At 71.4% G+C, this 56394-nt stretch carries 48 protein-coding genes (1 of these 48 only partly in view); 23 read left to right on the forward strand and 25 right to left on the reverse strand.

What is annotated here, in order from left to right; translation table 11 throughout:
• Positions 1-242: 242 nt before the first annotated feature.
• The 3 genes from AC0IY1_RS19225 to AC0IY1_RS19235 all read left to right on the forward strand — a co-directional run bounded on the left by AC0IY1_RS19225 (position 243) and on the right by AC0IY1_RS19235 (position 2022).
• Positions 243-563, forward strand: coding sequence for a hypothetical protein (locus AC0IY1_RS19225; protein WP_055946958.1), 321 nt, complete (start codon positions 243-245; stop codon positions 561-563).
• A 195-nt stretch (positions 564-758) separates the two neighbouring features.
• A complete protein-coding gene (locus AC0IY1_RS19230; protein ID WP_055946955.1) occupies positions 759-1043 on the forward strand; it encodes a hypothetical protein in 285 nt (94 codons plus the stop codon).
• 37 nt (positions 1044-1080) lie between these two features.
• Entirely contained in the window at positions 1081-2022 is a 942-nt protein-coding gene (locus tag AC0IY1_RS19235; protein WP_471771624.1) for an ABC transporter ATP-binding protein, read from the forward strand.
• A gap of 30 nt (positions 2023-2052) precedes the next feature.
• Here the strand turns inward: AC0IY1_RS19235 and AC0IY1_RS19240 are convergent, their stop codons facing one another.
• From AC0IY1_RS19240 to argH, 3 genes are all read right to left on the reverse strand, one after another.
• Positions 2053-2742 (reverse strand): invasion associated locus b family protein, encoded by a 690-nt coding sequence (locus tag AC0IY1_RS19240; RefSeq protein ID WP_471771626.1) that lies wholly within the window; start codon positions 2740-2742, stop codon positions 2053-2055.
• Between the two features lie 101 nt (positions 2743-2843).
• Positions 2844-3200, reverse strand: a complete 357-nt coding sequence (locus AC0IY1_RS19245) for a hypothetical protein (protein WP_471771628.1) — start codon at positions 3198-3200, stop codon at positions 2844-2846.
• 93 nt (positions 3201-3293) lie between these two features.
• Complete coding sequence (gene argH, locus AC0IY1_RS19250; protein ID WP_471771630.1) at positions 3294-4679, reverse strand: argininosuccinate lyase; 1386 nt, start codon at positions 4677-4679, stop codon at positions 3294-3296.
• 54 nt (positions 4680-4733) lie between these two features.
• Between argH and tlpA the strand changes: the two genes are divergently transcribed.
• The 3 genes from tlpA (at position 4734) to AC0IY1_RS19265 (ending at position 7892) form a co-directional block, all read left to right on the forward strand.
• Positions 4734-5363 (forward strand): thiol:disulfide interchange protein TlpA, encoded by a 630-nt coding sequence (tlpA, locus tag AC0IY1_RS19255; RefSeq protein ID WP_471771750.1) that lies wholly within the window; start codon positions 4734-4736, stop codon positions 5361-5363.
• 226 nt (positions 5364-5589) lie between these two features.
• Entirely contained in the window at positions 5590-6069 is a 480-nt protein-coding gene (locus AC0IY1_RS19260) for a hypothetical protein (protein WP_471771632.1), read from the forward strand.
• A 134-nt stretch (positions 6070-6203) separates the two neighbouring features.
• Positions 6204-7892 carry a methyl-accepting chemotaxis protein gene (locus AC0IY1_RS19265; RefSeq protein WP_055946944.1) on the forward strand — a complete coding sequence of 563 codons (1689 nt, stop codon included), beginning with the start codon at positions 6204-6206 and terminating at the stop codon, positions 7890-7892.
• A 56-nt stretch (positions 7893-7948) separates the two neighbouring features.
• Here AC0IY1_RS19265 and AC0IY1_RS19270 read toward each other — a convergent pair whose 3' ends face one another.
• The 3 genes from AC0IY1_RS19270 to AC0IY1_RS19280 form a co-directional block, all read right to left on the reverse strand.
• The gene (locus tag AC0IY1_RS19270) at positions 7949-8608 is read right to left on the reverse strand and encodes a haloacid dehalogenase type II (protein ID WP_471771633.1); all 660 of its coding nucleotides are present in this window, start codon (positions 8606-8608) and stop codon (positions 7949-7951) included.
• Between the two features lie 101 nt (positions 8609-8709).
• The gene (gene murJ, locus AC0IY1_RS19275; protein WP_471771635.1) at positions 8710-10245 is read right to left on the reverse strand and encodes a murein biosynthesis integral membrane protein MurJ; all 1536 of its coding nucleotides are present in this window, start codon (positions 10243-10245) and stop codon (positions 8710-8712) included.
• Between the two features lie 523 nt (positions 10246-10768).
• Positions 10769-11368: a superoxide dismutase gene (locus AC0IY1_RS19280; RefSeq protein ID WP_055946939.1), complete on the reverse strand. Its 600-nt coding sequence runs from the start codon at positions 11366-11368 to the stop codon at positions 10769-10771.
• Between the two features lie 261 nt (positions 11369-11629).
• Between AC0IY1_RS19280 and AC0IY1_RS19285 the strand changes: the two genes are divergently transcribed.
• Complete coding sequence (locus AC0IY1_RS19285) at positions 11630-12607, forward strand: hypothetical protein (RefSeq protein WP_471771637.1); 978 nt, start codon at positions 11630-11632, stop codon at positions 12605-12607.
• Between the two features lie 27 nt (positions 12608-12634).
• Here AC0IY1_RS19285 and AC0IY1_RS19290 read toward each other — a convergent pair whose 3' ends face one another.
• The 4 genes from AC0IY1_RS19290 to AC0IY1_RS19305 form a co-directional block, all read right to left on the reverse strand.
• Positions 12635-14413 (reverse strand): HWE histidine kinase domain-containing protein, encoded by a 1779-nt coding sequence (locus AC0IY1_RS19290; protein ID WP_471771639.1) that lies wholly within the window; start codon positions 14411-14413, stop codon positions 12635-12637.
• 249 nt (positions 14414-14662) lie between these two features.
• Positions 14663-15409: a tRNA (guanine(46)-N(7))-methyltransferase TrmB gene (gene trmB, locus AC0IY1_RS19295; protein WP_471771641.1), complete on the reverse strand. Its 747-nt coding sequence runs from the start codon at positions 15407-15409 to the stop codon at positions 14663-14665.
• Positions 15410-15413: 4 nt separating this feature from the next.
• Positions 15414-16592 (reverse strand): methionine adenosyltransferase, encoded by a 1179-nt coding sequence (gene metK / locus AC0IY1_RS19300; protein WP_055946935.1) that lies wholly within the window; start codon positions 16590-16592, stop codon positions 15414-15416.
• A 142-nt stretch (positions 16593-16734) separates the two neighbouring features.
• Positions 16735-17160 carry a helix-turn-helix domain-containing protein gene (locus AC0IY1_RS19305; RefSeq protein ID WP_055946934.1) on the reverse strand — a complete coding sequence of 142 codons (426 nt, stop codon included), beginning with the start codon at positions 17158-17160 and terminating at the stop codon, positions 16735-16737.
• A 511-nt stretch (positions 17161-17671) separates the two neighbouring features.
• Here AC0IY1_RS19305 and AC0IY1_RS19310 point away from each other — a divergent pair.
• From AC0IY1_RS19310 to AC0IY1_RS19340, 7 genes are all read left to right on the forward strand, one after another.
• The gene (locus AC0IY1_RS19310; protein WP_471771643.1) at positions 17672-17869 is read left to right on the forward strand and encodes a DUF2735 domain-containing protein; all 198 of its coding nucleotides are present in this window, start codon (positions 17672-17674) and stop codon (positions 17867-17869) included.
• Positions 17870-18726: 857 nt separating this feature from the next.
• Positions 18727-19554 carry a DNA-binding protein gene (locus AC0IY1_RS19315; RefSeq protein WP_471771644.1) on the forward strand — a complete coding sequence of 276 codons (828 nt, stop codon included), beginning with the start codon at positions 18727-18729 and terminating at the stop codon, positions 19552-19554.
• A gap of 38 nt (positions 19555-19592) precedes the next feature.
• Positions 19593-21071, forward strand: a complete 1479-nt coding sequence (locus AC0IY1_RS19320; protein WP_471771646.1) for a M48 family metalloprotease — start codon at positions 19593-19595, stop codon at positions 21069-21071.
• A gap of 496 nt (positions 21072-21567) precedes the next feature.
• Entirely contained in the window at positions 21568-22839 is a 1272-nt protein-coding gene (locus tag AC0IY1_RS19325; RefSeq protein ID WP_055946927.1) for a sensor histidine kinase, read from the forward strand.
• A 15-nt stretch (positions 22840-22854) separates the two neighbouring features.
• Positions 22855-23232, forward strand: a complete 378-nt coding sequence (locus tag AC0IY1_RS19330; RefSeq protein ID WP_055946925.1) for a response regulator — start codon at positions 22855-22857, stop codon at positions 23230-23232.
• Positions 23233-23366: 134 nt separating this feature from the next.
• Positions 23367-24032 (forward strand): DJ-1/PfpI family protein, encoded by a 666-nt coding sequence (locus tag AC0IY1_RS19335; RefSeq protein ID WP_471771752.1) that lies wholly within the window; start codon positions 23367-23369, stop codon positions 24030-24032.
• Positions 24033-24217: 185 nt separating this feature from the next.
• Complete coding sequence (locus AC0IY1_RS19340) at positions 24218-25690, forward strand: amino acid permease (protein WP_471771648.1); 1473 nt, start codon at positions 24218-24220, stop codon at positions 25688-25690.
• A 45-nt stretch (positions 25691-25735) separates the two neighbouring features.
• Here AC0IY1_RS19340 and AC0IY1_RS19345 read toward each other — a convergent pair whose 3' ends face one another.
• From AC0IY1_RS19345 to AC0IY1_RS19355, 3 genes are all read right to left on the reverse strand, one after another.
• Positions 25736-26635 (reverse strand): MBL fold metallo-hydrolase, encoded by a 900-nt coding sequence (locus AC0IY1_RS19345; protein WP_471771650.1) that lies wholly within the window; start codon positions 26633-26635, stop codon positions 25736-25738.
• Between the two features lie 231 nt (positions 26636-26866).
• Positions 26867-28096: a L,D-transpeptidase family protein gene (locus tag AC0IY1_RS19350; RefSeq protein ID WP_471771652.1), complete on the reverse strand. Its 1230-nt coding sequence runs from the start codon at positions 28094-28096 to the stop codon at positions 26867-26869.
• Positions 28097-28236: 140 nt separating this feature from the next.
• Positions 28237-30783 carry an ABC transporter ATP-binding protein gene (locus AC0IY1_RS19355; protein ID WP_471771653.1) on the reverse strand — a complete coding sequence of 849 codons (2547 nt, stop codon included), beginning with the start codon at positions 30781-30783 and terminating at the stop codon, positions 28237-28239.
• Positions 30784-31060: 277 nt separating this feature from the next.
• On the opposite strand from AC0IY1_RS19355, the gene AC0IY1_RS19360 reads away from it, so the two are divergent.
• The 5 genes from AC0IY1_RS19360 (at position 31061) to AC0IY1_RS19380 (ending at position 37815) form a co-directional block, all read left to right on the forward strand.
• The gene (locus tag AC0IY1_RS19360; protein ID WP_471771654.1) at positions 31061-34705 is read left to right on the forward strand and encodes an autotransporter outer membrane beta-barrel domain-containing protein; all 3645 of its coding nucleotides are present in this window, start codon (positions 31061-31063) and stop codon (positions 34703-34705) included.
• A gap of 265 nt (positions 34706-34970) precedes the next feature.
• Positions 34971-35828, forward strand: coding sequence for a class II glutamine amidotransferase (locus AC0IY1_RS19365; RefSeq protein WP_082512778.1), 858 nt, complete (start codon positions 34971-34973; stop codon positions 35826-35828).
• A gap of 149 nt (positions 35829-35977) precedes the next feature.
• Positions 35978-36718, forward strand: coding sequence for a sigma-70 family RNA polymerase sigma factor (locus AC0IY1_RS19370; RefSeq protein ID WP_055946916.1), 741 nt, complete (start codon positions 35978-35980; stop codon positions 36716-36718).
• A gap of 204 nt (positions 36719-36922) precedes the next feature.
• Complete coding sequence (locus AC0IY1_RS19375) at positions 36923-37333, forward strand: DUF1236 domain-containing protein (RefSeq protein ID WP_055946915.1); 411 nt, start codon at positions 36923-36925, stop codon at positions 37331-37333.
• A 215-nt stretch (positions 37334-37548) separates the two neighbouring features.
• On the forward strand, positions 37549-37815 hold the full coding sequence (locus AC0IY1_RS19380) for a hypothetical protein (protein WP_471771655.1): 267 nt from the start codon (positions 37549-37551) through the stop codon (positions 37813-37815).
• Positions 37816-37912: 97 nt separating this feature from the next.
• On the opposite strand, the gene mscL is transcribed toward AC0IY1_RS19380, so the two are convergent.
• The 6 genes from mscL to AC0IY1_RS19410 all read right to left on the reverse strand — a co-directional run bounded on the left by mscL (position 37913) and on the right by AC0IY1_RS19410 (position 44840).
• Positions 37913-38341: a large conductance mechanosensitive channel protein MscL gene (mscL, locus tag AC0IY1_RS19385; RefSeq protein WP_055946911.1), complete on the reverse strand. Its 429-nt coding sequence runs from the start codon at positions 38339-38341 to the stop codon at positions 37913-37915.
• Between the two features lie 91 nt (positions 38342-38432).
• Entirely contained in the window at positions 38433-39305 is an 873-nt protein-coding gene (locus tag AC0IY1_RS19390; protein ID WP_055946909.1) for a CDP-alcohol phosphatidyltransferase family protein, read from the reverse strand.
• Between the two features lie 9 nt (positions 39306-39314).
• Positions 39315-40025, reverse strand: coding sequence for a phosphatidylserine decarboxylase (locus tag AC0IY1_RS19395; protein WP_471771657.1), 711 nt, complete (start codon positions 40023-40025; stop codon positions 39315-39317).
• Positions 40026-40205: 180 nt separating this feature from the next.
• Entirely contained in the window at positions 40206-41420 is a 1215-nt protein-coding gene (locus AC0IY1_RS19400) for an MFS transporter (RefSeq protein ID WP_055946905.1), read from the reverse strand.
• Between the two features lie 198 nt (positions 41421-41618).
• Positions 41619-43289 carry a methyl-accepting chemotaxis protein gene (locus AC0IY1_RS19405; RefSeq protein ID WP_471771658.1) on the reverse strand — a complete coding sequence of 557 codons (1671 nt, stop codon included), beginning with the start codon at positions 43287-43289 and terminating at the stop codon, positions 41619-41621.
• A gap of 291 nt (positions 43290-43580) precedes the next feature.
• Positions 43581-44840 carry an OmpA family protein gene (locus AC0IY1_RS19410; protein WP_471771660.1) on the reverse strand — a complete coding sequence of 420 codons (1260 nt, stop codon included), beginning with the start codon at positions 44838-44840 and terminating at the stop codon, positions 43581-43583.
• A 438-nt stretch (positions 44841-45278) separates the two neighbouring features.
• Between AC0IY1_RS19410 and AC0IY1_RS19415 the strand changes: the two genes are divergently transcribed.
• Positions 45279-45809, forward strand: a complete 531-nt coding sequence (locus AC0IY1_RS19415; RefSeq protein WP_471771662.1) for a hypothetical protein — start codon at positions 45279-45281, stop codon at positions 45807-45809.
• A 138-nt stretch (positions 45810-45947) separates the two neighbouring features.
• Here AC0IY1_RS19415 and AC0IY1_RS19420 read toward each other — a convergent pair whose 3' ends face one another.
• Positions 45948-46961 carry a DUF2865 domain-containing protein gene (locus AC0IY1_RS19420; RefSeq protein WP_471771664.1) on the reverse strand — a complete coding sequence of 338 codons (1014 nt, stop codon included), beginning with the start codon at positions 46959-46961 and terminating at the stop codon, positions 45948-45950.
• A 163-nt stretch (positions 46962-47124) separates the two neighbouring features.
• On the opposite strand from AC0IY1_RS19420, the gene AC0IY1_RS19425 reads away from it, so the two are divergent.
• Positions 47125-47643 (forward strand): CreA family protein, encoded by a 519-nt coding sequence (locus AC0IY1_RS19425; protein WP_055946898.1) that lies wholly within the window; start codon positions 47125-47127, stop codon positions 47641-47643.
• 46 nt (positions 47644-47689) lie between these two features.
• On the opposite strand, the gene AC0IY1_RS19430 is transcribed toward AC0IY1_RS19425, so the two are convergent.
• Complete coding sequence (locus AC0IY1_RS19430) at positions 47690-48028, reverse strand: hypothetical protein (RefSeq protein ID WP_055946897.1); 339 nt, start codon at positions 48026-48028, stop codon at positions 47690-47692.
• Between the two features lie 328 nt (positions 48029-48356).
• On the opposite strand from AC0IY1_RS19430, the gene cysS reads away from it, so the two are divergent.
• A complete protein-coding gene (cysS, locus tag AC0IY1_RS19435) occupies positions 48357-49736 on the forward strand; it encodes a cysteine--tRNA ligase (protein WP_055946895.1) in 1380 nt (459 codons plus the stop codon).
• Positions 49737-49767: 31 nt separating this feature from the next.
• On the opposite strand, the gene AC0IY1_RS19440 is transcribed toward cysS, so the two are convergent.
• On the reverse strand, positions 49768-50370 hold the full coding sequence (locus AC0IY1_RS19440) for an LOG family protein (RefSeq protein WP_055946893.1): 603 nt from the start codon (positions 50368-50370) through the stop codon (positions 49768-49770).
• 221 nt (positions 50371-50591) lie between these two features.
• On the opposite strand from AC0IY1_RS19440, the gene AC0IY1_RS19445 reads away from it, so the two are divergent.
• Entirely contained in the window at positions 50592-52556 is a 1965-nt protein-coding gene (locus tag AC0IY1_RS19445; protein WP_471771666.1) for a LysM peptidoglycan-binding domain-containing protein, read from the forward strand.
• Between the two features lie 11 nt (positions 52557-52567).
• On the opposite strand, the gene AC0IY1_RS19450 is transcribed toward AC0IY1_RS19445, so the two are convergent.
• From AC0IY1_RS19450 to AC0IY1_RS19460, 3 genes are all read right to left on the reverse strand, one after another.
• Positions 52568-54511 (reverse strand): ABCB family ABC transporter ATP-binding protein/permease, encoded by a 1944-nt coding sequence (locus AC0IY1_RS19450; protein ID WP_471771668.1) that lies wholly within the window; start codon positions 54509-54511, stop codon positions 52568-52570.
• 118 nt (positions 54512-54629) lie between these two features.
• Complete coding sequence (gltX, locus tag AC0IY1_RS19455) at positions 54630-56042, reverse strand: glutamate--tRNA ligase (RefSeq protein WP_471771670.1); 1413 nt, start codon at positions 56040-56042, stop codon at positions 54630-54632.
• Positions 56043-56098: 56 nt separating this feature from the next.
• Positions 56099-56394 carry the 3' end of a complex I NDUFA9 subunit family protein gene (locus tag AC0IY1_RS19460; protein WP_471771672.1) on the reverse strand. The gene runs 844 nt beyond the window's last position, so only the last 296 of its 1140 coding nucleotides appear in the window; its start codon lies off the right edge, out of view — the gene reads right to left on this strand; it ends in the stop codon at positions 56099-56101.

Below are 56394 nucleotides of genomic sequence, written 5' to 3' on the forward strand. Positions count from 1 at the left end.
GGGGAGGAGGGGGGAGGCGTCGCGCATGGGTTTGGGTCGGGTCTCGGGTTGCGGCCGGGCCCCGCCTGCCGCGCGGCCCCAGCCCGCATATGGCGCGAACGCGATCCGGCGCAAACCGCGCGGCCCGCCTGCCCGGGTCCCGGGGCGCCCGCGGCCGCGGCATCGGTGGCTTGCGCCCGTCGGCGCGCCCTCCTACTCAGCCTCAGGGCCGGCGCGGATGCCGGCGGGTGCGATCGGGTGCGATGGTCCGTTTCCTCAGCCGCTTCCTCGGCCTCGTCTTCCTGGCGGCGGGCTTCGTCTGCCTCGTCTACGACGGGGCCCGCTCCGTCGCGAACAACACCCTGCGCGTCACCAGCGTCAGCGACCTCGCCTTCACCCTGTTCAAGGACCGGGCGAACGCCCTCCAGGGCACGGTGGAGAGCATCGCCCCGTGGCTGTGGAAGATCCTGGTCCTGCCCCTGACCCTGGCGCCCGCTGCCCTGATCGGGCTCGTGATCGGGGCCGTCCTGCTCTGGCTCGGACAGCCGGCGCGGGAGCGGATCGGCTTCCTCAGCGGTCCCTGAAGGCGGTTCGGAGCCTCGCGCGCCGAACCGGGTGCCATTTCGCACGCCCTGCCGCCCGCCACCTTCGCGCCATCCGGCCGAGGTGCCATAATCCTGAACGGTCCCCATCGTAGATGAACGGGATCATCGGGGCGCGACGTCGTTCACGTCCGATCGTCCCGACGCCTCGTCACCTGTCAGGGATCCGTCGTCCTCATGTCCCGCGCCCTCCTGTCCCGCCTCGCCGCCGCCTCCACCCTGGCCCTCCTCCTCGGCGCCGCGCCGGTCCTGGCGCAGCCGTCCTCCGGCGCCCCCCCGCGCAACGTCGCTCCCACCGGAGTGACCAAGCCGCCGGGCCGCGCGGATGCGGGCAAGGCGCCCTATACCCGCGCCTCCACCGAGGCCGACATGGCCAAGGCCCAGCGCGCCTCGGCCGCCCGCGACAAGGCCTGGGACACCAAGATGCGCACCACCATGGGCTCGATCTGCAAGGGCTGCTGAGGCGCAGGCGGCCAAACCGCGCGCCGGCCCGGGCCCCATGATCCGCCTGGAAGGCGTCGGCAAGCGGTTCCCCGGGGCCGAACGCCCGGCCGTCGACGCCCTCGACCTCGTCGTCGCCGAGGGCAGCGTCTGCGCCCTGATCGGCCCGTCCGGCTGCGGCAAGTCCACCACGCTGCGCATGGTCAACCGCCTGGTCGAGCCGGATGCCGGCCGCGTGCTCGTGGCCGGCACGGACGTGATGCGGACCGATCCCGTCGCCCTGCGCCGGCGCATCGGCTACGTGCTCCAGGGCGTCGGCCTGTTTCCCCACCGCAGCGTCGCCGACAACATCGGCACCGTGCCGGGCCTGCTGGGCTGGACGCGGGCCCGGATCGCCGACCGGGTCGACGCGATGCTCGACCTCGTCGGCCTCGACCCGGCGCAGTACCGGGCGCGCCGCCCGCACGCGCTCTCCGGCGGCCAGCGCCAGCGCGTCGGCGTCGCCCGGGCCCTGGCCGCCGATCCCCCGGTCCTGCTCATGGACGAGCCCTTCGGCGCGGTGGACCCCGTCGCCCGCGACCGCCTGCAGGCCGAGATCGGCGCCATTCTCCGGCGCCTGGGCAAGACCGTGCTCATCGTCACCCACGACATCGACGAGGCGATGCGGATGGGCGACCGCGTCGTGCTGATGCGGGACGGCCGCATCGTCCAGGCCGATCCGCCCGAGCGCCTCCTGGCCGCGCCGGCCGATCCCTTCGTCGCGAGTTTCGTCGGGCAGGACCGGGCGCTGCGCCGCCTCGCCCTGATCGCCGCCGAGCGCCTGGCGAGCCCCGGACCCCTGCCGGACGCCCCCGCGATCGCGGCCGGGGCGTCCCTGCGGGAGGCCCTGGCCCTCCTGCTCGCCACCGGCGCCGACGGGCTCAACCTCACGGGCGACGGTCCGGCGGCCCACCTCACCCTGGCGGCGATCCGCGCCGAGGCGGCCCGGGCGGTGACGTAGCCCCGCCCCCCGCTTCCCCTACGTGTTCCTTTACTTGCACTCCTCGCGGGCGCGCTTCATCGCGTCGCCGAACCCCGCCAGGGCGTAGTCGTCGCTGGTGGGATTGCCGCGCAGCGAGGTGGTCTTGATCTGCAGCTTCGGGGTGCGGGCCATCTCGGTGACCACCCGGGTCTCCTCCGCCGGGTTCTGGAGCCAGGCGTTGTTGTCCTTGGTGACGAGACCGTAGCGCGTGGCCCCGAGATTCAGGGTCGGGTCGGTGGGCGCCGGGCCGGCATTGGCCTTGGCCTGGCTGCTCGCGGGCTTGGCCGGGAAGCCGAGCATCACCGCGACCTCGTTGGCCACGTTCTCGGCCTTGCGCACGGTGACGAAGAGGTAGGCCGTGTCGCGCTTCAGGGTCTTGGGCGAGCGCGCCTGCGGCTGGGCGATGGCGTAGCAGACACGGGTCTTGCCCTGGCCGTTGGCGAAGACGTTCCAGTCGCCGAAGATCGCCACCGGGGTGGCCTGCTGCATGCCGGGGGCCGTCATGGCGGCCTTCGGGGCCCGCTCGCGTCCGCGGCGGGACCTCTTGCGGCTCGGGGCCTCCGCCTCCTCGGGGGCGGCCTCCTGGGCCTGAGCGGGGCCGACCGCCAGGGGTTGGGGGACGCCGACCTGGGCGGCGGGACCGGACAGGACGAGGATGGCGGCCCCGAGCCGGAGGCCGCGTCGCAGAACAGGAACCATGGAAGACCCTTCGGGACGTCGCCGGACCGGAAGACCCGGCCGACCGTCCGGATGTGCGGCGCCGCGTGGCGCCGGTTTCAGGAGTGCGCGTCCCGCAGCCCTCAGGCGGCGTGGGGCTCGGCGGAGAACACGCCCGGCAGCGCCGCCATCACGCTCGCGAGGGCGGGCGCGGCCAGGGCCGACAGGGTGGCGGATTCCGTGGGGGCCGGGCCCGTCGCCTCGGAGGATTCGGAGGACTCGGAGAACTTGGAGGCCTCGGAGAACTCGGGCATCCGCACGCGCGGCAGCGCGCGGGGCTTCGGATCGTTGTAGGGCGTGTTGTAGCACTTGCGCACCGAGGCCCAGAAGGCGACCCGGTCGGCCTCGGGCAGGCGGCGCAAGGTGGCGTCGATCAGCGCCGTGGCCTCAACCGCGAGGGCGGGGACGTCATCCGGCGCAATCCAGCTTTCAGCGGGCATGAGAAGATCTCCGAGGGGCTCGGGACAGGGTCCTACACAGCATCACATAGCTGAGCCGTGAACGCACCTGCCCCGAGTCCGGTTCTTTTCGCCTCACGCCTGCGCGAGTGCCGCGAGCCAGCGGTTCGCCTGCGACCGTACGTTGTCCGGCGCGGCCCCCCCGTAGCTGGTGCGGCTCGAAACCGAGTTCTCGACGCCGAGCACGGCGTAGACCGCTTGCGTGATCCGCGGCTCGGCGGCCTGCATCTCGGCCAGGGAGAGCTCCTCCAGCCCGACGTTGCGGGCGGAGGCGGCGCCGACGAGGCGCCCGGTGACGTGGTGGGCCTCGCGGAACGGCAGGCCGAGCTCGCGCACCAGCCAGTCGGCGAGGTCGGTCGCGGTGGCGTAGCCGGAGCCGGCGGCACGGGCCAGGACCGGGGCGTTGGGCTCGAGGTCGCGCACCATCCCGGTCATGGCGGCCAGGCACAGGGAGAGCGCCTGGAGGGCGTCGAAGGTGCCCTCCTTGTCCTCCTGCATGTCCTTCGAATAGGCGAGCGGCAGGCCCTTCATCACGATGAGCAGGCCCGTGAGGGCACCGATGACGCGGCCGGACTTGGCGCGCACCAGCTCCGCCGCGTCCGGGTTGCGCTTCTGCGGCATGATCGACGAGCCGGTGGTGTAGCCGTCGGACAGCCGGACGAAGTTGAACTGCGCCGAGGTCCAGACCACCAGCTCCTCGGCGAAGCGCGAGAGGTGGACCGCGCAGATCGAGGCGGCGGCGAGCGATTCCAGGGCGAAGTCGCGATCGGCCACCGAGTCGAGGGAGTTCGCCGTCGGCCGGTCGAAGCCGAGCGCCGCGGCCGTGGCGTGCCGGTCGATGGGGAAGGAGGTGCCGGCGAGCGCCGCGGCGCCGAGGGGGCACTCGTTCAGGCGCGCCCGGGCATCGCGGAACCGGCCCCGGTCGCGGGCCAGCATCTCCACGTAGGCGAGGCAATGGTGCCCGAAGGTCACGGGCTGGGCCGATTGCAGGTGGGTGAAGCCCGGCATCACCGTGCCGGCATGGGCGAGCGCCTTCTCGGCCAGCGCCCGCTGCAGGTCGGCGGCCTGCCCGTCGAGGCTGTCCAGGGTGTCGCGCACCCACAGCTTCATGTCGGTGGCGACCTGGTCGTTGCGCGAGCGCGCGGTGTGCAGGCGCCCGGCCGCCGGGCCGACGATCTCGGTGAGCCGGCTCTCGACGGACATGTGGATGTCTTCGAGCTCGCGCTTGAACACGAAGCCGCCCGCCTCGATTTCGTCGCGCACGGCCTTGAGGCCGTCTTGAATCGCGGCCACATCGGCGGATGGCAGGATGCCGGCCGCACCCAGCATCGCCACATGCGCCAGCGAGCCGCGGATGTCCTGGGGCGCGAGGCGCTTGTCGAACCCGATGGAGGCGTTGATCTCCTCCATGATCTCGGCGGGGCCGCTCGCGAAGCGCCCGCCCCACATCCGGTTGCTCATGTTCTCAATCGTCCTTCCAGCCGCCCTGCCCGCCCGCCCCCGGACGCAACGATGATGCCCGGCCGCAGATCTGCGCTGATCGCCGGGGCCGTCCTCGTCGCCGCACTCGGTGCGGGGCTTGCCGTATACGGGACGGGCTCGACCGGCGGCAACTCCGCCGGCCCCTGCGCGGGCTCGGCCGCGGCGGCGGCCCGCATCGCCCCCCTGGCCCGGGGCGAGGTCGCCGCCCTCCAGGTCGCGACCACGCCGGTGCCCGCGCCGGCCCTGGCCTTCAAGGGGCCGGAGGGAACCGACGCCACCCTGAACGGCGTGACGGGCCTGCGCCTCGTGAACCTGTGGGCGACCTGGTGCGCGCCCTGCAAGGCCGAGATGCCGGCCCTCGACCGGCTCCAGGCCCGGCTCGGTAGCCCGGATTTCCGCGTCGTGGCGATCAACGTCGACACCCGCAACCTCGAGGCGCCGCCCGCCTGGCTCAAGCAGAACGGCATCGCGCGGCTGGCCTACTATGCCGATCCGGGCGGCCGGGTCCTGCCGGCGATCCAGAAGGCCACCGGCTCCCTCGGCCTGCCCACCACCCTGCTGGTCGACGGCGCCGGCTGCACCCTCGGGGTGATGAAGGGACCGGCCGAGTGGGACAGCCCCGACGGCGTCAGGCTGATCGAGGCCGCCCTCGGGCGATCCTGACCCGCGCGGGGAACCGAACCCCCCGGGCGGATCGCGCCAGGATTGCCGTTAGGACAGAACACCCGCCGCACGGTCATTTGCAGTCACCGACAGGGAGATAAACCTTTTCGTTAGTGGAAATGGCAGACCCGACAGTTGTCAGGCACGCGCGTCGCGCTCATGATCGATCGACATCGAATCGATGCGAATGTCTCTGCGCCTGTTCTCAGACGGAGGCCTGATCATCATGTCACGACGTTGGGTCTTTCTCTCGGCGGCCGTTCTGGCCGCGCCCCTTGCGCGGGCCGCCGAACTGCCCCGCAGCGGCACCGACAGCTACTCCACCACCTACGTCACCGCCGCCTTCGTCACGATGAAGCTCGGGGAGCGCACCGTGACGACCTACGACAGCTCCGGAATCACCCGCAACGAGTCCGGCGGCCCGATGTTCAACAACATGGGCACGCGCTGCCTCGGGATGCGCGAGGTCGTCGGCGGCGAGGCGCTCAACCGCGGCTCCTGCATCGACAGCGACACCGATGGCGACCAGATCTTTTCCACCTACGAGGCCAAGGGCGCCAAGGGCACGCATGTCTTCGTCGGCGGAACCGGCAAATACGCCGGGATGTCGGGCACGGCAGATTATACGAGCCAGTCGGTGAAGAGCCCGGACGGGCGCGGAATGACGCTGGTCATTCACCAGTCGAACTGGAAGCTCTCACCCTGATTATTCAATCACGGGCGACGATAGATGATGATCATTCGCGACAAGTTTCGCCCCTCGACATGAAGACCCGTGGGAATTTTTAACGCCTGTCGCGAATGATGTGGGGCCTCCCCTCCCATCGGGCTCCTCGCTGCATGTCCTTTCCCGCCCTGTCGATCCGCACCAAGCTGTTTCTCGGCTTCGGTCTCGTCTTCGGTCTCATGGCGGTGATCGGCGGGTCGGCCCTGATGCAGCTGCGCGCCGTCAACGCGGTGGCGCGGGAGATGCGCGACGAGCGCCTCCCGAACGTGCAGCTCCTGGGCAAGATCCAGGTCCTGGTCCTGCGCCAGCGGGTCAATGGCGGTCGCCTGATCACCGCCGATACGGCGGCGGCCCGCACCGACGTCTCGGCCGCCCTGGCCAAGCGGGAGGCCGAGATGCGCGCCGCGCAGGCCGCCTACGCGGCGCTGCGAGCCAGCCCGGAGTCGCAGGCCCTCTACCGCACGTTCGAGACGGAATGGTCCGCCTACCGGACCCTGCAGGAGGGGATCGTCACCCAGGCGCAGGCCGGAGACCTCGCGGGCGCCCAGCGCACCTACAACACCGACATGTCGACGCGCATCAACGCCGTCCTCGGCGCCCTGCAAAAGCTCGTCGACCTCGAGGAGGGCAGCGCCCGCGCCAGCGGCGCCCTCGCCCAGGACACCTACGACACCGCCGTCCTGACCACCGCCCTCCTCGTGGGCCTCGGGATGCTGATCGCGGCGGGCGCGGCCGTCGCCCTCGCCCTCGGCGTCAGCCGCCCCCTGCACCGGATGACCGAGGCGATGCGGCGGCTCGCCACCGGCGACACGGCCGTCGCCGTGCCGGGCGCCGAGCGGCGGGACGAGATCGGCGCGATGGCGGACGCCGTCCTGGTCTTCAAGGACAACATCCTTCGCACCCGCGCCCTGGAGGCCGAGACCGAGGCGGCCCGGGCCGGGGCCGAGGCCCTGCGCCGGGAGACCCTGCGGGGCCTGGCCGATCAGTTCGAGGCCGCGGTGGGCGGCGTCGTGGCGCAGGTCGGCACGGCCGCGGCGCAGCTGCAGGACACGGCCCGCAGCATGTCGGCCAATGCCAGCGAGACGGCGCAGCGCTCCGTCTCCGTGGCCGCCGCTGCCGACCAAGCCTCGGCGAACGTCACCACGGTGGCGGCCGCGGCCGAGGAGCTCGGCTCCTCGGTCGACGAGATCGGCCGTCAGGTCCAGGGCTCGGCCCAGCTCTCCCGCGAGGCGGTGACGGAGGCCGGCCAGACCGCCACCTTCGTGCGCGACCTCAGCGAGGCGGCCCAGCGCATCGGCGACGTGGTGGCGATGATCTCGACCATCGCGGGCCAGACCAACCTGCTGGCCCTCAACGCGACGATCGAGGCGGCGCGCGCCGGCGAGGCGGGTCGGGGCTTCGCGGTGGTGGCCGCGGAGGTCAAGGAACTCGCCAACCAGACCGCCCGGGCCACGGACGAGATCACCGGCCAGATCGCCCGCATCCAGGGCTCGACGGGCCAAGCGGTGGCGGCGATCGGCGCCATCACGGGGCGCATCCGCGAGATCAGCGACGTCGCGGCCTCGATCGCGGCGGCGGTGGAGGAGCAGGGGGCGGCGACCCAGGAGATCGTGCGCAACGTGGCCCAGGCCTCGATCGGCACCGGCGAAGTCACGCAGAACGTCTCGGGCGTCGCGGGCGCCGCCGAGGAGACCGGTGCGGCCGCCGCCCAGGTGCTGGCCTCGGCCTCGGCGCTGTCGCGCCAGTCCGAGCATCTCGGCGGTCAGGTCTCGCAGTTCCTCGCCACCATCCGGGCGGCCTGACGGCCGCATCCCGGGCGGCCTCAGGCTCCGCTGGTCAGGTAGCCCGAGCCGCGCCCTTAGAGCAGGGCGTCGAGGCTCTCGATCACCCGCTCGGGGGGCTGATCGGCATACTCGTCCGGCAGCCCCTTGCGGTTGACCCAGACGGACCGGAAGCCGAACGCGGCCGCCCCGGCCACGTCCCAGCGGTTCGAGGAGCAGAACAGCACCGCCTCGGGTCCGACGCCGAAGCGGTCCGTGGCGATGCGGTAGGCGGCCGGCGCGGTCTTGAAGGTTCGCGCGGACTCCACCGAGAGCACCGCGTCGAGGTGGTCCGCCAGCCCCGCCGAGCCCACCGCGCGCTCCAGCATCGCCGCGTCGCCGTTGGAGAGGATCGCGGTCCGCCATCCCGCGGCGCGCAGGGCGCGGAGCGTGCCCGGCACCTCCGGATAGGCGTCGAGGTCGCGATAGGCGTCGAGGAGCCGAGGCCGCAGCGCCCGGTCCACCGCCGGGTACCGGGCCAGGGCATAGTCCAGGGCCTGCTCGGTCAGGCCCCAGAACGGGGCGTGGCGCCCCATCAGGCCGAGCACCCAGGAATATTCGAGCTGCTTGGCGCGCCAGGTCTCGGACAGGGCCGCCGCGTCCGGCCCGATCGCGTCCGCGTGGCGCGCCACCGCCGCGTGGACATCGAACAGGGTGCCGTAGGCGTCGAAGACGGCGATGCGGGGGGATTCGGACATGCGGGCTCCTCGTGTCGGATCCGGTCGACCCCTCCGGGACGGCGGAAGCGGGCGCCGCGCCGGCGCGGCGGATCCCGCGCCGCTGCGGTCGGGCGGCGGAATCAGGCGCGCCGCAGGCGAAGCCCGAACAGGCGCAGCGTCCCCAACAACAGCACGGCGTAGACCAGCGTTCCGGCGATCCCGAGCAGGCCCAGCACCGCCATCTCGCGCAAGCGCGGCAGGGCCGGCACCAGGGCGTCGGCCAGGGGCAGGCCGTAACGGGCGGTGGCCGCGAGGGCGATGCAGGCCACCACCACCCCGACGACGGTGACCCCGAGGGTGCGCCCCGGCGCCATCCAGCCCCGTCGCCAGGCCAGGGCCACGAGGATGCCGAGGTTGACCCACTGGCCGATGGCGGTGGCCATCGCGAGGCCGGTGACGCCGTAGGGCCCGGTCAGCACCACCTTGAGGGCGACGTTGATGGCGATGGCGGTGAGGGAGGCGATGAGCGGGGTCATCGTGTCCTGCCGGGCATAGAAGCTCGCCAGGGCGCTGCGCAGGAGCACCACGGCGGGCAGCGCCAAGCCGTAGGCGGCGAGCACCGAGGCCGCGCGCGCCGCATCCTCGGCCCCGAAGGCGCCGCGCTGGAACAGCGCCGTCATGATCAGGGCCGGCAGGGTGAGGAAGGCCACCGTGAAGGGCGCCGACAGGGCGAGGGAGAAGCCCGCCGCCCGGTTCTGGGCCGCGTGCGCCCCGGCGACGTCGCCGGCGGCGATGCGCCGGCTCATCTCCGGCAGGAGCACCGTGCCGGCCGCGATGGCGATGACGCCGAAGGGCAGCTGATAGAGCCGGTCGGCGTAATAGAGGGCCGAGACCGCGCCCGTTGGCAGGAAGCTCGCGATGATGGTGTCGGCGAAGGAGGCGATCTGGAATCCGGCCGAGCCGATCACCGCCGGCCCCAGCACCTTGAAGAATCGCCGCATGGCCGGGTCGCCCAGGGTCGGGGTCGTCAGGGTCGGGGCGATGCCCGCCCGCCGACACGCCCACCAGACCAGGGCGAATTGCAGCACGCCCGAGACGGTGACGCCCCAGGCGGCGGCGTAGGCGGCGTTGGGGAAGAGCGCGGCGAGGCCGAGGGCGACCAGCATCGACAGGTTGAGCAGCACCGGTGCGCCGGCCGCCACCGCGAAGCGCCGGTGGGCGTTGAGGATGCCAGAGAACAGGGTCACCAGCGTCATGAACAGGAGGTAGGGGAAGGTGATCCGGGTCAGCGAGACGGCCAGCGCGAACCGCTCCGGGTCCTCCGAGAACCCTGGCGCCAGGGCGCGCACGACCCAGGGCATCGCCGGCATGGCGAGCGCCAGGAAGGCGATCTGCACGAGGAGCATCAGGGTGAAGATGCGATCGGCGAAGCGCCGCGCCGCGCCCGCCGTGGCCTTCTCCGTTTCCGACAGGCCCGCATAGCTCGGCACGAAGGCGGTGTTGAAGGCGCCCTCGCCGAAGATCGCCCGGAAGTGGTTCGGCAGGCGGAACGCCACCACGAAGGCGTCGGCGAGTGGACCGGCCCCCAGGATCGCCGCCATCACCACGTCGCGGGCGAAGCCGGTGACGCGGGAGACCAGCGTCCAGCCGCCGACGGAGAGGATGCTGCGGATCATGGATCAGGACTGCCGGGACGGGGGGCTGGGAGTGTCGGGCGAGCCCTAGACCATGCCGCCGCGCGTGGCGCAAACGCGGAAGCGTTCGATGGACAGCCGCCCTGCGCCTCGCCGCGACGAACGGTCCGCGGTCGCCGCTCGCCGGACTGGGCCGATCCGCCCCTGCGAAGCGGGTCCCCGCGCCTTCGACGGGGCCATCGCCCAGGACGTCACGCCGTCATTCCGGGTCGCCGGAGGCGAGCCCGGAATCCGGAGCCGCCGACCGTGCGAACCCTCGCACCCCCTGCGTTCCCGGATTCCGGACGCCGCTGCGCGGCTCCGCGATGAGGGCGGGCCGCTGGCGAACCCCGGTCGGCCGGTCTCCGTCAGCGGCAGCCCTGTCCTTCGCGCGGAAGAGCCTGTCCTTCGCGCGGAAGAGCCTGTCCTTCGCGCGGAAGAGCCTGTCCTTCGCGCGGAAGAGCCTGTCCTTCGTGCGGAAGAGCCTGTCCCGAGCCTCGCGGCGCGGTCGTAAGATCGTGGGGCCTTACGCGGTGGCCTCGCCGTACATCTTCTCGACGTGCTCCCAGTTCACCAGGTTTTCGATGAACGCCTTGAGGTAGTCGGGGCGGCGATTGCGGTAGTCGATGTAGTAGGAGTGCTCCCAGACGTCGACGCCGAGGATCGGCTTGGCGCCGTGCACGAGCGGGTTCTCGCCGTTCGGGGTCTTCATGATCGCGAGCTTGCCGTCCTTGACCGCGAGCCAGGCCCAGCCCGAGCCGAACTGGCCGACACCGGCCTGGATGAAGTCGGCCTTGAACTTCTCGAAGCCGCCGAGATCCTCGTCGATCTTCTTGGCGAGCGCGCCCGGGGCAGCGCCACCGCCATTGGGCTTCATCCACTGCCAGAAGTGGATGTGGTTGTAGTGCTGGCCGGCATTGTTGAACAGCGGCTGGTTGTTGCCGTAGGCCGAGGTCAGGACCTCCTCGACGCTCTTGCCCTCGAGCCCCGTGCCCTCGAGCAGCTTGTTGCCCGTGTCGACATAGGCCTTGTGGTGCTTGTCGTGGTGAAACTCGAGGGTTTCCTTCGACATGTAGGGGCCGAGCGCGTCGTAGGCGTAGGGCAGTTCGGGCAGGGTGAAGGTCATGGGCAACTCTCCGGCTCGTGAGACATTGGACGCAAGGCATCGCGCGACCGGCGCGCGACCCTGTCACCAACGTGCCGTTACGTAAGTCGATGCCCCGGTGAAGTCGATGCCCGGGAGACCTTCATGCCCGGGGTGGCGACGATCCGGGCGCCCGCGCGGTGTGCGGCCGCGCCCGACGCACGATTGTGCGTTTTGCAAATGCCCCCCAGGCCTTTAGTGTGCGCGCCGCACCTGAAGGTGCAGGCGTTTGTCGAGACATCCATGAATATCGCGCTGTTCGCGCTGGCCGCCGTCATGATCGTCGGCGGAATCGTATCGGTCATCCAGGGTTTCCCCTTCGTCCGGCTGGAGAGCGGTCTCGCCATGACCATCGCGGGCGCCACCACGGCGTCGGCCGGGGCCGTGGTGCTGGGATTGGCCGTCGTGGCAGGCCGCCTGCGCGGCCTGGAGCGCGCCTTTCGCGAGGCGCGGCCGGCAATCCAGCCTCCCCTGACGGACACTGAGTTGGCCCCCGGCGGGCCAGCAGACCTGAGCGCCTCCCAGCGGGCCCGGCCGAGCCTCGCCGCCACCGCCGCGAGCCTCGGGGCGGGCTTAGGCACGGGCTTGGGCGCCGGCGCGGGCTTGGGGGCGGGCGTGGGCACCGGTACGGGCCTGGGAGGCGCCGCCTCCACCCGCCCCGGCCTGGAACCGAGCTTCTTCGATCCTGCCCCGCCATCCCCGGAGCCCTCGGCCGCCGAGCCTCTGCTACCGAACCTGCTGCCGGCCGACGCGCCCCACGACCGTCCGGAGCCGCCCATCGCCGACGCTGCGCCGGAGCCCGAGATTCGGGTCACGGCCGACGACCTGTTCGACGGACCCGTTCGCGCGCGGGCAGCCGAGCCCGAGCCGGCGCCCGCCCCCGAGAGCGCCCCTCGCTTCGTGGAGGCCGAGGCGGTGCCCCACAGCGGGCCCGACCTCGCTCCCCCGCCCCCGTCCTCCGTCGAGACGGCCGGGTTCGTGGCTCCTGAGGACAAGCCCGAAGCGTCCCCGGAGCCGCCGGCCGCCGAGCCCACGCCTCCCGCCGCGGAGGAACCGCTGGTGGTCGGCACCTATGCCTCGGGGGGGAACACCTACGTGATGTATTCCACCGGCGTGATCGAGGCGGACACGCCGCGCGGCCGCTTCACCTTCGGCTCCCTCGACGAACTCAAGGCCTTCGTCGAGGCGGGCGGGGAGACCGACAGCCGCGGCGCCGCCTGATCGCAGGCCCCGGGCGCGGGCGCGCCCTCAGGCCAGGGGATTCAGCGCCGCGTTGCGGACCGGCAGGGGGGCCCGCATCGTCAGGGTGAACCCCTCCGGCGGATAATCCATGGAGACCTCGGCCCGCACCTGGGCCGTCAACACCCGCTGCAGCAGGCGCGAGCCGAAGCCCTGCCGCTTGGGCGGCGCGACCGGTGGGCCGCCGCTCTCGACCCAGGTGAAGTGCAGCGTCCCGGCCGGACCGCCGGGCTCGAGTGCCCAGGTGATCGCCACCCGGCCGTCCCGGGTCGACAGGGCCCCGTACTTGGCGGCGTTCGTGGTGAGCTCGTGGATCGCCATGCCGATCGGCACCGCGACCTCGGACGCCATGTCGACGGGGGGCCCGGAGAGCTGAATGCGGGCGTCCCGCTCCTCCGCGCCGTTCAGGGAGCCCTCCGCGTAGGGCTTCAGCTCGTTGGCCAGCAGGGAGCGCAGGGACGCCGTCTGCCAGGTGTCCTCGGTCAGGACCGAGTGGGTGTGGGCCAGCGACATGATCCGGCCGACGAAGGCTTCGTAGAAGTTCTCGATGCTGGAGGCGGTGCGGGCGGTCGATCCGACGATGGCCTGGACCGTGGCCAGGGTGTTCTTCACCCGGTGGTGCAGCTCGCGGATCAGGAGCGTCTGGCGCTCCTCGGCGAGCCGGCGCTCGGTCACGTCGGCCACGACCCCGATCAGGCGCCGGGGCAGGCGGTCGGGCGCGTCGCGCTCGAAGCGCCCGGCGAAGTCGAGGGTGCGCCACGCCCCGTCGCTGCGGCGGCGGATGCGCCCCGAGACCGCCAGGGTGCTGTCCTCGCGCAGGGCCTGCGTGATGGCGGCGCGGAAGGCCGCGCGGTCGTCCGGGTGCAGCACGGTCTCGAGAAATTCGCGCTTGCCCAGGGCGCCGTCGGAGGCGCTGCGCCCGAAGATCGCGAACATGCGCTCGTTCTCCCAGATGGCCTGGTCGTCGAGCATGTGCCACTCGAAGATCCCCAGGGCCGCCAGGGAGGTGGCGATGCGCAGGCGCTGCTCGCCGTCCCGCAGGGCGTTGCGGGCCTCCACGTGGGTGGTCACGTCCTCGACCACGCCGACCAGGGCCGTGGGCCGGCCGCCCTCCCCCGCCGGAATAGCCTGGCCCCGGACCCCGACGTCGATCGTGGTGCCGTCCGGCGCACGGCGCAGGCGGCATTCGAAGGCGAAGGGGGCGCCGTCCCGCAAGGAGGCGCGGACCTGGGCGCGGATGCGGACGACCTCGCCGCTGTCCATCGCGGCCTGCAGGCGGTCCCAGGTGACCGGATCGTCGGCGGCATAGCCGAGGAGATGCGCGGCCCGGCGCGACAGGACGACCCGGCCGTCGGCGAAGTCGTAGCGCCACTCGCCCAGGCCCGCCGCCGTCAGGGCGGCGCGGTTTTCCTCGGCCCGCACGACCTCGTCGGGATCGACGGCCTCGACCACGAGGATCTGCAGGTCGTCGCGCCGCTTCGACGGACGGATGCGCATGTCGAGGCCGGTGCCGTCCGCCCGGAGCCAGCGCCGGATGCAGGCGCGCTGCGCCACGGCGCCGAGGACCGAGAGGGCCCGCCCGTTAAGCGCCCCCGGCTCATAGCCGAGGAGTTCGCAGAGATGGGGGTTGGCGTCGCGGATGAGGCCGGCCCCATCGACGACCAGGATGCCGATCGGCGCCTGCGCGAAGGCCGTCCCGTGCAGGTCGGGCCCTGGCCCGGCCTGCGGTCCCGGAGCGGGCTCCGGGGCCAAGTCCGTCCCGGCGCCCGCGATGGAAGACGTGCCCATGGAAGACTTGTCCGAAGCGTCGTGCACGCCAGATCCTCGCTCGGCGCGTCCGACCTCATGTCACCGACGCGCGGCCGCGCTCCACCGGAAGGCTCGCGCGTCATCGGTGCCTATCAGACAACCGAAGACCGGGCGGAACAAGGCCGGGCTGAGATGGGGATGCGTGTTTCCCGAACAACCCCATCACAAGGATGTCGGCAAACCGGGTTACGCCGGCGGGCGCAGTCCCGCGCGCTCAGTCCCGCGCGCTCAGGCCGGTCCGACCCGGCGGAACTCGAGGTAGCTCGGCGGCCGGCCGGCGGCGAGGGCCTTGGCCTCGTAGCGGGTGCCCGGCCAACCCGACCAGGGCTGCGTCCAGTCCCGGGCCGCCTCGGCGGTCCAGGCGAGATCCGGACAGCGCGCGGCGCGCACCAGGGTCCAGCCGGCGTAGTCATCGATGTCGCTGGCAAAGCGGAACACGCCGCCGGGCCGGAGCACGCGGGCGATCTCCGCGAGGGCGCCGTCCGAGACGAAGCGGCGCTTGCGCTGCCGGCGCTTGGGCCAGGGATCGGGATAGAGCAGGTAGACCCGGGCCAGGCTGGCATCGGGCAGGGCCGCCAGCAGGGCGGTCGCGTCCTCGTCCCAGATCCGGACGTTGCGGAGGGCCGCCTCGTCCACCGCGCGCAGGAGCTTGACCACGCCGTTGACGAAGGGCTCGGCGCCGATGATGCCGGTGCGGGGGTGGGCGGCCGCCTGGGCGGCGAGATGCTCGCCGCCGCCGAAGCCGATCTCGAGCCAGACCTCGTCCACCGGGACGGGAAACAGGCGCGGCGGATCGAGCCGTTCGCCGGCCGGCGGCAGGGTCAGCCGAAGGGTCGGCAGCAGCTCCGACAGGCGCTGCTCCTGGCCGGCCCGCAGGCGCTTGCCCTTGCGACGGCCGTAGAAGGCGCGGTCAGCGCCCTCCGGTGGCTCGTGCCCGCCCGTCTGGGGCGGGAATTGGTCCCGCCCCAGGTTCATGGGGTCAGGCCAGGGCCGACTTGAGGCTGTCGGCCAGGTCGGTGCGCTCCCACGAGAAGCCGCCATCGGCCTCCGGGGCACGGCCGAAATGGCCGTAGGCGGAGGTGCGGGCGTAGATCGGCTTGTTAAGGCCGAGCTTCGTCCGGATGCCGCGGGGCGACAGGTCGAAGGCGTTCATCAGCACGTCCTCGAGCCGGGCCTCGTCGACCTGACCGGTCCCGTGGAGGTCGACATAGATCGACAGCGGCTTGGCGACGCCGATGGCATAGGCGAGCTGGATCGTCGCGCGGGTGGCGAGACCGGCCGCCACCACGTTCTTGGCGAGGTAGCGCGCCGCGTAGGCGGCCGAGCGGTCGACCTTCGTCGGATCCTTGCCCGAGAAGGCGCCGCCGCCATGGGGCGCCGCGCCGCCATAGGTGTCGACGATGATCTTGCGGCCGGTGAGGCCGGCATCGCCGTCGGGGCCGCCGATCACGAACTTGCCGGTCGGGTTCACGTGCCAGGCGGTCTCCTCGGAGACCCAGTTCTGCGGCAGGGCGGCCAGGATGTAGGGCTCGACGATGGCGCGCACGTCGGCGGAGTCGAGGGACTCGTCGAGGTGCTGGGTCGAGAGCACGATCTGCGTGACGCCGACCGGACGGCCATTCTCGTAGCGGACGGTGACCTGGCTCTTGGCGTCGGGGCCGAGCTTGGCGGCGTCGCCCTGGCGGGCCTTGCGGGCGTCGGCGAGGTCCTTGAGGATCTTGTGGGCGTAGTAGATCGGCGCCGGCATCAGCTCGGGCGTCTCGTCGGAGGCGTAGCCGAACATGATGCCCTGGTCGCCCGCGCCCTCGTCCTTATTACCGGACGAGTCCACGCCCTGGGCGATGTCGGCGGACTGGGCATGCAGGTAGATGGCGATGTCGTTGTTCTTCCAGTGGAAGCCCGACTGCTCGTAGCCGATGTCCTTGACCGCTGCGCGGGTCAGCTCGGTGAGATGGTCGAAGGTCACGGAATCGGGACCGCGTACCTCGCCCGCGATGACGATGCGGTTTGTGGTGGCCAGGGTCTCGACGCCGAGGCGGGCCTCCGGCATGGCCGCGAGATAGGCGTCCACGACGGTGTCGGAGATCCGGTCGCAGACCTTGTCGGGATGGCCTTCCGAGACGGACTCGCTCGTGAACAGGTAGTTTGAACGCGGCATTGAGGCCCCCGATGCTCCGGGCGCCCAGGCTGTCGCGGCGCCGTTCCCGATTGATCAGGCGCGAGTGTCTGGCAGGACGGCCCCGCAGGGTCAAGCCGGAAGAGCGGATAAATCCGCCAAAGCGAACGAATCGGACGATAGATCAGCCGTCGAGCTTGCGCCCGATCGCCTGCAGGATCGCGGCGAATCGCCGGCGCTCGGGTTCGGGGAAATGGGCGTTCACGTGCTGCACCACGACATCCGTCAGGCCCAGCCAGGGATTGTCGGCCGCGTAGGCCTGCTGGGACGCCTCGGAGAACCCGGGCCCCGCTTCGCCGCCGGACGGTACCGCGCCCTCGTGCTCCAGCCCGTCGAAGAAGTAGGCGATCGGCACCCCGGTCAGCCGGCTGAAGGTGTCGAGATGGAGGGCGCTGATGCGGTTGGTGCCCTTCTCGTACTTCTGCAACTGGGCGGCCGACATCCCGAAACTCTGGGCGACGCGCTTCTGGGTCAGGGACGCCCTCTTGCGCTGCTCCGCGATGCGCTGCCCCACATGAACATCCCGTGCGTCGGTCTTCTGCCCAGCCATCTCGCCCGTCCCACGCTCTGCTGCGAGCCCTTGCAGCGCCAGGGCCTGACCACGTCCGGACCCTTCGCCCACAGCGCAGGCTTCGCTGCGGAGACGACCTGCCTTCCGTTCGCCCGGCAGGACGGTATGGCCCCCTCCCGCAGGCGTCAAACCGAACCGCCACCCCGGGGACCGGGCGGCCGAGCGATCATGTGGACAAGCTGCAGACCCCACATTTCCCGCACGGCGACCACGCCCAGGCAAGAGGCGCGGTCGAGCCCCGGGGTAGACGGCACGATCGCGCCCGTTGGTGCGGCGCGTGAAGAAACGCCAGGTCAAGAAGCGGTCATGCCCGATTTCGCGCCGCGAACGGTCAGAGACCTTGACCAATCCTGAAAGAATATGCGGCAAGCCTATATTTCTCGCATCTGAAGGATTTCACCGGGTCCTTGTGATGCAAAACGTATCAGACAGACCTATACTCTCGTCCAACGGCGCTGCGAAGGCAGCGCATGAAAGGACCTCTCCCTCCATGACTATGGGACATCATCAACAGACGGCCACGATCCTGCCCTTCCGCAACCCACGGGTCTCCGCGGCGCAGGGCGCACCCGCGATCGGCAAGACGGACGGCGCGACCAAGGGGCAGCGCCCGTCGCCGGTGGCCTACCATGACAGCTGGTATCATCAGGCGGCCATCGAGGAAGACGCGCGAAGCCGCAAGCCCTAGGGCAGCCCCTCCGAACCGCGCGTCCCTCAAGAGATCGCGCCTCAGGAGATCGGGCCGAAGCTTTCCCGCCCGCCCACCTTGTTCGCCGGTTCAACACGCGTTTCGCTGGCGCGCTCCCCGACAGGCGGACCCGTACGGGTCGGGCCTTGCCATGGCGGAGATGGGTGAGGGCGGCGCAGCGGCCCAGGCCTTCGAGCTCTTGTGTGACGTCACCGCCTCCGCAAGTCGGACACGGCGCGTATGTGGTGGCGTCCCCGGCAGGTCTCGAACCTGCGACCCCAGGTTTCATCCCACTTCGGCTTCCGCCGCCGCGCGCCCGGAGACGCCCGTTCGTGGTCTGGACTATCCCTTCACCGTAGGCTTCGTCGCCGAACCCCTTAGGTGCCGCCCGTCTAGTCTCTACACCGTCCCGAAACCCGCGGATGCGGGTACCGGGCTTGGCTCGGGATTGGCTGCGTGCGCCAGGAGCACACGTTGAGCGTTCCCCGAATTTGAGCGGATCCGCCGCGCGGTTTCCCCTCGCGACGCCCAATTGTGATCTAGGAAACCTGTGCTCTGTCCAGCTGAGCTACGGAGACTCACCGGGGGCGTTCCTAGCATCATCGTCCGGACCCGCCAACCGTGGATGCATGCCGTCACCAGTCCGCCGCGAGGCTCGGCCCATCGGCCCCGCCCCGGCAGACGGTCCTGCCCCCTGAGACCTTCCCGCTCCGGTCGTGGCGCTGTGGCCATCTTGCCGCAATGCGGCATGAACCGTCCTCTGCGCCGACGCTCTTCCTTGTCTCCGCCCCGTACGGGGCGACAATGGCGAGGGATTCGCACCATCGTCGGACACCATCGCCGGGGAGTCGGTTTTCGTGACGATCGCACAGCGACGATCGCCCCGCCTGCGGGAAGCACGGCGTCTCGGCCTGGCCGTCGGCGCGGTCCTCGCGCTGCCGAGCCCGGCCGGCGCGGTGGTGCCCGAGTGCCGTGAGGCGCCGGCTCGGGCGGAGCGTCTCGCCGGTCTCGACGCGCGGGGCGAGCTGATCCTCGCCTCGGGCCAGCGGGCCGTGCTGGACGGTGTGCGCTGGCCTGAAGACGCGGCTCTGGCGTCGGAGGCCCGTGCCTGGCTGCTTGCCCGGAACGGACGCTCCCTGACGCTGGTCGCCCGGGGCGAGAGCGATCGCTGGGGCCGGTCCCACGTCGACGCCACGGTGGCCGAGACCGACGCCGAGGCGTCGACGCCCGACCTCGCGGCCGGGCTGGTGGCCCTCGGCCTCGTGGCGGTCGATGCGGGCGAGCGGGACACCCTGTGCCGGCCGGCCCTCCTGGCGGTCGAGGCCGGGGCGCGACGACGCGGCATCGGCCTCTGGCGCCAAGCCGGTCCGGACGTCCAGGACGGGACGGCCCTGCGCGCCAGACTGGGTCACTTCCTCGTGGTGCAGGGGGCGGTGCGGTGGGTTGGCGAGCGCCCGCGCCGGACGTATCTCGACTTCGCACGCCGGGGCGAGGAGGGGCTGACCGTGACCGTGTCGAAACGCACTTGGCGCGTCTTGCAGGAACGTGGTTTGAGTGCGGCCTCCCTGCGCGGGCGGCAGGTCCGGGTCCGGGGGATGGTCGAGGCGTGGCGCGGCCCGACCCTCGACATCGCGAGTGCCGACATGATCGAAATTCTGGATGGGGAGCAGGCGCAGCGGCGCTGAACGGCATGGGTTCGATCCTCCGCCTCACGATGCGCGCGATGGCCGCTCCTTCGCTGGCGGCCCGGCTCCGGCTCGGCCGGCAGGCCGCAGCCTGGCCGCTCCTCGGGCTGCTGCTCACGGGCTGCATCGGCGACCAGACCGGTGCCGTCGTGCAGAAGGCGGCGCTGGCCGTGCCCCGCGAGGCTCCGCGCACGACGGGGCGCGAGCGCACCGCCTCGGACGCCGACCACGCCAAGCTCGTGGCCTCCTTCGGCGGCGAGTACCGGTCCCCGGCGACGCTCCGTCTCGTCAGCGACGTGACCGACCGCCTCGTCAAGGCGACCGAGCGCCCGGAGGAGACCTACGCGGTCACCCTGCTCGATTCGCCCGTCATCAACGCCTTCGCGCTGCCGAGCGGCCGGCTCTACGTCACCCGCGGGCTGCTGGCGCTGGCGAGCGACACCTCGGAGGTGGCCGCCGTCCTCGCCCACGAGATCGCCCACGTCACCCTGCGCCACGCCACGGCGCGCACCGAGCTGGCGCTGCGCTCGCAGCTGGTCAGCAAGGTCGTGGCCGACGTGCTCAACGATCCCGTGACGGGCGCCCAGCTCCAGAGCCAGTCGAAGTTCGCCCTGGCGCGGTTCTCCCGCGACCAGGAACTCGAGGCCGACAGCGTCGGGGTACGCACCCTGGCACGCGCCGGCTACGATCCCTTCGGCGCCGGCCGGTTCCTCACGGCCCTGAGCCGGACCACGGCCCTGAAGACCGGCACCGGCATGGCCGGAGAACCCGACATGCTGGCGACCCATCCGGGCACCACCGAGCGCATCACCCTGGTGACCCGCGCCGCCCGCCTGATCGGTGCGCCCGGCCTCGGCGTCGACGAGCGCGCCCGCTACCTCGCGGCCATCGACGGCATCGCCTACGGCGACAATCCGGGCGACGGCGTCGTGCGCGGGCGCAGGTTCCTCCATCCCGCCCTCGGCATCGCCTTCGAGGTGCCGGAGGGCTTCTCCATCGAGAACACCCGGAACGCGGTCCTGGGCACCACCGGAGAGGGCAGCCGGCGCCTGCTCTTCGATCAGGTCGAGAGCAATCCGGGCCAGGGCCTCGACGAGGTGCTGAAGGCGACCTGGAACGATGTCGTCGAGCCGGGCTCCCTGGAGAACCGGATGGTCGCCGGCTACCCGGCGGCCACGGCCCTGTCCCGCGGCAAGGACTGGACCTTCCGCCTCGCCGTGATCCGGGTCGGCGAGACCACCTTCCGGATGATCATGGCGGCCAAGGGCAGCACCGACCCGGACGGCGCTTTCCGGCGCTGGACCGAGAGCCTGTCCGCGATCGATCCGGCCGAGGCCCGGACCCTGCGGCCCCTGCGCCTCGTGGTGATGACGGCCGGCGCCGGCGAGACCGTCGAGTCCCTGGCACAGCGCATGGTGGTTCCGGACAAGCCGGTGGAGCGCTTCCTCGTGCTGAACGGCCTGGAGCGCGGCGCCACCCTGCGGACGGGCCAGACCTACAAGGTCGTGGTGGAATAGACGCGTCGGGCGAAAGGTGCGCCGCGCGACGGGCGCGGCGAGAGGCGATCGGAGTGCGGCGCCGGTCGGGGCCCGGCCGTGCGGGGCAGGATTCCGGGGCAGGATTCCGCGCTCCGGTTTCGCCCGCCGCCTTCGGGCCAGAGCCATCGCGGCGGAGCGATCGGCCGCCGCGCCCGCCGTGCCCCTGTCGGGAGTTTCGGCCTGCCGCGGATCATCGGATCCTCCGCCTCGACCGAGACGCCGAGAGGCCGACGCGACATGATGGCCAGCACACGCGGGCCGGGACCTCGTGCCAAAGCCGCGCAGTGCCGCAATTCCCAAGCGCGGAGCCATAATAAATCAGCGCTCACCCCAGTCGTGACCCTTAATAGCTCAAAGTCAACACGCGCTTTTGTCTGGGACGTCATGCGTCGTTCAGGCTATAATCCCGCGCAGATCACGCCCACCGAACCTGCCCGGTCGGAAGCGGCAGAACCCGGAGCCTCCGAGACCTGACATGCTCACGATCCTGAGCGGCTTCCTCGACCGCACCAGCCTGGCACCGCACGGGATCTGCCTGCTGTGGCGCCCGGAGCTGATCTGGACGCATGTCGTCTCGGACGCGATCATCGCCTTCGCCTACTTCACCATCCCGGTCGCGCTCGGGGTCTTCGTGACCCGGCGGCGCGACATCGCCTTCGGGTGGATGTTCTGGGCCTTCGCCCTGTTCATCCTCGCCTGCGGCACCACCCACCTCTTCGGCATCTGGACCCTGTGGGTGCCGGACTACGCGGCCGAGGCCGCGATCAAGGCGGTCACGGCCGCGGCCTCGATCGTGACGGCGATCCTGCTCTGGGTCCTGCTGCCGCGGGCCCTCGCCCTGCCCTCGCCCGAACAGTTGCGCAGGGCGAATGCCGAGCTGCTGGCGCGGATCGGCGAGCGCGACGCGGCACTGGCCGCCCTGCAGGACGCTCATGCCGAGCGCGACCGGGCCGAGGCGATGCTGCGCCAGAGCCAGAAGATGGAGGCCATCGGCGCCCTCACGGGGGGCGTCGCCCACGACTTCAACAACCTGCTCGGCGTCGTCATCAGCAACCTCGACCGGATCGAGCGCTTCTTGCCTCCGGAGAGCGGGGCCCGCCGCTCCCTGAACGGCGCGCTCACGGGCGCCGAGCGCGCCGCGGCCCTGGTGCAGAAGATGCTCGCCTTCGCCCGGCGCCAGCCCCTCCAGCCGGCGCGGGTCGACCCGAACCGGCTGATCCGCGACCTGTCCGAACTCCTGCGCGGAGCCCTCGGCGCGGTGGAGGGCCCGGAGATGACCCTCGCGCCCCAGGTCTGGCCCGTATGCGTCGACGCCAATCAGTTGGAGAACGCGCTGCTGAACCTCGCGGTGAACGCCCGGGATGCGACCGAGACGGGCGGGCGCGTGGTGATCCGCACGCGCAACGTTCCCGCAGCGGAGGCCGAGCAGATTCCCGCCCTGCGCCCCCTCGATCACGTGGCCATCGAGATCGCGGATCGCGGCCAGGGCATGAGCCCGGAGGTGCTCGCCCGTGCCTTCGAGCCGTTCTTCACCACCAAGGCGGTGGGTGAGGGCACCGGCCTCGGCCTGAGCCAGGTGTTCGGTTTTGCCAAGCAATCCGATGGGCATGTCGAGATTCAAAGCGAACCGGGCCGGGGCACGACAGTCTGGATCTACTTGCCTCGCGATCGAACCGAGTTATCGTCCCCTTATCCGAGTGGTGAGGCGTCCCGACTCGGTCGCGCACCACGCCTGGGCTACGCCTGACGGAACGCCACGACGATGAGCGGCTCGGCCAAACCACGAATCCTCATGGTGGAGGACGAGTCTCTGCTGCTGGAAGTCATCACGGCCGATCTCGAGGATGCCGGCTTCGCCGTCTTCCAGGCGGCGACCGCCGAGATCGCCCTGAACATCCTCAAGGTGGAAGCGTCCGTCGACATCCTGTTCACCGATATCCGGCTGCCTGGCCTGATGGACGGGTGGCAGCTCGCCGAGGCCGCCCGGACCCTGCGTCCCGACCTGCCGGTCATCTACGCGACGGGATTCTCGCAGACGCCGCCCCGCTTGATCGAGGGCAGCGTGTTCTTCACCAAGCCCTACCGGGCGGCGACCCTGATCAAGGCCATCGAATCCTTCGAGGTCAGGCCGAACGCGTGAGCCAGCCCCCCGGCCCCACCCGCCGCGCCGTCGCGGTCGCCGGGCTCGCGGGTGCCGCGCTGACCGCCGTCGGCGCGTCCGCGGCCGGGGCGTCCGATGCGGAGCCCGCGCAGGCCCCGACGCTGCGCATCGCGATGCTGCTCTATCCGGGCATGACCGCCCTCGATCTCGTCGGCCCGCAGGCCCTCCTCGCCGGCATCGCCGGAGGCGGGCTGTACCTCGTGGCGCGCATGGCGGGCCCCGTCGCGTCGGATACCGGTCTGGCCCTCCTGGCCGGGGACAGCTTCGAGACCTGCCCGCGCGACCTCGACGTGCTGTTCGTGCCGGGAGGCGACGGCACGCCCGCGCAGATGCGCGATCCCGAAACCCTGGCCTTCCTGCGCGACCGGGCGGCGCGAGCCGGCTGGATCACCAGCGTCTGCACCGGCTCGCTGATCCTCGGGGCGGCCGGCCTCCTGCAGGGCTATCGCGCCACCTCGCACTGGTGCGTGCGGGACCGCGTGCTGCCGCGCCTCGGCGCCATTCCGGTGGATGAGCGCGTCGTCTTCGACCGCAACCGCGTGACGGCGGCGGGCATCTCGGCGGGGCTCGACTTCGCCCTGGCGCTCTCCGCGCGCCTCGCCGGTGCGGATGCGGCCCGCACGAGCCAGCTCGTGGCCGAGTACGCCCCGGCGCCGCCGTTCGCGGCCGGAACGCCCGAGACGGCCGGCCCGGCCATCACCGACCGGGCGCGGGCGATCCTCGGCCCGCTCATCGCCGGATCGGACGCAGCGGCAGCGGCAATGTCCACGAGCCCGTGACGGGGGTCCGGCCCGAAATCTGCAGGTGCGGACCCGGGCGCATACCACTCAGGCGGGCAGGCGCCGAGATCGCAGAAGTCGGGCATACGGAGGCCTCGCGCAAGACGGTTCCCACCCGATCATCGCATTCCCGATCGGCGCGGCCTCGCGCGGATCTTCGCTCCCAACCAGGATAGGACACACCCATGGCGGCAGGCTTCGCGGGCGACCTCACCCGCACGAAATCGCTGGACCGGCTGAACCGCGACGCGGAAGGCGGCGAGAACAAGCTCGCCCGCACCCTCGGTCCCTGGAGCCTGATCGCCCTCGGCATCGGCGCGGTGATCGGGGCCGGACTGTTCTCGCTCACCGGCATCGCGGCGGCCGAGTATGCCGGCCCGGCGGTGGTGATCTCCTTCGCCATCGCAGCCATCGGCTGCGCCTTCGCCGGCATGTGCTACAGCGAACTCGCCGGTATGATCCCGGTGGCGGGCTCGGCCTACACCTATTCCTACGCCACCATGGGCGAGTTCGTGGCCTGGATCATCGGCTGGGACCTCGTGCTGGAATACGCGGTGGGCGCCGCCACCGTCTCGGTGAGCTGGTCGAGCTACGTCACGCGCTTCCTGCACGACACCCTGGGCATCAACCTGCCCCCGAGCCTGATCCGCTCCCCGTTCGAGACCTATGCACTTCCCGACGGCACCCTGGCGCACGGCCTCGTCAACCTGCCGGCGATCTTCATCATCGTGGCGGCCTCGGCGCTCCTGATGATCGGCATCCGGGAATCGGCCCGGGTCAACGCCGTGGTGGTGCTGATCAAGCTCGCCGTGGTGGCGGTCGTGATCGGGGTGGGCCTGTTCTACATCAAGGCGCAGAACTACGTGCCGTTCATCCCCGAGAACACCGGCACCTTCGGCGAGTACGGCTGGAGCGGGATCATGCGGGGCGCCGGCGTGGTGTTCTTCGCCTATGTGGGCTTCGACGCGGTCTCGACGGCGGCGCAGGAGGCCAAGAACCCCCAGCGCAACATGATGATCGGCATCCTCGGGTCGCTCGCCATCTGCACGGTGATCTACATCGCCTTCGCGGGCGTGCTCACCGGCCTCGTGCATTACGACCAGATGAAGGGCGACGCCGCCCCGGTGAACACCGCCATCGGCCAGACACCGTTCCCATGGCTGCGCAGCCTCGTGACGCTCGGCGTGATCGCGGGCTTCTCCACCGTGATCCTGGTGCTGCTGCTCGGCCAGAGCCGGGTGTTCTACTCCATGAGCCAGGACGGCCTGCTGCCGGGCTTCTTCTCCAAGATCCACCCGACCTGGAAGACGCCCTACCGCTCGAACCTGTTCTTCATGGTGTTCACCAGCGCCTTCGCCGGGTTCCTGCCGATTTCCGAACTCGGCCACATGACCAGTATCGGCACGCTCCTGGCCTTCATCCTGGTCTGCGTCGGCGTCATCATCCTGCGCCGAACCCAGCCGGACGCGCGCCGCGACTACCGCACGCCCCTGGTGCCGCTGGTGCCGATCCTCGGCATCGTCAGCTGCTTCGCCATGATGGTGTCCCTCGACGGGGAGACCTGGCTGCGGCTGGTCGTCTGGCTCGCCATCGGGCTGGTGATCTACTTCGGCTGGAGCCGGCGCCACAGCCGCATCGGGCGCGAGGAAGCGGCCTGATCGCGCCGAAAGGTCCCTCCCCGTCCGGGCGAGGGACCACGCGCCTCAGGCGGTGCGCGCCAGGGCCAGGGTGGGTGCGCTGCGCACCGGCTCGCCCACCGCCACGGTCTGGCGCTCGCGGGCGATGAAGGCGGTGGGCATCGCCGCCTGCATGTCGGCCTCGACGCTGCGCAGCATCGCGTCGGTGTGGCAGGGATGCAGATGGATGATGGCGAGGGCCTTCGCCCCGGCGGCCTGCGCCAGTTCCACGCCCTTCTGCCAGGTCGAGTGGCCCCAGCCCCGGCAGACCGGGTATTCGCCCTCGGTGAACATGCCGTCATAGACCACGAGGTCGGCGTCGCGCACGAAGTCCATCAGGGCCGTGTCCGGCCACGGATCGCTGTGCTCGATGTCGCTGATCACGCAGAGCCGCCGGCCCGCATGCTCGAAGCGGTAGCCCACCGAGCCCTGCGGATGGTTGAGCAGGATCGTGTCGACGGTGGCGCCGTCCGGGAAGGTCAGCCGCTCGCCGGCCTTGAAGCCGTGATGGGCCAGGCGACAGGGAATGATGTCGAGGGTGACGGGAAACAGCGGCGGCGAGAACAGCCGGTCCAGGGCCACGGCGGCGCTCTCTCCGTCGAGATTGCCGCAATAGGTGTTGAGGGTCCGCTCCGGGTCGAGCACGACGGGTTTGAAGAACGGCAGACCGGCGGTGTGGTCGAGGTGCAGGTGGCTGAAGAGGAGATCGATCTCCTTGGGCATCGCATCGCGGTGATGGCGGCCGCAGGCGTTCAGCCCCGAGCCCGCATCGAGCAGGAACAGCCGCTCGCCGCACCGGATCTCGAGACAGGGCGTGCTGCCGCCGAACTCGATGTAATCCGGGCCGCTGACGGGCGTCGAACCGCGTACACCCCAGAAGGTCAGGGTGAGGCCGTCATCCGCGAAGGGACGGGAGGAGAAGGTCATCGTTCGATTACCATATGCCCCGATCCCAACGCGGATCGGGTGCCCTTCGTCGCACCGGCGCGATCCAATCCTCGCTGGTCGGCGATAAGCGGGTGCCGGGATCGAAGTGGAACTGCTCTGAGGTAGTAAGCCGCCTGTCCCCCCGATGTGCGAGCCCGCACATGGCTGGGTGAGGAGCCCGTCGGCCCGGAACTTCGCCGGCGAACTGTGTCGACCCGGCCACCGGCCCGCTCACCGCTGCGCCAGGACGTCGATGGCGCCCCGGGTCGGACCGGGCGCCGGCAGGTGGCCCGAGAGGCTGAGGCGCATCAGGCGCGGCCAGGCGACGGGATAGGCATCCGCCCCGGGAGCGGCCGTGGCCAGGGGCGCGAAGAGCATGGCCGTGCGCTCGTAGGCGGGCACGAAGCCGGGCATCCGGGTGCGCGAGAGCGGCGAGTCCGGCGCGACCCAGCGCGACCACACCGCTTCGGCCACCTGGACCGGGCGCGGCCGGGCCGCGATGACCACCACCTCCTGGCCCGCATACGCGAGGGCTTCCGGCCGGCTCACGTCGCCGAGGGAGGTCCCCTTGGCCGCGAGCGCCGCCCAGAACGGATGTTGCGCCCCGTCGGAATAGGTGGTGCGCACGGCCGCACTCCCCTCCTCCACCAGGGTGGCGATGCGCGCCTCCTCGGCCCGGTGATAGGCCACGACCTGGGCCTCCTTGACCGGATCCTTCGCGGGCGCGAAGGCGTAGCGACCGCCGGCCACGGTGACGGCCGGCTCTTCGCCGATGGCGTCGAACCGGTCGGCGCCCTCCTTGAGCTGGCGCCAGAAATCGATGTTCGCATCGGTCCGGTGCCGGGCCATGTTCGCGGCCGTCATCCGGAACGGGAAAGACTGGAACTGGAAGGCGGATTGTCCGCCGGCGAAGGCCTCCCGGGCGATGGCGTAGATCTCGCCCACCACCTGGTCCGTCATGGCAAAGCAGCCCATCGACGAGCAGACCCCGTGCACCATCACGGCCGAGCCGGTGGAGCCGTGGGCCCGGTCATAGGCATTGGGGTAGCCGACGTCGAAGGAGAGATAGTAGCGCGAGTTCGGGTTCATCTGGCGCTGGGGCACCGTGTAGAACCCCTCGGGGGTCTGGCGGTCGCCGCTCTTGCGCTTGGGGCCGAGCTGGCCCGACCAGCGGCAGATTGGGAAGGTCTTCACGTGGACGAAGCGGCCGGTGCCGGCCCGCTTCCAGACCTCGATCTCGGATTCCTTCTTGTAGGCCCGGAACAGCACCGGGGCCGCCGCAGTGGTGCCGCGGGCCTGCATCAGCGCCAGGGTGGCGGCCGGAATCGGGGCGAAGGCCTTGGACGGCTCGGCCGAGGCGGGCGACGCCGCGATCACGGCGCCGAGGGCGAGGATCGGCGTCGCGAGAGCGAGAAGGGCCGACGCCGCGCGGCGGAGCGGACCCCGGGACAGGAAGACCATGCGGGGTCCTGAAGAGCGACCCGTCCGCTGGCGGGCGGACGCCCGTGCACGATGCACACCGCTCTGCCTATCGCATCCCAATGGGGCGGCAATAGGGGAAGGCCCCCGAAAGCCGGGGAAGGCCCGGTTCTCACCCGCGATCAGGCGGCCAGCACCGTGTTGCGCTCGATGCGCAGCACCGCGTCGAAGGGCGCGACCCCGGCCAGAACCTCCGCATCGGGCAGGCAGACGATGAGTCCGCAGCCGGCCCGGGCGGCCCGCAGGGCCGCGAGGCGCGCGCGGATCTCGTCGCCCTTCCGGTCCTCCAGGGCGATGGCGATGACGACGATGTCCGGCCGGCGCACGAGGCAGCGGGCGAGGTCGATGGCGATGCGCTCGCGCGGGCCGATGGCGTTCTCGCCGAGGCTGGATCCGCCCCCCGCGAGGCCGGGCTCGACCCGGCTCGCGAGGCCGAGGCGGTAGACGGCCGGCTCCAGGCCCTCGTCGGCGAGCACCCGACGCACCAGGGCCCGCACCCGCGCCTCGGCGCCGGCCTCCTCGCCGTTGATGCGGCCGAACAGGATGTTCTCCTCCAGGCTCGCGGCGGCGGTGAGCCGGTCCGGATCGTAGAACTCGACCGTTCCCCGCAGGTTGGCCGGCATCAGGCGCGCGAAGGAGCGGCGGGCATCCACCAGCCGCTCCTCGAAGGCGGCGTCGATGAGGCCGAAGCGGTGCCGCGTCTCGCTGTAGCGCAGGGCGAGGCCGATCAGGCGCTTGCGGTCGCGCTGGCCGGCCGGACCACGGCGCCAGCCCTTGGCCTCGGGCTGGCGACCGACGAGATCCTCGAAGAAGCCCCGCTCGGCGGCCGGGAACAGCGAGAACGTCTCGAACAGGGGATGATCGTCGGGCAGGTCAGCGAAGATCTCGACGAGGCTGCGGGCGACCTGGAGCCCGATCTCCGTGAGGGGACGGCTGAGGCCCTCCGCCTCCAGCACGGCGCGGAGATACGGGTGCGCGGCGATGTGGTCGGGGGCGAAGGCCGGCCCCACCGCCTCGCCGAACAGGATGTTCTCGCCCACCGTGGCCTGGTGGTTGTAGCGGGCCGGATCGAAGGGCTCGACCAGGCGGCCGGCCTTGTCGGCGGCGAGCGCCTCGCGGACCGCGTGGCGGGCGGCCACCACGGCGCGGGCGATCTCCGGCTCGGCCGCCGGGTCGACGGTGCCCTCCAGGCCGCGCGCATACGCGAAGGCATCGAGGCCGGTGATCCGCAGGGTGGCGATGAGGTCGTCGGGATCGGGCGTCCCGGAGGCGCCGTAGAGGATGTTCTGGCGCAGGGATCCCTCGATGAGGATGGCCTCGGCCCCCGCCAGGGCGATGCGCCGGGCCCGCGCCTCCGGCTCGAAGGCCCGCAGGTCGATGCCGCCATAGGTGACCGCGCCGGCGGAGGGTTCGAGCTGCCCGGCCAGGATCGCGGCGAGCACCCGGCTGCCGCTGCCGCGCTCGCCCAGGATGGCGACGTGGCCGGGCATCGGCAGGGTGGCGTCGACGCCGGCCAGCCGCTCGCCGGTGGCGGGATCGTAGGCTCCGACCCCCTGCGCCACCAGGGCGCCCGCCTCCGGCAGGGCCGTCACCGTGCCGGGGCGGACCGGGGCACGGCCCTCCAGGGCCGGAACCGCGACGGCGACGTCGCGGAACGGGCCGGCGAGGGTGCGGTGCAGGCTCGCCATCCGCAGGGTCACGGTGAGGGCCACCACCGCGAGGGCGAAGCCACCGGCGGCGGCCAGCAGCGCCCCGGGCTCCACCGGCTCGGTGGTGCCGTCATGGCCGCGCCACAGCGCCACCGCGACGACGATCGCGGGCAGCAGGATCGCCAGCGCCATGGAGGGCGCACGGGCATAGGCCAGGGCGGATTCCGAGGCCGCGAGGGCGTCGCGCGTGCTGGCGCCCTTGGCCGCGAGACGCCCTCGCTCGAAGGCCGCGGCCCCGTGCGCCCGCACCGCCGGCATGCGGCGGATCAGGTCGGACAGGGCCCGCCCGGCGGCGCCACCGGCCCGGAGGCGCAGGGCGGCCCGATCCTGCATCCGCCGCTGGATCAGCGCCCGGGCGAGGCCGGCGGCCAGGAGCCCGGCGGCGACCGTGGGCACGAGGCGCGGCGCGGCGAGGCCGGCGAGGACGAGGGCGAGGACGGTGCCGCCGACCGCCAGCGCCGGCACCAGGATCGCCAGGCCGAACAGCGTGTCGAGGCGGGCGAGGAGGTCTCCCATGGCCTGGGCCAGGGCGCGGGCCTCGTCGCGGGCGCCGGGCGGCGCGCGCAGGATCGCCTCGGTGACCCGACCCTGCAGGGCCGCCACCGTCCGGGTCTGGGCATGGAAGCAGAGGCGCGCCACGGCCCAGCCGAGCCCGGCCGAGGCGAGGGCCGCCGCCGCGAGGCCGAGGAAGGCCGCGCGCACGAGTTCGCCGTGTGGCAGGATCCAGCCGGCGAAGGCCACGAAGGGCCCCTCGGCATCGGGACGCCAGGGCAGGGCCGCGGCGATCCGCAGGAACGGCCTCGTGGGATCGGTGTCGTGCACCTGCACGCCGACGAGATCCCGCAGGCACAGGAGCGCGAGCAGCGCGAGGGGTCCGCCGAGACCGAGCGCCAGCCCGATCGCCGCGGCATGCTCCCGCCGCGCGGTCCGCCAGGTGAAGGCGATCGGATCGCGGTCCATCGGCACCCTGTCCACGATGCCCCGGAACGGGGCCCGGGGAGCGGCTTAGAGGATCGTCTCCGGCGGCGAAAGCGCGGGGGCGCACCTCGGCGGACCATCGGCCCGCTTCCGCGCGGCAACCGGCGATCCGGTTGCGGCAATCCGGCCACACCCGCCACGCGCGAACCGGCCCTCCCGCCGAAGAGGGCGCGGGAGCCGGATCCGTCACGGACGCGTCTTACGGCCAAGCTAGCGCTGCCTCGCAACACCGCGCCTGCCTGCTTCCGTGCGAGGATTCGTGTCCGGACATCTCAAGACCGCCCTGCTCGCCGCCACCTGCCTCCTGCCTGTCGGCGCAGCGGCGCAGCAGATCCCGACCGCGCCAGGGGTCGGGTTCAACAACAGCACCGCGGTCAGTCCCGGAACGGTCGTCCCGCGCATCCTCGACAGCTACGTCGGCCTGATGACGGCCAATCCCGCCGTCATGACCCAGAACTACCAGACGGTGGTGCGCCTGACGCAGGGCCGGACCGCGGACCAGACCCTCGCGGCGATCCATGACGACCGCACCGGGCAGGCCTACAGCATCCTCAACGGGCTCGGGTCCCTCACCTCGGCCTACCTCACGGGGGCCGGGGCCTCGTTCACCGGCACCCGGCCGGCGAGCCAGGTGCCGACCTCCTATGCCACGACGACGCTCGCGGACTACGCCGCCAACCTCAACACCGGCGCGAACGCGAACGCGGGCGCCACGACCTTCGGCAACGGCACGGCGACGCCCCTGGCGGCCGCCGTCCGCTTCATCGACGACACGGTCCGGGGCAATGCCTCGACGGAGCCGGCAAAGCGCGTCTTCGGACGCTACCAGGGCCCGAATCCGGCCATCGATCCCCTGGCCGCGCGGTTCAACGACTACAGCGCCACCACGAACAAAACGGCGCTGTCCGCCGCCGACACGGCGGCGTTCGCCGTCCCGAGCTACCTCTCCAACTTCCCTGCGCCGGCCGTCTACGGGACGACGGAGCGCTGGGTGAAGGGCTTCACCGTCACCCAGGCGATGATCGACGCCAATGGCGGGCGCCCCCTGACGGCGCCCGATGTCGGGTCCTACAACGCGGCCGGCGTCTTCACCGCGGCGACCTTCGGGGTCGGCGCCTACGTTCCGGGCATCGGGACGGCGCCCCGCCCCTACCGCGTCACCACCGACGTCGTCACGCCGGCGCTGCTGAATCCGCGCAAGAACACCACGAACGCCTACGCGGATGGCGGCTATCCGAGCGGCCACACCAATTCCGGCTACCTGCAGAGCCTGGGCGTCGGCTTCCTCGTCCCGCAGCGGATGCAGGCGCTCCTGACCCGCGCCTCCGAACTCGGCAACAACCGCATCCTGGCCGGCATGCACTCGCCCCTCGACGTGATGGGCGGCCGGATGCAGGCGACGGCGATCGCCGCCACCAACATCTACGCCAGCCTCTACGACGCCGCGGGCAACCGGATCGACTGGACCAATCCGGCCAATGCCGGCGCCTACGCGGTCTATCAGGCCTACCAGCAGACGCAGGCCTACCTCGCCGCGAGTTGCGCGGCCGGAACCGTGGCGGGCTGCCTCGCCGGAACCGCGCCCGACGGGACCGCCGATCCCTTCGGCAGGGCCGCGCAGAACAAGGCGGACTACACCGCCCGGATGACCTACGGCTTCCAGCCGACCGGACCCGGCACGCCGCTCACGGCCGCGGAGGTCCCGATCCAGGCGCAGGTGCTCCTCCTCACCCGCTTCCCCTACCTCAGCGACGCGCAGCGCCGCGAGGTCCTGGCGACGACGGGGCTGCCTGCCGGCTATCCGCTGCTCAGCGGCAACACCTACGACGGCTGGGGCCGCCTGAACCTGGTCTCGGGTGTGGACGGCTACGGCGCGTTCAACGGCGCCGTCACGGTGACGATGGATGCCGCGAAGGGCGGGTACGACGCCAGCGACGCGTGGCGCAACGACATCGGCGGCACGGGGTCCCTGACGAAGGCGGGCAGCGGCACCCTGGGGCTCACCGGCACGAACACCTATTCGGGGGGCACCACCATCGTGGGCGGCACCCTCGTGGCCTCCGCCGCCGGCCTCGGCTCGGGCGCCATCGTCGACAATGCCAGCCTGATCCTGGACCAGGCCAGCGACGGTACGCTGGCCAATCCCATCGCGGGCAGCGGGCTCCTGACCAAGGCCGGCGCGGGCAGCCTCAGCCTGACCGGCACCAGCAGCTTCAGCGGCGCCACGAGTGTGGCGCAGGGCCGTCTCGCCGTGAACGGCAGCCTCGCCGGCTCGATGGTGACGGTCGGTTCCGGCGCCAGCCTCGGCGGCACCGGAACGGTGGGCGGCTTGGCGGCCCAGTCCGGAGCCGTCGTGGCGCCGGGCAACTCCATCGGCACCCTCTCGGTCGCGGGCAATGCCAGCTTCGCCCCGGGCGCGACCTTCCAGGTGGAGACCGACGCCGCCGGCCAGGCCGACCGCCTCGCGGTGGCCGGCACCGCAACCCTCACCGGCGGCACCGTCCAGGTCCAGGCTGCGGCCGGGACCTACGACCCGCGCACCCGCTACACCGTCCTCACCGCGCAGGGCGGCGTACAGGGCCAGTTCGCCGGCGTCAGCGCCAACTTCGCCTTTCTCACCCCCACCCTGCGCTACGCCCCCGGCGCCGTCGACCTGACGCTCACGCGCAACGACATCGCCTTCGCCAGCATCGCCCAGAGCCGCAACCAGGCCAGCGTCGCCGACGCCGTCCAGGCCGCCGGGGCGGGGGCCGCCCTCTACGGGCGCACCGTCGGCTTGACCACGCCCGAGGCGCGCGCCGCCTTCGGGGCGCTCACCGGCGACATCCACGCCAGCGCCGTCGGAGCCCAGTTCGAGACCGCCTTCTTCGTGCGCGAGGCCGTCCTCGACCGCCTGCGCTGGGGTGCCAGCCCGGGCGCGGCCGAGCGCGCCGATGACGGCGCCCTGCCGGTGGCCTACAGCGCCGACCTCCCCGGCCGGGCCGCCCCCGCCGCGCCGGTGCCGGTACGGGTCCTCGACCCACGGGTGTTCGGGCTCTGGGGCCAGGGCTTCGGCAGCTTCGGCCAGGCCCGGAGCGACGGCAACGCCGCGTCCCTGGCGCGCCAGACCTCCGGCTTCGTGCTCGGGGCGGATGCGCGCCTGGAGACGGGCTTTCGCCTGGGCGTGGCGGGCGGCTACACCGCCACCAGCCTCGACAGCGCCGGGCAGCGCGCCTCGGGCACGATCGAGAGCGGTTTCGGGGGCGTCTACGGCGGCTTGGAGCAGGGGCCCGTGAGCCTGCGCCTCGGCGCGGTCTATGCCGACCAGGCGAGCCGCCTGCGCCGGGCCGTGCGCTTCGCCGGGTTCGCCGACAGCGCCGCGGCCCGCTACGGCGGCGCCACCGTGCAGGGCTTCGGCGAGCTCGGCTACCGGATTGTCCTGGGAGGGCAGCAGCCCGGGCCGCTGGCCCTCGGAGCGCTCGCCGCGGCTCCGGTCCAGCCGGCCTATCTCGAGCCCTTCGTGGGCGGAGCCTACGTGTCGATCGGGCGCGACCGCTTCGCCGAGACGGGCGGGCCGGCGGCGCTGACGGGGGCGGCGCAGACCACCGCAGTGGCGACCTCGACGCTGGGCCTGCGCGGGCAGGCGAGCCTGGACTGGGGGGTCGCCGCGCCGGTCTCGCTGCACGGGCTGGTGGGCTACCGCCGGGCCTACGGGGACGTGGTGCCCAAGGCGCTCCTGAGCTTCGGCACGAGCCCGGGCTTCCTGGTGGCCGGCACGCCGATCAGCCGGGACGCGCTGGTGGCCGAGGCCGGGCTCGACCTGCGGGTGGCGCGCGACACCACCCTGGGCCTGGCCTATACCGGCCAGGTCGGCGCACGCGCCCAGGACCACGCCGTCAAGGGCAACTTCACCTATCGGTTCTGAGCCGATCCGACGCCAGCGCGGGAACACGCGCCGCCGGATCCCACGGGTCCGGCGGCGTTCGCGCATCGGGACCCATGCGAGGTTCGAGGCGACACGCGGTTCGGGAGCCGTCCGGGGCTCCCGTGCGCGGAGCGGGGCGCTTCAGGCGGATTAGCGGCTCCCGCGGGCGGGAAAATCCTCTAGAGTGAGTCACCCGGCGCCCTCGGAGGAGTTCGCCGCCCCGCACCGTCCTCCCTCCGTCCCACGCGAAGTCCCCCGAACCTCCATGTGCGAACTGCTCGGCATGAGCGCGAACGTGCCCACGGATATCCGCTTCTCCTTCGCCGCCCTGGCGCGGCGCGGGGGCGAGACCGGCCCGCATGCCGACGGCTGGGGCATCAGCTTCTACGAGGGACGCGGCGCCCGCGCCTTCCACGAGCCGGAGCCGAGCGCGCAGTCGGAGCTCGCCAAGCTCCTGCGCAGGACGCCGATCAAGAGCCGCATCGTCATCGCCCACGTGCGCAAGGCCAATCGGGGGCGGGTGAACCTCGAGAACACCCATCCCTTCAGCCGCGAATTGTGGGGCCGGCGCTGGACCTTCGCGCACAACGGCCAGCTCAAGGGCGTGAAGAAGTGGCCGCTGACGGGGTTCAAGCCGGTGGGCTCCACCGACAGCGAGCATGCCTTCTGCTGGATGCTCGACCAGCTGCAGCAGCGCTGGCCCGACCTGCCGAGCCCGGCGCGCATCGACCGGGCGGTGGCCGACCTCTGCGCCGCGCTGCACGGCCTCGGCGTGTTCAACATGCTTCTGTCGGACAGCCGCACCCTCTACGCCCATTGCGGCAAGCGCCTGTGCTACCTGACCCGCTGCGCCCCCTTCGGCACCGCGACCCTGGTGGACGAGGACTGGCGGGTCGATTTCGCGCAGGAGACCGGCGCGCAGGATGTCGTCACGGTGATCGCGACGAAGGCCCTCACCCGCGACGAGTGCTGGATCGACGTGGAGCGCGGCCACGTGCTCTCCCTGCGCGACGGCGCCGTGCGCATCCTCAAGCCGGCCAAGGCCCGGGGAGGCCCCTCCAAAGCGGCCGCCGCCCCGGCGATCCCGCGCCCGGACCGGGTCCCGTCCTCCTGCGGCTGTTGATGCGGCACGGCACATAACCGCCACGGTTGTCCGGCGGGATGCGTGGCCGGCCCAGATGCGCTACAACGCGCGATATCAGTTGACCACGCGGGTGCTCTCGGACGCCTCGGGCCGACACGAAACCTGACCGCCCCAGATTACGACGAGCCATGACACGCGACGTGACCGACACCGACCTCGACGCCCTGTCGGCCTCCGCCGACGGCCGGCCGAACCTGTCCTCGAACATCCGCAGCCATCTCGGCGAGCACCTGCGCACGATCTACGAGCGCCTGGCGCCGGACGAGCAGCCGACCCGCTTCGCCGAACTCATCGCGCAGCTGGAAGCCGCCCTGAAAGCGCGCGGCGAGGCGATCGAGCCGGAGTTCCGTAACGGCCTGCTCGCCGCCGTGCCGTCCCTGAGGGCCTTCGCCCTGTCGCTGACGAGCAACCCGGCCCGCTCCGACGACCTGGTTCAGGACACCCTGCTGAAGGGCTGGCAGCACCGCGCCCGCTTCCAGCCGGGCACGAACCTGAACGCCTGGCTGTTCACGATCCTGCGCAACATATTCTACTCGGACCACCGCAAGCGCGTGCGCGAGGTCGAGGACCAGGACGGCTCCTACGCCGCCCGCCTCGCCACCGCTCCGCACCAGGGTGACCGCCTCGACGTCGAGGACCTGCAGACGGCCCTGGGCAAGCTCCCGCCGGACCAGCGCGAGGCGCTGGTGCTCGTCGGCGCCGAGGGCGTCTCCTACGAGGAAGCGGCCGCCATCATGGGCTGCAAGGTCGGCACCGTGAAGAGCCGCGTCAGCCGGGCCCGCGGGCGCCTCGCCGAGCTCCTGGGCTACGACGAGGAGGACCTGAGCTCGGACCGGCTGATCCAGTCGGCCATGCCCAAGGACGCCTGATCCCACCCCGGGAGGCCGGATCCCGGATGCCCGTGGCTGCCGGCCCGTGAAGGGTCCGGCCGCGCCCGCGGGCGCGGCGGACGATGCCGTCCGCTCTCTCCGGTCCCGGAAGTTTCGACGCATCCCTTCCGGGAGTTGGACGTTACTGCCCTGAACCCGGCAGCGCTTCACAGCGTCGCGGGATACTCGTTCAGGAGCTTCACGATGAACTTCAAGACCCTTCTCGCCGCCTCCGCGATCGCCCTCAGCCTGCCCATGGCCGCCCAGGCGCAGGGCCTGGTCCGCGGTGCCGAGCGTGGCGCCCAAGAGGGTGCGGATGCGGCTGGCCCGGTCGGCGCGATCGTCGGCGGCGCCGTCGGTGCAGCCACCGGCACGGTCGGTGGCATCCTCGGCGTCGATGACCGTCCCCGCTTCCGTCAGTACGTCACCCGCGAGCGTCGCTCGTCCTACGACTACAACGGCGACGTCCGCGTGGGCGCCGTGCTGCCGAGCTCCGGCGTGAGCTATTACGATGTCCCCGCCGAGTACAACGCCCGCGGCGCCCGCTACACCATCGTCAACGAGCGCCCGGTGCTGGTCGACCGCAGCCACCGCATCGTCGAAGTGATCGACTAAGACGCCCCACCGCGCCCCAGGCGCGGTGATGGATCGAGGCCTCCGGCGATGCTCTCGCCGGAGGCCTTTTTCTGTCCGGAACTGTTCATCCCCTCGATCCCCGGGGAGCCTTCGGGTAGTGAACGGTGCAACACTTGACGATCTCGGCCGTTACTCTTCCCGGCACGCATTGCGTGGGTACGAATTTGTCGATGGACGCGAGGGATACCCAGACAATGGCAGACGATCTCCCGCTCGACCCCGCCCTCCCCGAGCCGGTCCGCGATCACCTGGGCCAGCAGCTGCGGACGGTGTTCACCACCGGCGAGACGGTCCCAGACTATCTCGGCGATCCGGCTGCGCCGGAGGCTTTCGCCCCCCAGCTGAAGCGGCTCGAGGTGCGGCTGAAGACCCACGAGGAGGGTACGGTGGCGGTGGAGCAGGCCCTGGAGGGCCTGCTGGGCGACCTCGGGGCAGCCCCGAAGCCCGACGGAGTCCGCTAGGGTCTGTCAGGCTCATCGTGAGTCAGACAGACCTTACGTTCCTGTCTCGACGTTTGTCGTTTGGGGATAACCGAGTCCTGCTTATCCCGGACAACCGCTAGACCGTCGGCTTCGTCGCTAGGATATCGCGGATCTCGGAAAGCAGCTTCACGTCGGCGGGCACCTCGGCCACGGCCTCGGGCTTGGCTTCCTCCTTGCTCACGAGGCGGTTCATCGCCCGGATCACGAGGAACAGCACGAAGGCCACGATGATGAAGTTCAGCGCCACGGTGATGAACTGGCCGTAGCCGATCACGGCGCCCTGCTTCTTCGCGTCGGCATAGGCCGCGCCCTTCTGCACGCTTGACGACAGCGCGATGTAGTAGTTCGAGAAGTCCAGCCCGCCGGTGATCGCCCCGATCATCGGCATGAACAGGTCTTGCACCGCCGAAGTCACGATGGCTCCGAAGGCGGCACCGATGATCACGCCGACGGCGAGGTCGACGACGTTGCCGCGCAACGCGAACTTCTTGAACTCCTCGAGCATCGACCCGCCCCCGCATGCGTCGTGCCCGAACGAAACGCTCGAGCCGCGATCAGCTTAGACGAAGACAACCAGCGAGCGACAGCGCCGCGCGTCAGATGTCCACGGCCCGATCGTGGGCGGGCTGCGCCGGTTCGGGGAGATCGTCGGCCGCGCCGATCCCGGCGGAGCCCTGCCCCTCCGCCCTGGCCCGGCGGCGATACTGCGCCGCCCCGATCGGCAGGGTGATGAGGTAGCCGAGCGCCAGCGCCACCATCGCCTCGAACGGAAAGCTGATGAACAGGCCGAAGGCCGCCACCACCACGAGGAAGATCGGCAGGACCCAGTCCCGGGGCACGCGCTTGCCCATGGTCTTGCCCGAGAAGGTCGGCACGGTGGAGACCACCAGCAGGGCGATGCAGAGCATGTAGCCGAGCACCACGGGGGCCGCCCAATGCTCCATCGGCAGCCCGAGGAAGTTGAGGTAGAGGGGCAGCATGGCCGTCAGGGCGCCCGCGGGCGCCGGCATGCCGACGAAGAAGTCCTTCTTCCAGGCCGGGCGGTTGGGATCGTCCAGCATCGCGTTGAAGCGGGCCAGCCGCAGGGCCATGGCGATGGCGAAGATCAGCGCGACGATCCAGCCGACCGAGCGCAACTCCTTCAAGGCGAACCCGTACAGGATCAACGCCGGCGCACAGCCAAAATTGACGAAGTCCGCCAGGGAGTCGAGCTCCGCCCCGAAGCGCGAGGTTCCCTTGAGCATTCGGGCCACGCGTCCGTCGATGCCGTCGAGGAAGGCGGCGGCCACGATGGAGATCACCGCGGGCTCGAACTTGCCCTCGAAGGCCAGTCGGATCGCCGTCAGCCCGAGGCAGAGCGCCATCAGGGTGATCATGTTCGGCGCGATCATCCGGAACGGCACCGGCTTGAAGCGGCGCGGCCGGGGCTCGTTGGCGTCGGGGGCGAAGGGGGGGAACAGGTCGTCCATGGGAACCCCTCAGATGCGCCGGAACGTGCGCTCGGGCCCGCCGCCGAGATCGGCGAGCACGGTCTCGCCCGCCACCGCCTTCTGGCCGAGGCCGACGAGCACGCGGGTGCCGATCGGAAGGTAGACGTCGACCCGCGAGCCGAAGCGGATCAGGCCGAAGCGCTCGCCGACGTTCAGGGTGTCGTTGGCGTGGACCCAGCCGACGATGCGGCGCGCCACCAGCCCGGCGATCTGCACCACGCCGATGCGCAGGGGCTGCCCCCTGTGGGTCGTCTCCATGACGAGGCCGTTGCGCTCGTTGTCGTCGCTGGCCTTGTCGAGCTCGGCGTTGAGGAACAGGCCCGGCGTGTAGTGGATCTGCCCGATCCGGCCCGTCACCGGCACGCGGTTCACGTGGCAGTCGAACACGTTCATGAAGACCGAGATGCGCAGCATCGGCTCCTGTGGCAGGTCGAGCTCCGGCGGGGGCAGCACCGTCGAGATGAGGTTCACCCGTCCGTCCGCCGGCGAGACCACGAGGCCGTCGCCCACGGGAGTGATGCGCTCGGGGTCGCGGAAGAAGTAGCAGACCCACAGGGTCAGGATCAGGAAGACCCAGCCGAGGAACTGCGCGAAGTAAGCGCCGATCACCGTCAGCACGATGCCGATGACGATGAAGGGATAGCCCTCCTTGTGAATCGGCACGAGCGTCCGGCGAATCGTCTCGAGGAGATCGGTCATGGGTGTTTCGGACTGCTTTCGTCTGGTGGGCGCCCCCGGAAGGCTCCCTGGGCAGGGGCCCCCTCATAAGGCACGGAGCGGCGTCCGTCATACGGTTTCGGATCAGGGACGCGCGAGGCCTCCCATCGCGGTTTCGGATCGGGGACGCGCGAGGCCCCTCCGAGGGACCGGGGATGGAAGTCAGCCATCGGCCTGGACGAGGGGCGGCAGGCGGGCCAGCCGCAGGGCGATCGCCAGCGCGAGGCCATAGAGAGTCGCGAAGAACGTCACCACGCCGATCCAGCCCGAATGGGCGAAGAACCAGCCGCCGGCGGTGCCGAGCACCGAGGAGCCGAGATAGTACAGGCACAGGTAGATCGACGAGGCCTGGGCCCGGTCGCGCAAGGCCCGGCGCCCGACCCAGCTGCTGGCCACGGAATGCGCGCCGAAGAAGCCTACGGTGACGAGGACGATGCCGAGGATGATCAGCCCGAGATGCGCGGACAGCGTCAGGGTCACGCCCGCGAGGCCCAGGAGGATGGCGAGCCACAGCACCTTGCGCCGCCCGAGCCGGCTCGCAATCTCGCCCGTCAGCGCCGAGGAGACGGTCCCGAACAGGTAGACGACGAAGATCGCTCCGATGGCGCTCTGGCTGAGGGAGAAGGGCGGATCGAGCAGGCGAAAGCCGATGTAGTTGTAGATGCAGACGAAGCCGCCCATCAGCAGGAACGCCTCCGCGAACAGCCAGGGCAGACCGGGATCGCGGAAGTGCTGACCGAAGGTGCCCGGCACCTCGCGCCAGCGCATCCGGTTCGCCCGGAAGCGGCGCGAATCCGGCAGCAGGTAGACGAAGGCGATGGCGGCGAGGAGCGCCAGCACGCCGATGGTGCCGAGGCCCCAGCGCCAGGAGGCATGGTCGGCGATGATGCCGGCGAGCAGGCGGCCGACCATGCCGCCCGCCGCGTTCCCGCCGATCAGCAGGCCCATCGAGAGGCCGATGGCGCGCCCGTGCATCTCCTCGCCGAGATAGGCCATCGCCACGGCCGGCAGGCCGGAGGCGGCGAGCCCCGTGAGCGCGCGCAGGGCGAGGAAGCCGTGCCAGCTCGGCACCAGCACCGCGACGATGGTGAGAAGTGCCGAGGCGAACAGCGAGGCCACCATGATCGGCTTGCGGCCCCAGACCTCCGAGAGGGGACTGACCACGAGGAGCGCGATCGCCAGCATGGCGCAGGGCAGCGACAGGGCGAGACTGCTCTCGGCCGGAGAGACCGCGAAGTCGTCGGCGAAGACGGGCAGCAGCGGCTGCACGCCGTAGAGCACCGCGAAGGTTGAGAACCCGGCGGCCCCCAGCGCGATGGCGGTGCGGCGGAAGGCCGGGGTTCCGGCCTCGATCAACCGCTCGCTCGCCTCGTCCATGGATGCTCCTGCGGAGTCGGCCCGGAGGCCGTGACACGCCGCAGCGGATGATCTCGCCCGGCCACCGGCCCGCGCGAACGGGGCCGGACGGCAGCGGACCCCCAGGGGCCTGCGCTGCCGAGCCGGGTATATAGGCCGGGCCGACGGCGGGGAAACCGCATCGGCGCGCGCCGTGACGGGAAATGCCGAACGGGCCGCTCAGGCTGCCCGCACGGTGGCGAGGAAGCGGGCGACCTCGGCGCCGAGATGTTCGGACTGGCGCGAGAGTTCGCTCGCGGAGGACAGCACCTGGGCGGCCGCGGCGCCGGTCTCCTCGGCGGTGCCCGCCACCCCCGCGATGTTGGCGGTCACCCGCTCGGTGCCGACCGCCGCCTGCGAGACGTTGCGCACGATCTCCTGGGTCGCGGCGCCCTGCTCCTCCACCGCGGCCGCGATGGTGGTCGACACCCCGCTGATCTCCCGGATGCGGTGGGTGATGCTGTCGATGGCGGTGACCGCCTGTCCGGTCGAGCCCTGGATCTGACCGATCTGGGTCCCGATCTCCTCCGTGGCCCGGGCGGTCTGGTTGGCGAGTTCCTTGACCTCGGCCGCCACGACTGCGAAGCCGCGGCCCGCCTCGCCGGCGCGCGCCGCCTCGATCGTCGCGTTGAGGGCCAGGAGGTTCGTCTGCCCCGCGATCATGGAGATCATGGCGACGACATCGCCGATCTTGGTCGCCGCGGTGCTGAGATCCTGGACCAGGGTCACCGTGCGCTCCGCCTCGACCACGGCGCGCTGGGCGAGCTGGGCCGAGCCGTCCACCTGACGCCCGATCTCCTGCACGGAGGAGCCGAGTTCCTCGGCCGCCGCCGCCACGGTACTGACGTTCGAGGCCGCCTCTTCCGCCGCCGCCGCCACGGTGGTGGATTGGCTGGCGGTCTCGGCGGCCGTCCCCGACATGCTCTGGGCCGTCGTGTGAAGCTCCGTCGCCGCCGACGTCACCATGGTGATGATGTCGCTTACGGCGGTCTCGAAGCCGTCCGCCATCCGGTGCATCCCCTGCCGACGCAGGTCCTCCGCGGCGAGCTCGCGCGTCCGCTGCTGCTCGCGCAGGTGCGCGGTCTCCCGCAGATTGTCGCGGAAGACCGACAGGGCCGACGCCATCGCGCCGAGTTCGTTGCGGCGGGCCGCGAACGGGATCTCCACCGCCAGGTCTCCGGCCGCGACGGCCTGCATCGCGCCGGTGATCCGGGTGATCGGGCGCGTCACGCCGGAGAGGACGAACAGCGCGCCACCCAGGCCGATCAGGACGGAGATGAGGCTGACCGCGACCGTGAGCCGGAGGGCCTCGTCGTAGCTGGCCTGCGCGGCGACGTCCGCAGCGACAGCCCCGCGATTGTTCAGCGCGACGTCGTCATCGATGACCTTCATCAGGCCCTGGTAATCGGACCGGACGGCCTCGTAGCCTGCGACCAGCGCGGCCTGATCCCCGGTCGTGAACCGGTTCCGGAAGTCGGCGCGCAGCCCGTTGTAAGCCGAAAAGCGCCTGAGGATATCGTCGGCGAGCACCCGTTCCTCAGGAGACGTGACGAAGGGTTGATAGGATTGGAGCGCGGTTTCGACCGCCTTCGAACGTTGTGCGTTCAGGATGTCGAGCGCTGCGAGCGGTTCCCTGCCGAGGGCGAAGCGCGCATTGAGCAGTTGCAAGTTCGTCATTGCAAATCTGATTTCTCCCAAGCTCCTTACGCTTGGAAGCCAAGATCCTGAAATATCCGTCGTAGCAGATCGGATGCTTCGCAGACCGCTGACCGCAATGACACCTTGTAGACAGAGAGCCGCAACGATCGAACCAATTATCGCGATCAATATCCACTTGAGCTTGATGTTCATTGCCTAGTCGGCGCGCTAGAGATACTGTCATATCCGCGGCGGGCAGAGCACAACAGGCCTTGAGAGACAGCCTATATTGATAGACTTACCGATTAAAAAAGCGATAAACGCCGCCCTGAAGAGAATCGTGGTCCGGTGCGAGGTGCGGGGTGATGGGCCGAAGACGGGTGTGATCCCGCGCCAACCGTCTCCGCACCTGTGCGGGGGCAGGAGCGCACCGGTGTTACGTTGCGTCACCGGCCGGGAGCCGTGCGTCCGACGAACCGGGATCCGGTTCGTCGGACGGCGCTGTCAGCGCGGGGGGGCTTCGGCCTGCTGCTGGATCAGCGGGGTGATGCGCCGGACGGTGACCCGGCGGTTCTCGCGCGAAGCGTTCTGGGTATTTACCTTCAGGTTCTGCTCTCCGTAGCCCTGGGTGGTCAGGTTCTCGGGGGGCACCTGGAAGTTCTGGGTCAGGACGGTGGCCACCGACTGCGCCCGGCGGTCGGAGAGCGAAAGGTTGTCGATGTCGGCGCCCACGGCGTCGGTGTAGCCCTCGATCAGGAACACCTCCTGCGGATTGGCCTTGATCGCCCGGTTCATGGCCGCCGCGATGGTCGAGAGGCGCGCGGCCTGATCCGGCGTCACCGTGAACGACCCGGTGTCGAAGTTGATCGTGTCGATGTCCACGCTCCGCATGCGCGCCCGCAGCTGCGGGCTGTAGCGCACCTGGTCGAGGGTGTAGCGCCGGTCCACCGCCACCACCGGCGGGGCCGACAGGGCCTCGTAGACGGTGCGCTCGTCGGCGCCGTCGTAGTCGACGACGTAGCGATCCCGCGGGATGCGGATATCCGGCGGCGGCAACTCGACGACGTCCTCGTAGATCGGCCGCGCGACGCCGCCACCGAAGCTGTTGTCGATGATGACGACCTCGCGCCCGTCGCGGAAGCGACGGGACCGGCGCACGAGGCGGCCGTCGTCGTCCACGATGGTGACGATCTGCTCGCCACCGGGCCGGTCGAGATACGTGATGGTATCGCCGCCGCGGCGCTCGCTGCGATAGGCGCGCCGGTCGAGATCGCGGAAGCGCTCGTTCTCGTCGTGGCGGATGAAGTAGGTGTCGCGGTCGCGCACGATGATGCGGCCGGGCTCGCGGATATAGGTCCGGCCCCCTTCCGAGAACTCGCGGCGGTCGCGGCGCACCTGATCGTAATCGCGCACATCGTCGTCGTCCCGGAAGCCGCCCGGCACGTAGCCCGGCCGCCCCGGCGCGTTGAAGCCACTGCGCGCGTCGCGGCGCTCAAAGGCGTCCCGCCGCTCGCGATCCTCGCGACGATCATCGATGCTCCGATCGTCGCGGCGGGCGTCGCCGGGCCGGAGATCGGGTCGGCCCGCATCGTCGCGGCCGAGGCCGGGCCGGTCGGGGCCGTTCCGATCGAGTCCGTTCCGATCGGGTCCATCGCGCCGCAGGTCCCGGGTCCCGGAATCCCGGGCAGCCGGATCTCGCGGATCCCGGCCGCCTGGGACCGGCCCATCCCGATCCGGCCGGGCATCGACCGGGTTGGGACCCACGCCCGGACGTCCGTCGGAACGCTGCGTGTCCGGATTCGGGGCGCCGGGGGGGACGAACGGACGTCCCGGGACGCCGGGACGGGCATTGGGTGCCGCGGCACCGGGCTGGCCGGGCTGCGGAGCCGGCGGGGCCGGCTGGCCCGGGGCACGCGGCTCGCCGGGGGCATTGGGACGGCTTGGCTGGGCTGCGCCCGGCACATTCGGGGTGGCGGGGTTGCGGATCTCGGGCGCGTTCGGCGTCGGGGCTTGCGCCGGAGCGGGGGCTTGCGCCGGAGCGGGAGCTTGTGCCGGAGCCGGCGCCTGGCGTGGCTGCGCGGGCGCCGGACGGTTCGGCTCGGGCGCGGCGGGGCGCTCGGGCGTGTTCGGCCGGTCGGGGGCACGCTCGCGTGCGACCGGCGGAGGCGACGGACGCTCCCCGGGCGCGCGGCGCTGCGGCGCTTGATCTCGGTCCGCACCAGGGCCGCGCTCTTCGCGGGCGGGGCGCTCATCGCGGGTGGGACGCTCTTGGCGCTGCTCCGGGCGAGCGGCGGGACGCTCAGCCGGCGCGGCCGGCGCACGTTCCTGGCGCTCCTGACGCGGCTCCTGACGGGGTTCCGGCCTCTCCTGGCGCGGCTCGGGGCGGGGTGCCGGTCGTTCCTGGCGCGGCTCTGGGCGCTCCTGACGCGGCTCCGGCCGCTCCTGACGCGGCTCGGGGCGGGCTGCCGGTCGTTCCTGGCGCGGCTCGGGACGCTCCTGACGGGGCTCCGGCCGCTCCTGACGCGGCTCGGGGCGGGGTGCCGGTCGTTCCTGGCGGGGCTCGGGGCGTTCCTGACGCGGCTCGGGACGCTCGCGTCCGCCGCCGGGCGGCCCGCCCCGCGGACCTTCGGCCCCTCCACCCCGGGGTCCCTCGCCGGGCCCGGCTTGGGCCAGCAGGATGGTGCCGCCCGACGCGGAATCCTGCCGGGCCAGGCTCGGGCCGGAGAGGATTAGGACAGGCAGGACCGTGCCGGTCAGGAGGAGGTGGCGGATGCTCCGCATCGAAGGTCACTCACGTCGTTGATGAGGCCTTCGGAACAGAATGCGAGCGGGATGGTTCCCGTTTCCGGCCGCGCGACGCCGGCCGTCCTCTCAGGGATTCCCCAGCCGCGCAGCGGTCGAGAACAGGTTCGGAGCGATGATGCGCACCGGCTGGCGCTCTTCGCCCGCTCCCGGCGCTGCGGCGGCGGCCGGCTCCGGCTGCGCAGGCGCATCGGAGGCGACGGCGGCATGGCGCGTGGCGGCGTCGGCGGCGAGGCCCGCGGCCGTCTTGTCGGCCCGGCCCACCAGGGTCAGGCGGACCTTCGGCGGGCGCGACAGGGCCTCGGCCTGCATCGGCGTGACGAAGATGTCGCCCTTGTGCCGCACCAGCATGCTCTCGGCCTTGACCAGGGACTGGGCCCAGCTCTGCCCCTCGCGCTTGCACGAGCAGTTCGGCGTGAAGGACGTGCGGAACTTGAAGGCGTTCGGCAGGGCCGTGTAGGCGCGGCTTCCCTTCACGGTAGCGGCCTGTTTCAGGGCTTCGTCGCCGTGCGGCATCGAATAGGCCGCCGCTTCCGCGCCGGGACAGAGGGCCTGGCAGAGCTCGTCGGCACCTTCGCGGCCATCGGGCAGGTTGGTCATCGGGAAGTAGGCGCCGTCGCAGCTGCGCACGCAGATCACCTGCGCGCCGCCGCGCGCCCGCGCCTCGCCCGGAATCCCGTCCGCCTTGATCAAGCTACGGCTCGCCGGATCCGTGCAGGCCGCGGCGATCGCCTCGGTGAGCTGCAGCCGGCGCGCGGCCGTCACCTCACCGTTCTCGGCACCGTAGCCGGCGTTGAGCGCGCGGATGCGCTGCTCCACCGCGCCACATTGCGGGGGGCGCGAATCGAAGAAGAGGAACCGCCCCCCCTCGCAGTTCAGGGTTCGATAATAGGCATTGAGGCGGCCGATCTCGTTCTGCAGAGCCCGCGCGGTGCTGGCCCCGTCGCTGAGGCCGGCGAGTTCGGAGCGATAGCGCAGGCAGGCGGAGGTCTGCGCCTCGGCGATACCCGTCAGGGTGGTGACGGCGAGGACGCCGGCGAGCCCTCGGACGAGCGTGCGGATCTGGGAGGGGATCAGCGGCATGGCCTGATTGCAATGGATGGCGGGACGCCGCCGCGCGAGGTCCCCCGAAGGGAACGTCAACGAAGCGGAGGCGAACGGGCTCAACACAAGTTTATTAGCGCCCCTCGCACGACCGCGACACCCTTCCCACATCCGGCCGGAACAAACTGAGGGGAATGATACGATGATGTGGCTTCGGGGTCTCACAGGCTGTGCGCTGGCGCTGGGGCTCGGCCTTGCCGCACAACCGGCGCGGGCGGACGATGCGGACCGCATCTTCGACAAGTCGACCGTGTGGCGGCCGCTGACCCCCAACGACAAGCTCGTGGTCTACGGGATCGACGACCCGTCGGTGGCAGGGGTCGCCTGCTGGTACACGCAGCCGGAGAAGGGCGGCATCAAGGGCACCCTCGGCCTCGCGGAGGATGTCTCCGACATCTCCCTCGCCTGCCGCCAGGTCGGCCCGGTGCAGTTCAAGGGGAAATTCAAGCAGGGCGAAGTGGTCTTCAGCGAGCGCCGGTCGCTGATCTTCAAGTCGATGCAGATCGTGCGCGGCTGCGATACCAAGCGCAACACGCTGATCTACATGGTCTATTCGGACAAGGTGATCCAGGGTTCGCCCAAGAACTCCACCTCGGCCGTGCCGCTGATGCCCTGGGGCACCGAAGCGCCGCCGCGCTGCGACGCGTTCATGGAGAAGTAGGCCGGAAGACCGGGTCGTCGTGCGACGGGGCGGCCCGGCCTGCGGATCAGTCCTGGCAGGTGATTCGGATCGGGCGCTCGGCGGGCTTCGCCACCGGGGCCGGCGGGATCGCGCCGGTATATTCGTCCTGCGCGGCGACGCCGAAGGAGCCGGCGGAGGCGAAGCCCTGCGCCTCGCACCAGGCATTGGCCACAACCTGGCCGCAGGCGCTCTCGCCGTTGGTGAGGCAGTCGCCGACGCCGTACCCCTCGCTCGACGGGATCAGGAACGTCTTCTCGACGGTGCTGGGGGCCTTGGCCGGGCTCTCGCCGTCGGAGGCCAGGACGCCGTGGGCGGTGAGGGCGAGGGCGAGAAGAGCGCCGATACTGGCGGCCGCGCGGCGCATGGGCAGAACCTTGCTGATGTCGGAAGCGTATGGGGCGAAAATTTCACGGCACCGGGTTAACAAACCCTTTCGCCGCGTCGTGCTTTTCGAGGCAGCCGTTTCCGAGGCGTGCCGGTCTGGCGGCGTTCTCGAATTGCTCATGGTTTTGAGGTAGCGCAGGACGGGCGGCCCGGCCGTCGCCTTCGCGCAACAGGGCCCCGGGCGGAACGCGGCGACGGTGTGGCGGGCGGTTGGGTGCGCTGCGGCAAAAGCCGCGCGAAACCAATGCGCTGCGGTGTTTCAGGGACGGACGGGTCCGGATGGGGGCCCGGGACGTAAGGAAAGTTTCATGGCCTCGATGTTGCGGCTCTACAACACGCTGACCCGCGAGAAGGCCGCCTTCACGCCGATCGATCCGACGAACGTGCGGATGTATGCCTGCGGCCCCACCGTCTACGACGCGGCCCATATCGGTAACGCCCGGCCGATCATCGTCTTCGACCTGCTGTTCCGCCTGCTGCGCCAGCTCTACGGCGCGCCCCACGTCACCTATGCCCGCAACGTCACGGACGTGGACGACAAGATCAACGCCCGGGCCGCCGAGCGCGGCATCAGCATCCGCGAACTCACCGACGGCACCCTGAAAGCCTTCCACGCCGACATTCGCGAACTCGGCGTGCTGATGCCCGAAGACGTCAATGTGCCGGGCGAGCGCCCGCGCTTCGTCGAACCGCGGGCCACCGACCACATCGCCGAGATGCACATCATCATCGCCGGCCTGGTGACGCGCGGCCACGCCTACGTGGCGGACGGCCACGTGCTGTTCGACGTGCCGTCGATGCCCGATTACGGCGCCCTCTCGAAGCGCCCCCTCGACGAGATGGAGGCCGGAGCTCGCGTCGAGGTCGCGCCCTACAAGCGCTCGCCCCTCGACTTCGTGCTGTGGAAACCCTCGAAGGCCGGCGAGCCGTCCTGGCCCTCCCCCTGCGGAATCGCGGAACCGGGCCGGCCGGGCTGGCACATCGAGTGCTCGGCGATGTCGTGGAAGCATCTCGGCGAGCGCTTCGACATCCATGCCGGCGGCATCGACCTCATCTTCCCCCACCACGAGAACGAGGTCGCGCAGTCACGCTGCTGCTTCGGCACCGACGTGATGGCCGACGTCTGGCTCCACAACGGCTTCCTCCAGGTGGAGGGGGAGAAGATGTCGAAGTCGCTCGGCAACTTCATCACCATCCGGGACGTGCTGAAGGATTGGCCCGGCGAGGTCGCACGCCTCGCCATGCTGAAGACCCATTACCGCCAGCCGATCGACTGGACCCTGCGTGGCCTCGAGGAGGCGGCCCGGATGCTCGACCGCTGGTACGGGGTCGTTGGCGACGTGGCCGCGGCCGAGGCGATCCCGGAGGGCGTGCGCGAGCCGCTCCTCGACGACCTCAACACCGCCGCGGCGCTCGCCGAGCTGCACCGCCTCGACGAGCCGGCAGCGCTGAAGGCCGGTGCGAACCTCCTCGGCCTGCTCACCCAGACGAAGTCGGCGCGCGACCAGGGTACCATCCGGGCGGCCGGCGTCGACGTCGCCCGGGTGGAGGCGCTGATCGCGGACCGGCGCGCGGCCCGGACCGCCAAGGACTGGGCCGCCTCGGACCGGATCCGCGACGAGTTGCTGGCGATGGGCGTCGCCCTGAAGGACGGCAAGGACGGGACGACCTGGAGCGTGGCGACCTGAAACGGGCGGCCGCCACCGGTCGGGCTCCGCGTCAGAACCGCTCCGCCACCAGGGCCTCGGCGGCGGGCGCCGGCGCGACCGATCCGGCCGCGTCGCGCAGGAGGCCGACCACGTCGGCCGCCTCGCTGGCCACGAGGTAGCTCAGGTCGAGCCCTTCGCGGATGAAGCCCTGGCCCCGCATGTGGTCGAGGAGCGTCAGGAGGGGCGTCCAGAAATCCGCTACCGAGAGCAGCAGGATCGGCTTGTTGTGCTGGCCGAGCTGCGCCCAGGTGAGCTGTTCCACCAACTCCTCCAGGGTGCCGATGCCGCCGGGCAGGGCCACGAAGGCGTCGGAGCGCTCGAACATCAGCCGCTTGCGGGTGTGCATGTCCTCCACGACGATAGTCTCCTGGATCTCGTCGAGCATGCGCTCGCGCGATTTCAGGAAGTCGGGGATGATGCCGGTGACGTGGCCGCCGTTCTCGAGGACCGCCCGGGCGACGGTGCCCATCAGGCCGACATTGCCGCCGCCATAGACGAGGCCGATCCCGGCCTCCGCCAGGGCCTTGCCGAGGGTCACGGCCGCGGCCGTGAAGGCCGGATCGCCGCCGAAGCCCGAGCCGCAATAGACGCAGACCGTCCTTACCGGAGCCATGCCGGACCTCCCTGATGCGCCGCGGACAGGACCCGTACGCCGCGGTCCACGCGCCAAACTGCTGATTTTACGGAGGATCCGGCCGCGATCCGGCGGGTGTGATTTGGTGATCCGGTCATGTTCGCTAATATGTCGCCATCAATCGCCGGTTTGTCGACGGGCCCGATCCCGCGGCGATGGAATTTCGGCCGCCGTGCCGGTGGACGAAGGAGTGGCGTGTCATGAGGGCGGAGTTGCGACGGAGCATCTTCCTCGCCTGCGTGGGGCTTCTGGCGGGCTTTGCCCTCGTGGTCACCCTCTACGGCGCAGGCACCCTGTTCAAGCGCGGCCTCGGGTCCCCGGCGGGCTCCGGTGCCACCGAGGAGAGCGGTGCTCCCGCCGGCAAGCCCCCCGTCCGGACGGACGGTGCGGCCGAGCCGAATCCGCCGGTTCGGCGGGATGCGAGCCCCGGGGAGGGGGCGGCGCCGACGGGAAAGCCCCTGGCGGCCCTGGAGCCGGGCCAACCGCCGGGGCAGGCCTCCGGCACCCCGCCGGTCAGCGAGGCGCCAACCTTCGACATCATCCGGATCGAGCCGAATGGCGAAGCGGTGATCGCCGGGCGGGCCGCGCCCAACACCACCGTCGAGCTTCTGCGCGACAACGAGCCGATTGCCCGTGCGCTCGTCGATCCCTCCGGCCAGTTCGCCATCGTGCCTCCGGCCCTGCCCACCGGCAACAGTGAGATCACCCTGCGGGTGCTCGGCGCCGACGGTCAGGCCCGGATCTCGCGCGACAGCGTGGCGGTCGTGGTCTCGCCCCATCGCAATGCCAAGCCCCTCATCGCCCTGACCTCCCCCGGCAAGCCCACCATCGTGCTGTCGCAGCCGGATCCGACTCCGACGCCGCCCGGGACCACCCTTGCCGATGCGGGCAGGAGCGGGGCGGGAAAACCCGCCTCAGGCAACATCGAACCCGGCAAGACGGAAGCCGGCGAGTCGGACGCTGGCAAGACGAACGCCGGCAAGACGGACCCCAGCAAGACCGATCCAGACAAGGTTGACCCGAGCAAAGGTGTCTCGGGCGGAAAGCTCCCGGCCGAGGCCGGCCGGACCGGCAAGGCCGATGGCGGCCTCGCAACGACCATGCCCGACGGCCGCGCTCCCCATAATCCGGTCCCGACGGCGGAGGCCGGCCCCGCCAAGGCCGACGCGGACCGCACCGGGCCGGTGAAGATCGTCAGCGTCGAGGCGGAAGAGGGTGGACGGCTCTACGTCACGAGTCAGGCCCCGCCCGGGGCCACCGTGCGGCTCTATCTGAACGACGCCCTGGTGGCACCCGGCAGTGCCGGCGCGGACGGGCGCGTGGCCTTCACCATCGGGCGCGGCGTCCGGCCGGGTGACTACAAGGTCCGGGTGGATCAGGTCGATCCCGTCTCCGGCAAGGTGAAGACCCGCTCCGAGGTCGCCTTCAACGTGCCCGCGGCCGTGACCAAGCCGGCGGCACCGGGGACGGGCCGGTCGTCCGAGGGCGCGGCCCCCGTCGCACAGCAAGGCAATCCACCGCCGGCGGCCTCGGTGCCGGGCCCGGTCGCACGCCTGGGAACGCCGGAGAACCCGGCCACGCTGCCCCCGGCGGCCGCGCCCCGGGCAGCGGCCCCCAAGGCGCCAGCCGCGCTCCCCGCCGCGAATTCCGAGGGCGGACTGCCACAGGCACCGACGCCGGCCCCCACCCTCACGCCGGGGCAGCAAGCACGGACGTCGCAAGGACTTCCGTCGCAAGACCTTCCGTCGCAAACCCTTTCCTCGCGAGAATCTCCCTCGCGACCGCCTTCGTCGCAGCAGCCGACGCCGCCGGCCCTACCGCGCCCCGCTTCGATCACGCCGCTCGCCCCCGTCCAGGCCGAGGCGCCCGGGCCACGAAGTCCTGTTCCGGAGACGGCCCAGACACCCGCCCGGATGCAGGCCCCGGCTCTGGCGGAGCGGAGCCCCACGGTCTTCGTCCCGGAGATCGGGACCGCGACGATCATCCGGGGCGACAGCCTGTGGCAGATCAGTCGGCGCATCTACGGCAAGGGCACGCGCTACACGGTGATCTTCGACGCCAACCAGCCGCAGATCCGCAATCCCGACCTGATCTATCCGGGCCAGATCTTCGTCCTGCCCACAGACGGGACCGCGGCGGTGCCGCAGCCCGACAAGCGGGGCTGACGGCGCGGCCCCTACGCGGCGGGAACCGGCTCCGGCACGAGGGCCGGTCGCTCCTTGGGCAACGGCAGCGCCGCCTCACTGCGCTGGAGGATCTCCAGGGCGGCATCGGCTTCGCGCTGACGGCTCCACAGGGAGGCATAGACGCCGTTTCGCTCCAGCAGGGTGGCGTGGTCGCCGCGCTCGACGATGACGCCCTTGTCGAGGACGATGATCTCATCCGCATTGACCACCGTGGAGAGGCGGTGAGCGATGACCAGGGTGGTGCGGCCCTGGCTCACGGTGTCGAGGGCGTCCTGGATCTCGCGCTCGGTGAAGGAATCGAGGGCCGAGGTCGCCTCGTCGAGGACGAGGATCGGCGGTCCCTTCAGGATGGTCCGGGCGATGGCGACGCGCTGCTTCTCGCCGCCCGAGAGTTTCAGGCCACGCTCGCCCACGGGGGTGTCGTAGCCCTCCGGCAGGGCGGAGATGAAGCGGTCGATCTGCGCCAGGGCGGCGGCGGCGCGCACCTCGGCCGGGGTGGCGTTCCAGCGGCCGTAGCGGATGTTGTAGCCGATGGTGTCGTTGAACAGCACCGTATCCTGCGGAACCATGCCGATGGCCGCCCGCAGACTGGCCTGCCGGACCCGCGAAATGTCCTGGCCGTCGATGAGGATACGGCCGCCCTGCGGCTCGTAGAACCGGAAGAGGAGGCGTGACAGGGTCGACTTGCCCGCCCCCGAGGGGCCCACGATGGCGACCGTCCTGCCCGCCGGGACCTCGAAGCTGACGCCCTTGAGGATGGGCCGGGCCGGATCGTAGGCGAAGCGCACGTCCTCGAAGCGCACCACGCCGTCCGAGACGGCGAGGGGCAGCGCATCCGGCCGGTCGGCGATCTCGGGGTTGCGGTGCAGGATCTGGAACATGTCGTCGATGTCGATCAGCGCCTGTTTGATCTCGCGGTAGATCATGCCCATGAAGTTGAGCGGCATGGAGAGTTGCACCAGCATCGTGTTGACCAGCACGAAGCCCCCGAGGGTGGTGCGCCCGGCCATGATGTCGCGCGCGGCCAACCACATCACGACGGTCATGCCGATCGTGAAGATCACCGCCTGACCGGCGTTGAGGACCGCGAGCGAGACGTAGGTTTGCGTCGAGGCCTTCTCGTACTTCGCCATCGAGACGTCGTAGCGCTCGGCCTCGCGCAACTCGGCACCGAAATACTTCACCGTTTCGAAGTTCAGCAGCGAGTCGACCGCTTTGGTGTTCGCATCGGTGTCGGAATTGTTCATCCGCCGGCGGATCTCGATGCGCCACTGCGTCGCCTTCCAGGTGAAGGCGAGGTAGGCCGCCACCATCACGAACACGACCACCGAGTAGATCCAGTCGAACTCGTAGGCGAGGACGCCGATCACGAGCAGGAACTCGACGATGGTCGGCACCAGGGTGAGCACCATCAGGCGCGAGAGCTCCTCGATGCCGCCGCGCCCACGCTCCAGCACGCGGGTCAGGCCACCGGTCTTGCGCTCCAGGTGGAAGCGCAGGGAGAGCCGGTGCATGTGCTCGAAGGTCTGGAGCGCAAGGCGGCGCACCGCATGCATCGCCACCTTGGCGAACAGCCCGTCACGCACCTGCGTCAGCCCCGCCATCAGGATGCGCGAGAGGCCGTAGAGGCCGATGAGCAGCATCGGGGCGGCGAGCAGGCCGGTGGGCACGGCTGCGCCCGGCACGCCGCTGGCCGCCTTGGGATCCGTCATCGCCACCAGGGCGTCGGTGGCCCACTTGAAGGTGAAGGGCGTCACCATCGTCACGAACTTGGCGACGATCAGCAGGCCGAAGGCGAGGAAGACGCGCCGCTGCAGGTCGGGCCGGCCGTAGGGCCAGAGATAGGGCCAGAGGCGGCGATAGGTGGCGACGAGGCCGGGGCGCGCGGGCGGCGCGGCCACGGCCGGTGCCGCCGGGGCGGGATCGGTGCTCATTCGGATCTGGGGCTCGGGATGGAAAACGGCGTCGGGCCCGCATATAGGCGTGCCACCCGGCCAGGGACAGTCACCCGTGCCGGTGGGTCGGGCCTGCATGCACCGCAGGGACCCGGCGTCAGCCCTCTCCCGCCAGCCGGCGCAGGACGACGTCCCGCCCGATCAGCGGCAGCAGGCCGGCAAGGTCCGGCCCGTGCTCCAGGCCCGTCAGCGCGAGGCGCAGCGGCATGAACAGCGCCTTGCCCTTGGCACCCGTGGCCGCCTTCACGGCGCCCGTCCAGGCCTTCCAGGTCTCTGTGTCCCAGGGCTCGGCCGGGAGGAGCGCGGCGGCGGCCCCGATGAAGGCCGGATCGGCGATGACCGGGGCCACGGGCCCGGTGACCACGCGCCACCAGTCTCCCGCCTCCGACACCTTGGCGAGGTTGGGCCGCACCGCCTCCCAGAACGCCGCCGCGCGCTCGGACGCGACCCCTTGCGCCGCGAGGCGGTCGGCCACTTCGGCATACTCCATGGCATGGACGAGGCGGGCGTTGAGCCCGTCGAGCTCGTGCGGATCGAACTTCGCCGGCGCCCGCGAGATCTGCGCCAGGTCCACGAGGCCGGCGAGTTCGTCGAGGCCCGCCACGGCCCGGACGGATTCCGCCGAGCCGGTGAGGACGGCGAGGGAGCGCACCGCCCCCGGCTCGTAGCCGGCCTCGCGCAGCCCTCGGAGCGAGAGGTGGCCGAGGCGCTTCGAGAGCCCCTCCCCGTCCACGGTGGTCAGGAGGTTGTGATGGCCGAAGACCGGGATCGCGCTGCCCAGGGCTTCGAAGATCTGAACCTGCACGCCCGTGTTGGTGACGTGGTCCTCGCCGCGAATGACATGGGTGATGCCCATCTCGGCGTCGTCGACCACGGAGGGCAGGGTGTAGAGATAGCTGCCGTCGGCGCGGATCAGCACCGGATCGGAGAGCGAGGCGCAATCCACGTGGGCCTCGCCCCGCACCAGGTCGTCCCAGGCCACCGTGCGGGCCTCGAGCTTGAAGCGCCAGTGCGGCTTGCGCCCCTCCGCCTCCAGGGCGGCCCGCTCGGCCTCCGTCAGGGTCAGGGCGGCCCGGTCGTAGATCGGCGGCTGGCCGCGCCCGAGCTGGCGTCGGCGTCGACGCTCCAACTCCTCCGGCGTCTCGTAGCAGGGATAGAGCCGCCCCATCGCCTTCAGGCGGGCGGCGGCCGCGTCGTGGATCGCCACCCGGTCGGATTGTCGGGCGAACAGGTCCGGCACGATCCCGAGCCAGGCGAGGTCCTCGGAGACGGCGGCGGCGAATTCCGCGGTCGAGCGCTCCCGGTCGGTGTCGTCGAGGCGCAGCAGGAAGCGCCCGCCCCGCGCCCGGGCGAAGAGCGCGTTGAGGAGCGCCGGCCGGGCATTGCCGATATGCAGGTAGCCGGTGGGCGAGGGCGCGAAGCGCACCAGGGGTGCGCCGGCTTCGGGCGACGGGACTCGGGACGACGCGACTTCAGGCGACGCGACTTCGAGTGGAGAGGCTTGGGTCATGGTCGCCCTCTAGCCCATTTCGACGGGCCTGAGGACTCCGGTGACGCGCGGATGCGTCAGCCCCGGGTACCCCAGCGGACGCCCATCCGGCTCGGAGCGTTGGAATCCGGCCCCAGGGCCGGACCGCTGCCGCTGCGGGGCACGAAGGGTTTCGGGGCCAGGGTCTCGGGGATGGCGCTCTCGTGCTCCTGCATCTTGGCGAACTGGCCCGCCTTGCGGAAGCGCCAGAGGTAACCCGGCACCACGGCCTCCATGGCGGTGGGCTGCAGGCCGATGCCCTCCAGGGTGCGCCCCTCCGCCTTGGCCGCCTCGGAGACGACGTTGTCGTTCTGGAGCAGGATGACCTGGTCGC

It is taken from the genome of Methylobacterium sp. AC690, from assembly GCF_979256535.1.

Excerpts from the sequence above, each read along its gene's own strand:
- AC0IY1_RS19225 (WP_055946958.1), top strand. The coding sequence starts at position 243 with ATGGTCCGTTTCCTCAGCCGCTTCCTCGGCCTCGTCTTCCTGGCGGCG.
- AC0IY1_RS19230 (WP_055946955.1), top strand. The coding sequence starts at position 759 with ATGTCCCGCGCCCTCCTGTCCCGCCTCGCCGCCGCCTCCACCCTGGCC.
- AC0IY1_RS19235 (WP_471771624.1), top strand. The coding sequence starts at position 1,081 with ATGATCCGCCTGGAAGGCGTCGGCAAGCGGTTCCCCGGGGCCGAACGC.
- AC0IY1_RS19240 (WP_471771626.1), bottom strand. The coding sequence starts at position 2,742 with ATGGTTCCTGTTCTGCGACGCGGCCTCCGGCTCGGGGCCGCCATCCTC.
- AC0IY1_RS19245 (WP_471771628.1), bottom strand. The coding sequence starts at position 3,200 with ATGCCCGCTGAAAGCTGGATTGCGCCGGATGACGTCCCCGCCCTCGCG.
- argH (WP_471771630.1), bottom strand. The coding sequence starts at position 4,679 with ATGAGCAACCGGATGTGGGGCGGGCGCTTCGCGAGCGGCCCCGCCGAG.
- tlpA (WP_471771750.1), top strand. The coding sequence starts at position 4,734 with ATGCCCGGCCGCAGATCTGCGCTGATCGCCGGGGCCGTCCTCGTCGCC.
- AC0IY1_RS19260 (WP_471771632.1), top strand. The coding sequence starts at position 5,590 with ATGTCACGACGTTGGGTCTTTCTCTCGGCGGCCGTTCTGGCCGCGCCC.
- AC0IY1_RS19265 (WP_055946944.1), top strand. The coding sequence starts at position 6,204 with ATGTCCTTTCCCGCCCTGTCGATCCGCACCAAGCTGTTTCTCGGCTTC.
- AC0IY1_RS19270 (WP_471771633.1), bottom strand. The coding sequence starts at position 8,608 with ATGTCCGAATCCCCCCGCATCGCCGTCTTCGACGCCTACGGCACCCTG.
- murJ (WP_471771635.1), bottom strand. The coding sequence starts at position 10,245 with ATGATCCGCAGCATCCTCTCCGTCGGCGGCTGGACGCTGGTCTCCCGC.
- AC0IY1_RS19280 (WP_055946939.1), bottom strand. The coding sequence starts at position 11,368 with ATGACCTTCACCCTGCCCGAACTGCCCTACGCCTACGACGCGCTCGGC.
- AC0IY1_RS19285 (WP_471771637.1), top strand. The coding sequence starts at position 11,630 with ATGAATATCGCGCTGTTCGCGCTGGCCGCCGTCATGATCGTCGGCGGA.
- AC0IY1_RS19290 (WP_471771639.1), bottom strand. The coding sequence starts at position 14,413 with ATGGGCACGTCTTCCATCGCGGGCGCCGGGACGGACTTGGCCCCGGAG.
- trmB (WP_471771641.1), bottom strand. The coding sequence starts at position 15,409 with ATGAACCTGGGGCGGGACCAATTCCCGCCCCAGACGGGCGGGCACGAG.
- metK (WP_055946935.1), bottom strand. The coding sequence starts at position 16,592 with ATGCCGCGTTCAAACTACCTGTTCACGAGCGAGTCCGTCTCGGAAGGC.
- AC0IY1_RS19305 (WP_055946934.1), bottom strand. The coding sequence starts at position 17,160 with ATGGCTGGGCAGAAGACCGACGCACGGGATGTTCATGTGGGGCAGCGC.
- AC0IY1_RS19310 (WP_471771643.1), top strand. The coding sequence starts at position 17,672 with ATGACTATGGGACATCATCAACAGACGGCCACGATCCTGCCCTTCCGC.
- AC0IY1_RS19320 (WP_471771646.1), top strand. The coding sequence starts at position 19,593 with ATGGCCGCTCCTTCGCTGGCGGCCCGGCTCCGGCTCGGCCGGCAGGCC.
- AC0IY1_RS19325 (WP_055946927.1), top strand. The coding sequence starts at position 21,568 with ATGCTCACGATCCTGAGCGGCTTCCTCGACCGCACCAGCCTGGCACCG.
- AC0IY1_RS19330 (WP_055946925.1), top strand. The coding sequence starts at position 22,855 with ATGAGCGGCTCGGCCAAACCACGAATCCTCATGGTGGAGGACGAGTCT.
- AC0IY1_RS19335 (WP_471771752.1), top strand. The coding sequence starts at position 23,367 with ATGCTGCTCTATCCGGGCATGACCGCCCTCGATCTCGTCGGCCCGCAG.
- AC0IY1_RS19340 (WP_471771648.1), top strand. The coding sequence starts at position 24,218 with ATGGCGGCAGGCTTCGCGGGCGACCTCACCCGCACGAAATCGCTGGAC.
- AC0IY1_RS19345 (WP_471771650.1), bottom strand. The coding sequence starts at position 26,635 with ATGACCTTCTCCTCCCGTCCCTTCGCGGATGACGGCCTCACCCTGACC.
- AC0IY1_RS19350 (WP_471771652.1), bottom strand. The coding sequence starts at position 28,096 with ATGGTCTTCCTGTCCCGGGGTCCGCTCCGCCGCGCGGCGTCGGCCCTT.
- AC0IY1_RS19355 (WP_471771653.1), bottom strand. The coding sequence starts at position 30,783 with ATGGACCGCGATCCGATCGCCTTCACCTGGCGGACCGCGCGGCGGGAG.
- AC0IY1_RS19365 (WP_082512778.1), top strand. The coding sequence starts at position 34,971 with ATGTGCGAACTGCTCGGCATGAGCGCGAACGTGCCCACGGATATCCGC.
- AC0IY1_RS19370 (WP_055946916.1), top strand. The coding sequence starts at position 35,978 with ATGACACGCGACGTGACCGACACCGACCTCGACGCCCTGTCGGCCTCC.
- AC0IY1_RS19375 (WP_055946915.1), top strand. The coding sequence starts at position 36,923 with ATGAACTTCAAGACCCTTCTCGCCGCCTCCGCGATCGCCCTCAGCCTG.
- AC0IY1_RS19380 (WP_471771655.1), top strand. The coding sequence starts at position 37,549 with ATGGCAGACGATCTCCCGCTCGACCCCGCCCTCCCCGAGCCGGTCCGC.
- mscL (WP_055946911.1), bottom strand. The coding sequence starts at position 38,341 with ATGCTCGAGGAGTTCAAGAAGTTCGCGTTGCGCGGCAACGTCGTCGAC.
- AC0IY1_RS19390 (WP_055946909.1), bottom strand. The coding sequence starts at position 39,305 with ATGGACGACCTGTTCCCCCCCTTCGCCCCCGACGCCAACGAGCCCCGG.
- AC0IY1_RS19395 (WP_471771657.1), bottom strand. The coding sequence starts at position 40,025 with ATGACCGATCTCCTCGAGACGATTCGCCGGACGCTCGTGCCGATTCAC.
- AC0IY1_RS19400 (WP_055946905.1), bottom strand. The coding sequence starts at position 41,420 with ATGGACGAGGCGAGCGAGCGGTTGATCGAGGCCGGAACCCCGGCCTTC.
- AC0IY1_RS19405 (WP_471771658.1), bottom strand. The coding sequence starts at position 43,289 with ATGAACATCAAGCTCAAGTGGATATTGATCGCGATAATTGGTTCGATC.
- AC0IY1_RS19420 (WP_471771664.1), bottom strand. The coding sequence starts at position 46,961 with ATGCCGCTGATCCCCTCCCAGATCCGCACGCTCGTCCGAGGGCTCGCC.
- AC0IY1_RS19425 (WP_055946898.1), top strand. The coding sequence starts at position 47,125 with ATGATGTGGCTTCGGGGTCTCACAGGCTGTGCGCTGGCGCTGGGGCTC.
- AC0IY1_RS19430 (WP_055946897.1), bottom strand. The coding sequence starts at position 48,028 with ATGCGCCGCGCGGCCGCCAGTATCGGCGCTCTTCTCGCCCTCGCCCTC.
- cysS (WP_055946895.1), top strand. The coding sequence starts at position 48,357 with ATGGCCTCGATGTTGCGGCTCTACAACACGCTGACCCGCGAGAAGGCC.
- AC0IY1_RS19440 (WP_055946893.1), bottom strand. The coding sequence starts at position 50,370 with ATGGCTCCGGTAAGGACGGTCTGCGTCTATTGCGGCTCGGGCTTCGGC.
- AC0IY1_RS19445 (WP_471771666.1), top strand. The coding sequence starts at position 50,592 with ATGAGGGCGGAGTTGCGACGGAGCATCTTCCTCGCCTGCGTGGGGCTT.
- AC0IY1_RS19450 (WP_471771668.1), bottom strand. The coding sequence starts at position 54,511 with ATGAGCACCGATCCCGCCCCGGCGGCACCGGCCGTGGCCGCGCCGCCC.
- gltX (WP_471771670.1), bottom strand. The coding sequence starts at position 56,042 with ATGACCCAAGCCTCTCCACTCGAAGTCGCGTCGCCTGAAGTCGCGTCG.